At 68.7% G+C, this 57,671-nt stretch carries 38 protein-coding genes and 2 pseudogenes (1 of these 40 running past the window's edge); 24 read left to right on the forward strand and 16 right to left on the reverse strand.

Going from position 1 to position 57,671, the window contains the following annotated elements:
* The 3 genes from ACIQCZ_RS36985 to ACIQCZ_RS36995 form a co-directional block, all read left to right on the forward strand.
* Positions 1 to 4,170 (forward strand): SDR family NAD(P)-dependent oxidoreductase (locus ACIQCZ_RS36985; RefSeq protein ID WP_402289608.1); only part of this gene is annotated, 4,170 nt, incomplete at its 5' end.
* Between the two features lie 18 nt (positions 4,171 to 4,188).
* Positions 4,189 to 21,495, forward strand: a complete 17,307-nt coding sequence (locus ACIQCZ_RS36990) for an SDR family NAD(P)-dependent oxidoreductase (RefSeq protein ID WP_402289690.1) — start codon at positions 4,189 to 4,191, stop codon at positions 21,493 to 21,495.
* A 165-nt stretch (positions 21,496 to 21,660) separates the two neighbouring features.
* Positions 21,661 to 22,191: a carboxymuconolactone decarboxylase family protein gene (locus ACIQCZ_RS36995; RefSeq protein ID WP_402289611.1), complete on the forward strand. Its 531-nt coding sequence runs from the start codon at positions 21,661 to 21,663 to the stop codon at positions 22,189 to 22,191.
* A gap of 62 nt (positions 22,192 to 22,253) precedes the next feature.
* On the opposite strand, the gene ACIQCZ_RS37000 is transcribed toward ACIQCZ_RS36995, so the two are convergent.
* Complete coding sequence (locus ACIQCZ_RS37000) at positions 22,254 to 23,441, reverse strand: LuxR C-terminal-related transcriptional regulator (protein WP_402289613.1); 1,188 nt, start codon at positions 23,439 to 23,441, stop codon at positions 22,254 to 22,256.
* A gap of 349 nt (positions 23,442 to 23,790) precedes the next feature.
* Here ACIQCZ_RS37000 and ACIQCZ_RS37005 point away from each other — a divergent pair, with 349 nt between their 5' ends.
* From ACIQCZ_RS37005 to ACIQCZ_RS37015, 3 genes are all read left to right on the forward strand, one after another.
* On the forward strand, positions 23,791 to 23,916 hold the full coding sequence (locus ACIQCZ_RS37005) for a hypothetical protein (protein ID WP_402289615.1): 126 nt from the start codon (positions 23,791 to 23,793) through the stop codon (positions 23,914 to 23,916).
* A 203-nt stretch (positions 23,917 to 24,119) separates the two neighbouring features.
* Entirely contained in the window at positions 24,120 to 27,647 is a 3,528-nt protein-coding gene (locus tag ACIQCZ_RS37010) for a transposase (RefSeq protein ID WP_402289617.1), read from the forward strand.
* 20 nt (positions 27,648 to 27,667) lie between these two features.
* The gene (locus tag ACIQCZ_RS37015; RefSeq protein WP_402289619.1) at positions 27,668 to 28,279 is read left to right on the forward strand and encodes a hypothetical protein; all 612 of its coding nucleotides are present in this window, start codon (positions 27,668 to 27,670) and stop codon (positions 28,277 to 28,279) included.
* Between the two features lie 112 nt (positions 28,280 to 28,391).
* On the opposite strand, the gene ACIQCZ_RS37020 is transcribed toward ACIQCZ_RS37015, so the two are convergent.
* The 10 genes and pseudogenes from ACIQCZ_RS37020 to ACIQCZ_RS37065 all read right to left on the reverse strand — a co-directional run bounded on the left by ACIQCZ_RS37020 (position 28,392) and on the right by ACIQCZ_RS37065 (position 37,061).
* Positions 28,392 to 29,696: a tyrosine-type recombinase/integrase gene (locus ACIQCZ_RS37020; RefSeq protein WP_402289621.1), complete on the reverse strand. Its 1,305-nt coding sequence runs from the start codon at positions 29,694 to 29,696 to the stop codon at positions 28,392 to 28,394.
* Entirely contained in the window at positions 29,696 to 29,920 is a 225-nt protein-coding gene (locus tag ACIQCZ_RS37025; RefSeq protein ID WP_402289624.1) for a helix-turn-helix domain-containing protein, read from the reverse strand. The genes ACIQCZ_RS37020 and ACIQCZ_RS37025 overlap by 1 nt, the downstream gene beginning before the upstream one ends.
* Positions 29,920 to 31,366 (reverse strand): annotated as a pseudogene (locus tag ACIQCZ_RS37030) (replication initiator). The gene ACIQCZ_RS37025 and the pseudogene ACIQCZ_RS37030 overlap by 1 nt, the downstream one beginning before the upstream one ends.
* A 144-nt stretch (positions 31,367 to 31,510) precedes the next feature.
* Positions 31,511 to 31,726: a hypothetical protein gene (locus ACIQCZ_RS37035; protein ID WP_402289696.1), complete on the reverse strand. Its 216-nt coding sequence runs from the start codon at positions 31,724 to 31,726 to the stop codon at positions 31,511 to 31,513.
* Between the two features lie 439 nt (positions 31,727 to 32,165).
* A pseudogene (locus ACIQCZ_RS37040) lies at positions 32,166 to 32,384 on the reverse strand (helix-turn-helix domain-containing protein); the annotation flags it as partial.
* 48 nt (positions 32,385 to 32,432) lie between these two features.
* A complete protein-coding gene (locus tag ACIQCZ_RS37045; protein ID WP_402289625.1) occupies positions 32,433 to 33,623 on the reverse strand; it encodes a hypothetical protein in 1,191 nt (396 codons plus the stop codon).
* Positions 33,620 to 34,027, reverse strand: a complete 408-nt coding sequence (locus ACIQCZ_RS37050; RefSeq protein WP_402289627.1) for a hypothetical protein — start codon at positions 34,025 to 34,027, stop codon at positions 33,620 to 33,622. The genes ACIQCZ_RS37045 and ACIQCZ_RS37050 overlap by 4 nt, the downstream gene beginning before the upstream one ends.
* Before the next feature lie 229 nt (positions 34,028 to 34,256).
* Positions 34,257 to 35,150 (reverse strand): hypothetical protein, encoded by an 894-nt coding sequence (locus ACIQCZ_RS37055; protein WP_402289629.1) that lies wholly within the window; start codon positions 35,148 to 35,150, stop codon positions 34,257 to 34,259.
* 204 nt (positions 35,151 to 35,354) lie between these two features.
* A complete protein-coding gene (locus tag ACIQCZ_RS37060) occupies positions 35,355 to 36,029 on the reverse strand; it encodes a hypothetical protein (protein ID WP_402289631.1) in 675 nt (224 codons plus the stop codon).
* A 456-nt stretch (positions 36,030 to 36,485) separates the two neighbouring features.
* The gene (locus ACIQCZ_RS37065) at positions 36,486 to 37,061 is read right to left on the reverse strand and encodes a hypothetical protein (protein ID WP_402289633.1); all 576 of its coding nucleotides are present in this window, start codon (positions 37,059 to 37,061) and stop codon (positions 36,486 to 36,488) included.
* 778 nt (positions 37,062 to 37,839) lie between these two features.
* Here ACIQCZ_RS37065 and ACIQCZ_RS37070 point away from each other — a divergent pair.
* The 16 genes from ACIQCZ_RS37070 (at position 37,840) to ACIQCZ_RS37145 (ending at position 50,158) form a co-directional block, all read left to right on the forward strand.
* On the forward strand, positions 37,840 to 38,274 hold the full coding sequence (locus ACIQCZ_RS37070) for a hypothetical protein (protein WP_402289635.1): 435 nt from the start codon (positions 37,840 to 37,842) through the stop codon (positions 38,272 to 38,274).
* Between the two features lie 515 nt (positions 38,275 to 38,789).
* The gene (locus ACIQCZ_RS37075) at positions 38,790 to 39,080 is read left to right on the forward strand and encodes a hypothetical protein (protein ID WP_402289638.1); all 291 of its coding nucleotides are present in this window, start codon (positions 38,790 to 38,792) and stop codon (positions 39,078 to 39,080) included.
* Positions 39,081 to 39,128: 48 nt separating this feature from the next.
* Entirely contained in the window at positions 39,129 to 39,335 is a 207-nt protein-coding gene (locus tag ACIQCZ_RS37080) for a hypothetical protein (protein WP_402289640.1), read from the forward strand.
* A gap of 244 nt (positions 39,336 to 39,579) precedes the next feature.
* Positions 39,580 to 39,867 carry a hypothetical protein gene (locus ACIQCZ_RS37085; protein WP_402289642.1) on the forward strand — a complete coding sequence of 96 codons (288 nt, stop codon included), beginning with the start codon at positions 39,580 to 39,582 and terminating at the stop codon, positions 39,865 to 39,867.
* A gap of 467 nt (positions 39,868 to 40,334) precedes the next feature.
* Positions 40,335 to 40,508, forward strand: a complete 174-nt coding sequence (locus ACIQCZ_RS37090; protein WP_402289645.1) for a hypothetical protein — start codon at positions 40,335 to 40,337, stop codon at positions 40,506 to 40,508.
* A 222-nt stretch (positions 40,509 to 40,730) separates the two neighbouring features.
* On the forward strand, positions 40,731 to 40,892 hold the full coding sequence (locus ACIQCZ_RS37095; RefSeq protein WP_402289647.1) for a hypothetical protein: 162 nt from the start codon (positions 40,731 to 40,733) through the stop codon (positions 40,890 to 40,892).
* Positions 40,893 to 41,471: 579 nt separating this feature from the next.
* The gene (locus ACIQCZ_RS37100; RefSeq protein WP_402289650.1) at positions 41,472 to 41,957 is read left to right on the forward strand and encodes a single-stranded DNA-binding protein; all 486 of its coding nucleotides are present in this window, start codon (positions 41,472 to 41,474) and stop codon (positions 41,955 to 41,957) included.
* 302 nt (positions 41,958 to 42,259) lie between these two features.
* Positions 42,260 to 42,568, forward strand: a complete 309-nt coding sequence (locus ACIQCZ_RS37105; protein ID WP_402289652.1) for a hypothetical protein — start codon at positions 42,260 to 42,262, stop codon at positions 42,566 to 42,568.
* Positions 42,569 to 43,917: 1,349 nt separating this feature from the next.
* Positions 43,918 to 44,355, forward strand: coding sequence for a hypothetical protein (locus ACIQCZ_RS37110; protein WP_402289654.1), 438 nt, complete (start codon positions 43,918 to 43,920; stop codon positions 44,353 to 44,355).
* Positions 44,356 to 44,360: 5 nt separating this feature from the next.
* Positions 44,361 to 44,765: a hypothetical protein gene (locus tag ACIQCZ_RS37115; RefSeq protein WP_402289656.1), complete on the forward strand. Its 405-nt coding sequence runs from the start codon at positions 44,361 to 44,363 to the stop codon at positions 44,763 to 44,765.
* A 118-nt stretch (positions 44,766 to 44,883) separates the two neighbouring features.
* Positions 44,884 to 45,033, forward strand: coding sequence for a hypothetical protein (locus tag ACIQCZ_RS37120; protein ID WP_402289659.1), 150 nt, complete (start codon positions 44,884 to 44,886; stop codon positions 45,031 to 45,033).
* 687 nt (positions 45,034 to 45,720) lie between these two features.
* Complete coding sequence (locus ACIQCZ_RS37125; RefSeq protein WP_402289660.1) at positions 45,721 to 46,305, forward strand: hypothetical protein; 585 nt, start codon at positions 45,721 to 45,723, stop codon at positions 46,303 to 46,305.
* A gap of 146 nt (positions 46,306 to 46,451) precedes the next feature.
* Positions 46,452 to 47,177, forward strand: a complete 726-nt coding sequence (locus ACIQCZ_RS37130) for a hypothetical protein (RefSeq protein WP_402289662.1) — start codon at positions 46,452 to 46,454, stop codon at positions 47,175 to 47,177.
* A 78-nt stretch (positions 47,178 to 47,255) separates the two neighbouring features.
* Positions 47,256 to 47,504, forward strand: a complete 249-nt coding sequence (locus ACIQCZ_RS37135; RefSeq protein WP_402289664.1) for a hypothetical protein — start codon at positions 47,256 to 47,258, stop codon at positions 47,502 to 47,504.
* Between the two features lie 56 nt (positions 47,505 to 47,560).
* Entirely contained in the window at positions 47,561 to 47,929 is a 369-nt protein-coding gene (locus ACIQCZ_RS37140; RefSeq protein WP_402289667.1) for a hypothetical protein, read from the forward strand.
* Positions 47,930 to 48,394: 465 nt separating this feature from the next.
* The gene (locus ACIQCZ_RS37145; protein WP_402289669.1) at positions 48,395 to 50,158 is read left to right on the forward strand and encodes a PcfJ domain-containing protein; all 1,764 of its coding nucleotides are present in this window, start codon (positions 48,395 to 48,397) and stop codon (positions 50,156 to 50,158) included.
* 187 nt (positions 50,159 to 50,345) lie between these two features.
* On the opposite strand, the gene ACIQCZ_RS37150 is transcribed toward ACIQCZ_RS37145, so the two are convergent.
* The 5 genes from ACIQCZ_RS37150 to ACIQCZ_RS37170 form a co-directional block, all read right to left on the reverse strand.
* Entirely contained in the window at positions 50,346 to 51,584 is a 1,239-nt protein-coding gene (locus ACIQCZ_RS37150) for a cytochrome P450 (RefSeq protein WP_402289672.1), read from the reverse strand.
* Positions 51,581 to 52,735: an aminotransferase class V-fold PLP-dependent enzyme gene (locus tag ACIQCZ_RS37155; protein ID WP_402289675.1), complete on the reverse strand. Its 1,155-nt coding sequence runs from the start codon at positions 52,733 to 52,735 to the stop codon at positions 51,581 to 51,583. The genes ACIQCZ_RS37150 and ACIQCZ_RS37155 overlap by 4 nt, the downstream gene beginning before the upstream one ends.
* A 259-nt stretch (positions 52,736 to 52,994) precedes the next feature.
* Entirely contained in the window at positions 52,995 to 53,843 is an 849-nt protein-coding gene (locus tag ACIQCZ_RS37160; RefSeq protein ID WP_402289677.1) for a class I SAM-dependent methyltransferase, read from the reverse strand.
* Between the two features lie 31 nt (positions 53,844 to 53,874).
* A complete protein-coding gene (locus ACIQCZ_RS37165; RefSeq protein ID WP_402289679.1) occupies positions 53,875 to 55,179 on the reverse strand; it encodes a glycosyltransferase family 4 protein in 1,305 nt (434 codons plus the stop codon).
* Between the two features lie 22 nt (positions 55,180 to 55,201).
* Positions 55,202 to 56,209 (reverse strand): NAD-dependent epimerase/dehydratase family protein, encoded by a 1,008-nt coding sequence (locus tag ACIQCZ_RS37170; RefSeq protein ID WP_402289681.1) that lies wholly within the window; start codon positions 56,207 to 56,209, stop codon positions 55,202 to 55,204.
* Between the two features lie 672 nt (positions 56,210 to 56,881).
* Between ACIQCZ_RS37170 and ACIQCZ_RS37175 the strand changes: the two genes are divergently transcribed.
* Positions 56,882 to 57,364 (forward strand): MFS transporter, encoded by a 483-nt coding sequence (locus ACIQCZ_RS37175; RefSeq protein WP_402289692.1) that lies wholly within the window; start codon positions 56,882 to 56,884, stop codon positions 57,362 to 57,364.
* Positions 57,250 to 57,671: the 5' portion of an MFS transporter gene (locus ACIQCZ_RS37180; RefSeq protein ID WP_402289694.1), read on the forward strand. It continues 508 nt past the right edge of the window; the window shows 422 of its 930 coding nt (coding positions 1-422); the start codon lies at positions 57,250 to 57,252; its stop codon lies beyond the right edge, outside the window. Before ACIQCZ_RS37175 ends, ACIQCZ_RS37180 begins: the two co-directional genes overlap by 115 nt.

Consider the following 57,671-nt stretch of genomic DNA (forward strand, 5'->3'; position numbering starts at 1 on the left):
GAGCAGCGGTTGCTGACCGATCTCGCGCCGATCACGCCGGAGTCTTCCGTGATCCCGGTCTATTCCTCGGTGACCGGCGAGGTGACGGACACGGCTGGCTGGGACGCCGGGTACTGGTACCGGAACCTGCGCAACACCGTGCGGTTCGAGGAAGCGCTCTCCGCGGCGCTGGCGGCCGGGTACGGCGCGGTGGTCGAGGTGAGTCCGCATCCGGTGCTGGTGCCCGCGGTGCAGGACATCGTCGACGAGCGCGGGGCCGCGGTGGCTGTGGTGGGCACGTTGCGCCGCGACGAAGGGACTCCACAGCGGATGGTGCTCGCGGTGGCCCAGGCATATGCGCTCGGTGTGGCAGTGGACTGGACCCCTGCGTTCACCGGCCAGGGTGCGGCGCGGGTCGCGTTGCCGACGTACGCGTTCCAGCATCAGCGGTACTGGCCCGAGCTCGCGAGTGGCCCGGCCGACGTGTCGGCGGCTGGGCTGACCGCCGCGGAGCATCCGCTGCTGGGCGCGGTGGTGCCCTCGCCCGACTCGGACGCGGTGGTGTTCACCAGCCGTCTGTCGGTGCGGACGCATCCGTGGCTGGCTGATCATGCGGTGCGGGAGTCGGTGGTGTTCCCGGGAACCGGTTTTGTGGAGCTCGTCATCCGGGCCGGCGACAGCGTCGGGTGCGACCGCCTCGACGAGCTGGTCCTGGAGGCGCCGCTGGTGCTGCCCGCCCACGGCGGAGTGCAGATGCAGGTGGTGGTAGGCGACAGCGAGGACGAGGCAATGCGGCGGAGTGTGGCCGTCTACGCGCGCCCCGACGGAGAAGATGCCTGGACCCGCCACGCCACCGGGTTCGTGGGCGCCGTCCCGCCGGGAGGCGGTGGGCACGACCTGTTCGGCATCCTCGAGCGGGCCTGGCCTCCGGCCGGCGTGACGCACGTGGACACCGAGGGGTTCTACGAGCAGCTACGCGAAGGCGGTTTCTTCCGGTACGGCCCCGTTTTCCAGGGGCTGCGCAGGGTCTGGCGTAGCGATGACCAGATCTTCGCCGAGGTCGAGCTGCCCGAGTCCGCACGCGATTCGGCCGAGTCGTTCGGGATCCACCCGGCGCTGCTCGACGCCGCGCAGCACGCGACGGCCTTCGCGGAGCTGGGCTCCGCGGGGACCGGCGGGTTGCCATTCAGCTTCGGCGGCGTCGTGCTCCGCGCCTCGGGTGCGGCACAGCTGCGCGTGGCGCTGACGCGGACGGGTCCGGACGAGGTCACGATCGCGGTCGCCGACAGCACCGGGGCGCCGGTGCTGTCGGTCGGCTCGATGGCGGTGCGGCCGGTGTCGGCCGGCGAGCTCGGCGCTAGCACCGGTGACCGGACACTGCTGAGGACGGAGTGGGTCGACGCCCCCCTCTCGGCCGGGGCTTCGCCGACGCATTGGCTGGCCGTCGGTCGGACCGGCGAGGACCACACCGGAATGGAAGCGGCCGCCGCGGCTCTCGACGACGGCCTGTCGGCGCCGGATGCGGTCGTGCTGGCCGTTTCCGGTGACGTGGACCGGGTGGTCGAGTCCACGCACGAGCTGAGCGGCTGGGTGCTGCGCCAGCTGCAGTACTGGCTGAGTCAGGACCGCTTCGAGTCGACCCCGCTGGTGGTGACGACACGGGGCGCGATCGCCGCGCAGCCTGGCGAAACGGTGCCGGACCTGGCTGCCGCCGCGGCGTGGGGACTGGTGCGCTCGGCGCAGACCGAGAACCCCGGCCGGATCGTGCTGCTCGACACCGGCCCGGGCACCGCGCTCGACGCCGGGGTGCTGGGCCGGGTCCTGGCGGCGGACGAGCCGCAACTGGCGCTGCGCGACGGACAGCTCCTCGCGGGCCGGCTCACCAGGGTCGGCCCGGCCGACGAGCTCACGATTCCGCCGGACACCCCGTGGCGGCTCGACTCGACGGGCAAGGGTGCGCTGGAGAACCTGGCCCTGCTGCCGTGTCCCGAGACCGAGGATCCCTTGGCCTCCGGGCAGGTTCGCATCCGGGTGCACGCCGCGGGCCTGAACTTCCGGGACGTGCTCAATGCGCTGGACATGGTGCACGACGTGCGTGCGGAGGGCCCGCTGGGCGGCGAGGTCGCGGGTGTGGTCACCGAGGTCGGCCCCGGCGTGTCCGATCTGCGGCCCGGCGACCGGGTCATGGGCCTCGTCTCGGGGGCGTTCGGCCCGATGGCCGTCACGGACCGGCGGTTCCTGGCCGAGGTGCCGACGGGCTGGTCGTTCGCGACCGCGGGGTCGGCGCCGATCGTGTTCCTGACCGCCTTCTACGGCCTGGTGGATCTTGCCGGGCTGGGCCCCGGTGAGTCGGTCCTGGTGCACGCCGGCGCCGGCGGTGTCGGCCTGGCGGCGATCCAGCTCGCACGGCACCGGGGTGCGGAGGTCTACGCCACGGCGAGCGAGGGCAAGTGGAGTGTCCTGCGGGAGTGGGGAGTCCCGGCCGAGCGGCTGGCGTCGTCCCGGGATCTCGACTTCCGTGAGCGTTTCCGGGCCGCCACCGCGGATCGGGGTGTGAACGTCGTCCTGAACTCGCTCGCGGGGGAGTTCGTGGACGCGTCGCTCGACATTCTGGCTCCGGGTGGGCGGTTCCTGGAGATGGGCAAGACCGACATCCGTTCTCCGGAGGACTTCCGCGACCGGCCGGTGAGTTACCAGGCCTTCGACCTGATGGACGCGGGCGCCGACCGGATCCAGGAGATGCTGCGGGAGCTGGTGACACTGTTCGAAGCCGGCGCGTTGCGGCCGCTGCCGGTCACGGGCTGGGATGTGCGCCGGGCACCGGAGGCGTTCCGGTTCATGAGCCAGGCCAAACACGTCGGCAAGCTCGTCCTGACCGTCCCGCAGGACCTCGACGGCGCGGGCACCGTCCTGCTGACCGGCGGGACCGGTGGCCTGGGCGGTGTGCTCGCCCGCCACCTCGTCGCCGAGCGCGGCGTCCGGCACCTGCTGCTGGTCAGCCGCCGTGGCGCCAACGCCCCTGGGGCCGCGGACCTGGTCGAGGAGTTGACGGCGCAGGGCGCGGAGGTGACCGTCGCGGCGTGTGACGTGACCGATCGGCAGGCACTGGCCGGGGTGCTCGCCTCGGTGTCGTCGGAGCATCCGCTCACCGGTGTGGTGCACACCGCCGGCGTCCTCGACGACGGGGTGCTCGGGGCGCAGTCGCAGGACCGGCTGGACCGGGTGCTGGCGCCGAAGGTGGACGCGGCCTGGTACCTGCACGAGCTGACCCGGGACCTGGATCTCTCGCTGTTCGCGGTGTTCTCCTCCGTCGCCGGGCAGCTGGGCAACCCGGGACAGGCCAACTACGTCGCCGCCAACGTGTTCCTGGACGCCCTGATGCAGCGGCGCCGCCGCGAGGGCCTGCCCGGACTCTCGATGGCCTGGGGCGCATGGACCACCGAGATCGGCATGGTCGGTTCGCTGTCGAGGACCGACCTGCGCCGCATCACGCGGTCGCCGATGCCGCCGTTGTCGGCTCTGCAGGGCATGGACCTGTTCGACCGGGCCGTCGCCACCGGTTTCCCACTACTGGTGCTGACCCGGCTGAACATGCGTGCTCTGCGTGCCCAGCACGACCTTGCGCCCCTGTGGCGGTCGCTGGCGGGCGGAGCGCTGCGGCGAGCCGCTGACAATACGAGCCACGGGCGGGACGAACTGCGGCAGCGGCTGGCGGCACTGTCCGGTGTGGACCGTGAGGAGTTGCTGACCGAGCTGGTCGGCGAAACCGCCGCGGCTGTGCTGGGCCACGGCTCGGGTGTGCGGATCGATGCGGAACGGCCCTTCAGCGAACTGGGTTTCGACTCGCTGACGGCCGTCGAATTGCGCAACTTGCTGAAGGCCAAGACCGGTGCCGTGCTGCCCGCCAGCGTTGTTTTCGACTATCCGACCGTCGCGCGGCTGGCGCGCTACGTGGGCACGTTCTTCGGTGAGGTCGAGGTTCCCGAACCGGCGGAGGTGTCGGAGGCGGCGGTGCGCGCGGCGCTCGGCTCGATCCCGCTGGCGAAGCTGCGGAAGGCCCGGCTGCTGGACGCGTTGCTCGAACTGGCCCGCGACGGCGACGAACCCGCGGTCGACCGGCGAGAAGAGGAAGAACTCCTGCTCGCGGCGGATGTCGGCGACCTCGTCGACATCGCGCTGCGGGCCGAATGACCGGAGGTCACGATGACTGTGCCCGTGGACAAGTTGACGGAGGCGCTCCGTGTCTCGTTGCTGGCCAACAGCCGGCTGCGCGAAGAGAACCGGGCACTGGTGGACGCCGCGAACGAGCCGATCGCGCTGGTGGGCATGGCGTGCCGGTTCCCGGGCGGGGTGCGCGGGCCGGAGGATCTGTGGCGGCTGGTCGCCGACGGCGTCGACGGTGTCGGCCCGTTCCCCGCGGACCGCGGCTGGGACCTGGACACTCTGCTGGGCCTGGACGGCCCCGGTTCTGGGACCTCGGCGACCGGCGAGGGCGGGTTCCTGGACGAGCCGGGCGAGTTCGACGCCGCGTTCTTCCGGATCTCGCCCCGAGAGGCGGTGGCCACCGACCCGCAGCAGCGCTTGCTGCTGGAGGTGTCGTGGGAAGCCCTCGAACATGCGGGCATTGACCCGAGTTCGCTGGCCGGGAGCCGGACCGGCGTGTTCACGGGCGCCTACCAGTCCGGCTATGCCGAGCTGGTCGCCCGGGGCGGCGAGCAGTTGCGGGCCCACCAGATCACCGGCGGCGCGGGCAGCGTGATCTCGGGACGGATCGCCTACACGCTCGGGCTCGAGGGCCCGGCGGTGAGTGTGGACACGGCGTGTTCGTCGTCGCTGGTGGCGATGCACCTGGCCGCGCAGGCGCTGCGGGCCGGGGAATGCACGCTGGCTCTCGCCGGTGGGGTCACGGTGATGGCCTCACCCGGCATGTTCCTGGGTTTTACCGCACAGGGCGGACTTGCCGCGGACGGCCGGTGCAAGTCCTTCTCCGACGCCGCCGACGGCACCGGGTGGGCGGAGGGCGTCGGTGTGGTGGTGCTGGAGCGGTTGTCGGATGCTCGCCGGCACGGTCATGAGGTGCTGGCCCTGTTGCGGTCCAGTGCGGTGAACCAGGACGGCGCTTCCAACGGCCTGACGGCGCCGAACGGGCCGTCGCAGCAACGCGTGATCCGCCAGGCGCTCGCGGCGGCCGGTCTGTCCGCTTCGGACGTCGATGTCGTCGAGGCGCACGGCACCGGGACGAAGCTCGGTGATCCGATCGAGGCGCAGGCGGTGCTGGCGACCTACGGTCAGGACCGGCCCGAGGGCCGACCGCTGTGGCTGGGGTCGTTGAAGTCGAACATCGGCCACGCCCAGGCCGCTGCCGGCATCGGTGGTGTGATCAAGACGGTGCTGGCGCTGCGGCACGGGTTACTGCCGAAAACGCTGCACGTGGATGAACCGTCGAGGCAGGTGGACTGGTCCCAGGGCGACGTGCGCCTGCTCACGGAGGCGGTGCCGTGGCCGGAGACCGGCCGCCCCCGCCGGGCCGGGGTGTCGTCGTTCGGCGTCAGCGGCACGAATGTCCACGTGATCCTCGAAGCTGCGGGCGAAGCCGCTGTCGGTCCCGCCGGACCGCCTTCCGGGCCGCCTGCCGTCGAGGGCGTGGTGCCGTGGGTGGTGTCGGGCAAGTCGGCCGACGCCGTGCGGGCCCAGGCGGCCCGATTGCTCGAACGGCTCGAGGCGGAGCCGGCGCTGAGCCCGGCCGACGTGGGCTGGTCGTTGCTCACCTCGCGCGCGGCTTTTGACCACCGCGCCGTGGTGGTGGGCGGCGACCGGACCGAGCTGATGGCGGGCCTGCGCGCCACGGCGGACGGCGAGCCCGCCGCGAGCGTGGTCCTGGGTACTGCCCGGAGCGGGGCCAAACTCGGTGCCCTGTTCACGGGCCAGGGTGCGCAGCGGGTGGGGATGGCCCGCGAGTTGTACGACCGTTCGCCGGTGTTCGCGGGGGCGTTGGACGAGATCCTCGCCGAGCTCGATCCGTTGTTGGACCGGCCGTTATGTGAGGTGATGTGGGGTGAGGACGCGGAGCTGATCAACGAGACGGGCTGGGCACAGCCTGCGTTGTTCGCGGTCGAGGCGGCCTTGTTCGAGGTGCTGCGCGCGTTCGGCGTGACCCCGGCCCATCTCCTGGGGCATTCGATCGGTGAGGTCACGGCCGCGTACGTGGCCGGGGTGTGGACGCTCGGTGACGCGTGCCGGGTGGTGGCGGCGCGGGCGCGGTTGATGCAGGCGTTGCCGTCCGGCGGAGCGATGGCCGCCGTCGGGCTGCCCGAGGCGGAGATAGCCGGGTTGCTGCCCGAAACCGTGTCGATCGCCGCGGTCAACACCGCGGATTCGGTGGTGGTCTCGGGGCCGCGAGAAGCCGTGGACTCAGTCGTCGCTGTCGTGTCCGCTCGTGGTGCCAAGGTGACGCGGTTGCGGGTGTCGCACGCGTTCCACTCGTCGTTGATGGATCCGATGCTGGAGGACTTCCGGCAGGTTCTGGGATCGGTGCGGTTTGCGCCGCCGCGGATTCCCGTGGTGTCCAATCTGACCGGGGAGCGGGCGCCCGACGAAGAGCTGTGTTCGCCGGAGTACTGGGTGCGGCAGGTGCGGTCGGCGGTGCGCTTCGCCGACGGTGTGCGGTGGCTGGCCGGCCACGGCGTCGCGGCTATGGTCGAGCTGGGCCCGGACGGGGTCCTGTCGGGCCTGGCGCGGCAGAGCCGCGCGTCCGTCGCGGTGCCGATGCTGCGCTGGCAGGGAACCTCCGAACGCAGCGAGGCCGCGACGGTGGTGGCGGCCCTCGCGCAGTTGCACGCGCAGGGCGTGCCGGTGGACTGGAGCACTCTCTTCGCCGGGCAGGCCGCCGCGCGGATTCCGTTGCCGCCGTACGCGTTCCGGCATGAGCGCTACTGGCTCGACGGCTCGAACCGGGCGGTCGACGTGTCCTCGGCCGGACTGACCGCCGCGGAGCACCCGTTGCTGGGTGCGATGCTGTCGCTTCCGCAGACGGACGGGTTCGTGTTCACTAGCCGTCTGTCCCAGCGCACGCATCCCTGGCTGGCCGAGCAACCGGTGGGAGGCTCGGCGGTGCTGCCGGCCACCGCCTACGTCGAGCTGGCCGTGCGCGCCGGTGACAGCGCCGGGTGCGACCGGCTGGACGAGCTGGTGGTGGAGACTCCGCTGGCGTTGCCCGATCGCGGCGGTGTCCAGTTGCAGATTGTGGTCGGCGACCGCGTGGATGGGCGCCGCGAGGTGGGTTTGTACGCCCGGCCGGACGGTGAGGAGACCTGGACCCGGCATGCCACGGGGATGCTGAGCACCGGATCATCCGATATCGATGGTGACGACCTGGTTGCCGCGTTGGGTCGGGAATGGCCGGTGCCCGGTGCGACGGCCGTGGACCTCGGCGACACCTCTGGGCGCGGCCCGCTCGTCCCCGACGTGACCGGGGTCTGGATCCGCGGCGACCAGGTGTTCGCCGAAGTCGAGCTGCCGGAGTCCGAGCACGATCTGGCCGCGTCCTTCGGCATCCACCCGGCGCTGCTGGACGCGGCTCTGCGGACGGCGGCCTTCGCGCAGCCGGCGCAGAGCGCGGCGGTCCCGGCCGCCTTCGGCGACGTGGTGTTGCACGCCTCCGGCGCGGCGCGGCTCCGCGTGGCCTTGACCCGGACCGGCCGGAACGAGATCTCGGTCGCCGTGGCGGACGGCGCGGGACTGCCGGTGTTGTCGATCGGGTCGGTGATCGCGCGGCGGACGGACAGTGCGCCCCCCAGCACGGGCGACGGGTCCGTACTCGCCATGGAGTGGGTCGGGATCACTCCGGCGGCCGGCGCGGACCTGCGTGACTGGCTGCTGGCCGGCCCGGACGACGCTCGCTTCGCGGACCTGACCGCGCCCGGCGAGGAGAGGTCGGTACCGCAGGCGGTGGTGCTGGCCGTGTCCGGTGCCGCGGACGCGGTGGTGGAGTCGACGCACGAGCTGACCGGACGCGTCCTGCGGCTGCTGCAGCACTGGTTGGCCGACGGCCGGCTTTCGGCTGTCCCGCTGGTGGTCCTGACTTCGGGAGCCGCCGCCGCCGGGCCGGACGAAGGGGTGCAGGACCTGGCCGCAGCCGCGGTGTGGGGCCTGGTGAGGTCGGCCCAGACGGAGAACCCTGGCCGGTTCGTGCTGCTCGACTCGGACGCCGAGCCGGACACCGCGACCGTGAGCCGGGTCCTGGCCTCGGGCGAACCGCAGGTGGTGATCCGCGAAGGCCGGATGCACGCGGCCCGGCTCGTCCGCACCGAGCCCGGCGAACACGCCTTCACGCCGCCCGAGCCGGGCACCGTGGTGATCACCGGTGGGACCGGCGCTCTGGGCGGTGTCGTGGCCCGGCACCTCGTCGGTGCGCGCGGGGTCCGGCACCTGTTGCTGCTCAGCCGGCGGGGAATGGCCGCCGCGGGAGCCGCGGACCTGGTCGGGGAGTTGGCGGCGCAGGGGGCGGAGGCGACCGTCGCCGCGTGCGACGTGACGGACCGGCAGGCCCTCGCGGAGGTGCTGGGGGCGGTTCCGCCGGAGCGGCCAGTGACCGGTGTCGTCCACACGGCCGGTGTGGTCGACGACGGCGTGCTCGGTTCCTTGTCACAGGAGCAGGTCGACCGGGTGCTGGCGCCGAAGGTGGACGCGGCGTGGCACCTGCACGAACTGACCCGGGACCTCGATCTCTCGCTGTTCGCGGTGTTCTCCTCCATCGGCGGCTCGCTCGGCAGCGGCGGGCAGGCGAACTACGCGGCGGGCAACGTGTTCCTGGACGCGTTGATGCAGCAGCGCCGGCACACCGGGCTGCCGGGGCTGTCGATGGCGTGGGGTCCGTGGACCACGGAGATCGGCATGACCGGCACGTTGTCCGACGGGGACCGTCGGCGCATCGCCCGCTCGGCGATCCCGCCGCTGACGCCCGCGCAGGGCATGGAGCTGTTCGAGCGCGCACTGGTCACCGATCGGCCCGTGCTGGTGCTGACCCGGTTGAACCTGGCCGCGTTGCGCGCTCAGACGGAGGTCGCGCCCGTGTGGCGTTCGCTCGCCGGTGGCGTGCGCCGCCGGCGGGCGGACGACGGGACCGGCGGCCAGGACGGCCTGCGACAGAGGCTCGCCGGACTGTCCGAAGCGGACGGACTGCGGCTGCTGATCCGTCTCGTCCGGGACAGCGCCGCAGCCGTGCTCGGTCACGCGCCGGAGGCGCGGATCGAGGCGGACCAGCCATTCAGCGAGCTGGGCTTCGACTCGCTGACCGCGGTCGAGCTGCGCAATCTGGTGCAGGCCAGGACCGGGCTGGCGATGCCCGCGAGCCTGGTGTTCGACTACCCGACCGTCGGCCACGTCGCGCACTACCTGGCGGCCGAGTTCGGCGACGTGTGCCCGGAGATACCGTCCGCCGTGCGGGAGTTGGTGCCGGTCGGCGACGATCCGGTTGTGCTGGTGGGGATGGCGTGCCGGTTCCCGGGTGGGGTGTCGGGTCCGGAGGATCTGTGGCGCCTGGTCGCCGACGGCGCCGACGGAATTACGCCGTTCCCGGCCGATCGCGGCTGGAACCTGGACGCGTTGCTGGGACCCGACGGCTCCGGATCGTCCGCGACCGGGGAAGGCGGGTTCATCGACGAGATCGGCGACTTCGACGCGGCCTTCTTCCGGATCTCGCCACGGGAGGCGCTGGCCACCGACCCGCAGCAACGGTTGCTGCTGGAGGTGTCCTGGGAAGCCTTGGAACAGGCCGGGATCAAGCCCGCGTCCCTGGCCGGCAGCTCGACCGGCGTGTACGTCGGCGCGTACCAGTCCGGGTACGCCGAGCTGGTTACCCGCTCCGACGGACAGCTGCTGGGCCACGCCCTCACCGGCGGCGCAGGCAGTGTGATTTCCGGCCGGATCGCCTACACACTGGGCTTGGAAGGCCCTGCGGTGAGCGTGGACACGGCCTGTTCGTCGTCGTTGGTGGCAATGCACTTGGCGGCTCAGGCATTGCGGGCGGGGGAGTGCTCGCTCGCGCTGGCCGGTGGTGTCACGCTCATGGCTTCACCGGACACATTCGTCGGCTTCAGTGTGCAAGGTGGCTTGGCTGCCAACGGGCGGTGCAAGTCGTTCGCGGATGCGGCCGACGGCACCGGCTGGGCCGAGGGCGTCGGCGTGGTGGTGCTGGAGCGGCTCTCCGATGCCCGGCGGAACGATCACGAAGTTCTGGCTGTGCTGCGCTCGAGCGCGGTGAACCAGGACGGTGCGTCGAACGGATTGACGGCGCCGAACGGTCCTTCGCAGCAACGGGTGATCCGGCAAGCACTGGCCGCGGCAGGACTGTCTGCTTCGGACGTCGATGTCGTCGAAGCCCACGGTACGGGTACGAAGCTCGGTGATCCGATCGAGGCGCAGGCGTTGCTGGCGACCTACGGCCAGGATCGGCCCGCGGAGCGGCCGTTGTGGCTGGGCTCGTTGAAGTCGAACATCGGCCACACGCAAGCGGCGGCCGGTGTCGGTGGTGTGATCAAGATGGTCATGGCGTTGCGGCGCGGTGTGTTGCCGAAAACGCTGCACGTGGACGCGCCATCGACGCAGGTGGATTGGGCGCAAGGCGACGTCCGACTGCTCACGGAGTCGATGCCGTGGCCGGAAACCGACCACCCTCGGCGGGCCGGGGTGTCCTCGTTCGGCGTCAGCGGAACCAATGCGCACATCATCCTCGAAGCGGCCGCCACCGCCGCCGCCTCACCCGGCGTCGACCCCGGCGGTGTCGTGCCGTGGGTGCTGTCCGGCAAGACGGAAGAGGCGCTGAGGGCGCAGGCGGCGCGCTTGCTGGCGCACCTCGAATCCGATGCGTCGTGGCGTCCGGTGGATGTGGGCTGGTCGCTGATCGATTCGCGGACGGTGTTCGAGCACCGGGCTGTTGTCGTGGGCACCGATCAGGACGAGCTGCTGAGCGGAGCGCGCGCTGCCGCCGCCGGCGAACCCGCCGTGGGTCTCACCGAAGGCGTCGCCCGGGCCGGTGACGGAGTGGTATTCGTGTTCCCGGGCCAGGGTGCCCAATGGGTGGGGATGGCTCAGGACCTGCTGGCCGAGTCGCCGGTGTTCGCCGAGTCGATGCGCGAGTGTGCGGCGGCGATGGCGCCGTTCGTCGACTGGTCGCTGGAGCAGGTGCTCGGTGACGAGGCCGCGTTGGCGCGAGCCGACGTCGTGCAGCCGGTGTTGTGGGCGGTGATGGTGTCGTTGGCGGCGGTGTGGCGGTCGTTCGGGGTCGAGCCGGCCGCGGTGGTGGGGCACTCGCAGGGTGAGATCGCGGCCGCGTGTGTGGCCGGTGCTCTGTCCTTGTCGGACGGTGCTCGTGTTGTGGTTCTCCGTAGCCGCGCGATCGCCGACACCCTGGCCGGTGGTGGGGGCATGGTGGCCTTGCCGATGGCGGTCAACGAGGTCGGGGAACTGATCTCGCAACGGCCGGCGGTTTCGGTGGCGGCAATCAACGGCCCGGCATCCGTGGTGGTCGCCGGGGAGCCGGACGCCCTCGACCGGTTGCTGGCCGACTGCGAAGGCGACGGGATCCAGGCGCGCCGGATCGCGGTGGACTACGCCTCGCACTCGCCGTCGGTGGAGCGGATCGAGGATCGGCTGCTGGCGGACCTGGCCCCGGTCAGCCCCCGCTCGTCGACGGTTCCGGTCTACTCGTCGGTGACCGGGCAGCTCGCGGACACCGCGTCGTGGGACGCCCGGTACTGGTACGACAACCTGCGCAACCCGGTCCTGTTCGAAACGGCGCTCGGGGCCGCTCTTGACGCTGGTCCCGACCTGGTGATCGAGATCGGTCCGCATCCGGTGCTGGTCCCCGCGGTGCAGGACATCGCGCAGCAGCGAGGGAAACCCGCGGCCGCGGTGGGAACACTCCGCCGCGACTCAGGAACCCTGCGGCGAGTGGTCTTGTCGGTGGCCCACGCGTGTGCTCTGGGCGCCGAGGTGGACTGGGCGCGGGTGTTCGCCGACCGCGGTGCGCGGCGGGTCCCGTTGCCGACGTACGCCTTCCAACGCCGGAGTTTCTGGCCGGACACGACCGGCGGCCGGGTTGACGTGTCCGCGGCCGGGCTGACGGCCGCGGACCACCCGCTGCTGGGGGCGATGCTGCCGCTGCCGCAGACCGACGGGGTGGTGTTCACCAGCCGGCTTTCCCTGCGGACGCATCCGTGGCTGGCGGATCACGCGGTGCGGGACGCGGTGGTCTTCCCCGGCACCGGGTACGTGGAGCTGGCGATCCGGGCAGGCGACAGCGTCGGGTGTGACCGCCTCGACGAGCTCGTGCTGGAGGCGCCGCTCGTCCTGCCCGCGCACGCCGGGGTTCAGCTGCAGGTGGTTGTGGGGGCCCTCGATGCTCCTGCCGCGGCCGAAGCGCGCAGCGTCGCGGTGTATGCGCGAGTGGACGGCGAAGAGTCCTGGACCCGCCATGCCACGGGCGTGGTGAGCGCAGGCTCGGGTGAGGCAGGCGGCACCGAGCTGTTCGACCCGGTGAGCCGCGACTGGCCCGGGCCGGGCGCGACGGCACTCGACACCGACTACTTCTACGACAGGCTCGCCGACGAGGGTTTCCTCCGGTACGGCCCGGTGTTCCGGGGGCTCACCCAGGCCTGGCAGTGCGGGGACCGGGTTCTGGCCGAGGTCGAGCTGCCGGAGTCCGGGCGTGGTGCGGCCGAGTCGTTCGGGATCCATCCGGCGCTGCTGGACGCGGCGTTGCACGCCTCGGTCTTCGCGGGGCTGGAAGCGCGAGGAGCGTTGCCGTTCAGCTTCACCGGCGTGGTGTTGCGCGCCTCGGGTGCGTCCCGGCTCCGGGTGTCGTTGACCCGGACCGGACCCGACGAGGTCGGTGTTGTGGTGGCCGACAGCGGCGGCTCGCCGGTGTTGTCGATCGGCTCGCTGGCTGTGCGGGCGGTGTCGACCGGCAGCCTCGCCGTCGTCCCGGGTGACGGTGCTCTGCTGAGGGTCGGCTGGATTGCCGCCGAGGGGCCGGTGGTGCCGGTGCCGGTGGCGGACTGGCTCCTGGTCGATCGCGCGAGTTCGACCGGCACCGCGTACGCCGACCTCGCCGAGGTCAGTGCCGCACCGGCGGACGGTGCTCCTCCGCAGGCGGTGGTACTGGCTGTGGCCGGCGACCGGGACGCGGTGGTGGACTCCGTTCACGAACTGACCGCCTGGGTGCTGGGGCAGCTGCAGCACTGGCTGGCCGAGGATCGCTTCGCCTCGATCCCGCTGGTGGTGGCGGTGCGGGGCGCGGTCACGGTCGAGGACGGCGAGCCGGTGCGCGACCTGGCCGCGGCGGCGGTGTGGGGGCTGGTGCGCTCGGCGCAGACCGAGAACCCCGGCCGGATCGTCCTGCTCGACACCGACACCGAGCTGGACCACGACGTCCTGGGCCGGGTTCTGAGCACCGACGAGCCGCAGCTCGCGTTGCGCGGCACGCGGCTGCACGCTGCCCGTCTGACGAGGGTCCGGTCGGCGGACGACCTGGTCGCACCGGAGACGGAAGCCTGGCGGCTGGAGTCCGCGGAGAAGGGCACGCTGGAGAATCTCGCGTTGGTGCCGTGTCCCGAGGTGACGAATCTCCTGCGGCCTGGCCAGGTCCGGATCGAGGTGCGCGTGGCTGGCCTGAACTTCCGCGACGTGCTCAACGCCCTCGGCATGTACCGCGGTCAGGCCGGCCCCTTGGGCAGCGAGGTCGCCGGGGTGGTCACCGAGGTCGGCCCGGAGGTGACCGGGCTGGCGCCCGGTGACCGGGTGATGGGCCTGGCCTTCGGCGGCTTTGGCCCGGTGGCCGTGACCGACCGGCGGTTGCTGACGGTGATCCCGGCCAGCTGGTCGTTCGCCGTCGCCGCGTCGGTTCCGATCGTGTTCCTGACGGCGTACTACGGCTTGGTGGACCTCGCGGGTCTGCGGGCGGGTGAGTCGCTGCTCGTGCACGCCGGTGCCGGTGGCGTCGGCCTGGCGGCCATCCAGCTCGGCCGGCACCTCGGCGCGGAGGTCTACGCAACGGCGAGCGAAGGCAAATGGGGTGTCCTGCACGAGTGGGGTGTCGACGAAAGCCGGGTGGCCTCGTCGCGGACCTTGGACTTCCGGGAGCGCTTCCGCGCTGCCACGAACGGGCGCGGCGTCGACGTGGTGCTCAACTCGCTGGCCGGCGAGTTCGTGGACGCCTCGCTGGACCTGCTCGTGCCGTCCGGCCGTTTCGTCGAGATGGGCAAGTCCGACCTCCGCTCGGCCGAGGACCTGCGGGACCGTTGCGCCGACTTGAACTACCAGGCGTTCGAACTGACCGACGCCGGGTTCGAACGCATTCAGCAGATGCTGCGGGAACTGGTGAGCTTGTTCGAGGCCGGTGTGCTGCGGCCGTTGCCGGTGCGCAGCTGGGACGTGCGCCGGGCCCAGGACGCCTTCCGGTTCATGAGCCAGGCCAAGCACGTCGGCAAGCTGGTGCTCACCGTCCAACGGGCACCGAACTCTTCGGGCACGGTCGTGATTACCGGCGCCGGCGGCCTGGGTGGTGCCCTGGCCCGCCACCTGGCCGGCGAGCACGGTGTCCGGCACCTGCTGCTCGTCAGTCGGCGCGGCTCGGCCGCGCCGGGTGCTTCAGCGCTGGTCACCGAGTTGGCGGCGCAGGGCGCGACGGTGACGTTCGCGGCGTGCGACCTGACGGATCGGGAAGCCCTGGCTGCGGTGCTGGCCAGGGTTCCGGCGGAGCGGCCAGTGACCGGGGTAGTGCACACCGCCGGGATACTCGAGGACGGCGTACTCGGCTCGCTCTCGCCGGATCAGCTCGATCGCGTGCTGGCGCCGAAGGTCGACGCGGCGTGGCACCTCCACGAGCTGACGCGGGATCTGGACCTGTCGTTCTTCGTGGTGTTTTCCTCTCTCGCCGGGCTTCTGGGCAGCGGCGGCCAGGCCAACTACGCTGCGGCCAACGTGTTCCTCGACGGTTTGGTGCAGCACCGTCGTGAGCAGGGGCTGCCGGGCTCGTCGATGGCCTGGGGCGCCTGGACGACCGAGGTCGGGCTGGTGGGCACCTTGTCCTCGGCGGACCTTCGCCGCATCGAACGGTCGGCCCTGCCGCCGTTTTCGGTGGCGCAGGGCATGGACCTGTTCGACCGGGCGATGCGCTCCAGCCAGCCGGTGCTCGGACTGGCCCGGCTGAACGCACGGGCGTTGCGGGCTCAGCAGGACGTGCCGGCCCTGTGGCGGTCGCTCGTCGGCGCCGTGCCGCGCCGCACTGCCGACAACACCAGCGACGGTCGGGGCGGGCTGGGGCAGCGGTTGACGGAACTGTCCGTGGGGGAGCGTGAGCAGGCGCTGGCGGAGCTGGTCCGGGAGTCCGCCGCGGCGGTGCTGGGCCACGGCTCGGGGGCACAGATCGACGCGGACCGACCGTTCCGGGAGCTGGGCTTCGACTCGCTGACGTCGGTGGAGCTGCGGAATCTGCTGCGGGCCAGGACGGGTGCGGTGCTGGCGGCGAGCGTGGTGTTCGACTATCCGACGGTCACGCGGCTGGCGAGACACCTGGCTGCCGGGTTCGGCGCCGGGCAGCCGGCGGAGCCGACTGCGGTACCGGCGGCGGTGTCGGTTTCCGACGACCCGATCGTGCTGGTCGGGATGGCGTGCCGGTTCCCGGGTGGTGTCGCGGGTCCGGACGACTTGTGGCGGCTGGTCGCCGATGGCGCCGACGGCGTCACCCCGTTCCCGGCCGACCGCGGCTGGAACCTGGACACCCTGATCGGGCGTGAGGGACCTGGTTCCGGAACCTCGGCGACGGCTGAGGGCGGGTTCCTCGCCGGTGTCGACGAGTTCGACGCGGCGTTCTTCCGGATCTCGCCGCGGGAGGCGCTCGCCGCGGATCCGCAGCAGCGGTTGCTGCTGGAGGTGTCGTGGGAAGCCCTGGAACAGGCGGGAATCGATCCGACCTCGCTGGCGGGCAGCCCGACCGGCGTGTTCGCCGGCGCGTACCAGTCCGGATACGGCGAAATGGTCGCCCACGGCAGCGACCGGCTGCTGGGCCACCAGATGACGGGTGGCGCGACCAGCGTGATTTCCGGCCGGGTGTCCTACACGCTGGGTCTGGAGGGCCCGGCGGTGAGTGTGGACACGGCGTGTTCGTCGTCGTTGGTGGCGATGCACCTGGCCGCGCAGGCGTTGCGGGCGGGCGAGTGCACGCTGGCGTTGGCCGGCGGGGTGACCGTGATGGCCTCGCCGGACACGTTCGTCGGCTTCACCGTGCAGGGCGGAATGGCCGCGGACGGCCGCTGCAAGTCCTTCTCCGACGCCGCCGACGGTGCCGGCTGGGCCGAGGGCGTCGGTGTCGTCGTGATGGAACGGCTGTCCGAGGCCCGTCGCAACGGTCACGAGGTGCTGGCGGTGCTGCGGTCGAGCGCGGTGAATCAGGACGGTGCGTCGAACGGGTTGACGGCTCCGAATGGTCCGTCGCAGCAACGGGTGATCCGCCAGGCGCTCGCGGCGGCCGGTCTGTCTGTTTCGGACGTGGATGTGGTCGAGGCGCACGGCACCGGGACGAAGCTCGGTGATCCGATCGAGGCGCAGGCGGTGCTGGCCACGTATGGTCAGGATCGGCCCGAGGGCCGGCCGTTGTGGCTGGGGTCGTTGAAGTCGAACATCGGCCACGCGCAGGCGGCCGCGGGCGTCGGCGGCGTGATCAAGATGGTGATGGCGCTGCGCCACGGAGTGCTGCCCAGGACGTTGCACGTGGGCAAGCCCTCCACCCAGGTCGACTGGTCCCAGGGCAACGTGCGGCTGCTGACCGAAGAGGTACCGTGGCCCGAAACCGGCCGTCCGAGGCGGGCGGGAGTGTCCTCGTTCGGGATCAGCGGCACCAACGCGCACGTGATCCTCGAGGCTCCCGCCCGCACCGACGTTGTCCCGGCTGCCGACACCGGCGCTGTGGTGCCGTGGGTGCTGTCCGGCAAGTCGGCTGAGGCGGTGCGGGCTCAGGCGTCCAGGTTGCTGGGGTTCGTGGCGGCGGACCCGACCTTGCGTCCGGTGGATGTGGGCTGGTCGCTGGTCGGCTCGCGGGCGGAGTTCGACCACCGCGCCGTGGTCGTGGGCGGTGAGCGGGCCGAGCTATTGGCGGGCTTGCGTGCGGTTGCGGCCGGTGAATCCGTGCCCGGTACGGTTCGGCCGGGCACTCGGCTGGGTGTGCTGTTCACGGGGCAGGGTGCTCAGCGGGCGGGGATGGCTCGGGACTTGTTCGACCAGTCCCCGGTTTTCGCCGCCGCGGTGGAGGAGATCCTCGTGGAGCTGGATCCGTTGCTGGATCGGCCGTTGCGTGAGGTGATGTGGGGCGAGGACACTGAGCTGATCAACGAGACGGGCTGGGCACAGCCTGCGTTGTTCGCGGTCGAGGCGGCCTTGTTCGAGGTGCTGCGCGCCTTCGGTGTGACCCCGGATTACCTGCTGGGGCATTCGATCGGTGAGGTGACCGCGGCGTACGTGTCAGGTGTGTGGTCGCTGGCTGACGCGTGTCGGGTGGTGGCCGCGCGGGCGCGCTTGATGCAGGCGTTGCCATCCGGCGGCGTGATGGCCGCACTGGAGATTTCCGAGGCCGAGATCGCGGACCTGCTGCCGGACGGCGTGTCGGTGGCCGCGGTGAACACCGACGATTCGGTGGTGGTCTCGGGTCCTCGGGCCGAGGTGGACCGGGTGGTGGCGGCTGTGGGCGAGCGTGGCCGCCGCGTGTCGCGGCTGCGGGTGTCGCACGCGTTCCATTCGGCGTTGCTGGACCCGATGCTGGGCGAGTTCATGCGGGTGTTGGAGTCGGTGCGGTTCGCGGAGCCGCGGATTCCGGTGGTGTCCGATGTGACCGGTCGGGTGGCGACGGCTGAGCAGTTGTGCTCGCCGGAGTACTGGGCCCGCCAGGTCCGAGTGCCGGTGCGGTTCGCCGACGGCGTGCGGTGGCTGGCCGAGCAGGGTGTGACGGCGATGGTCGAGCTGGGTCCGGACGGCGTGCTGTCCGCGCTGGCGCAGCGCAGCTGTGCTCCGGGGACGGTGGTGACGCCGGTCCTGCGGCGCGAGCACAGCGACACGTCGACGCTGTTGTCGGCGATCGGACAGCTGTACAGGCGAGGCGTGGCCGTGGACTGGACCACGGCGTTCGCCGGTCGAGGAGGCATCCGGATCAGTCTGCCGACGTACGCCTTCCAACGGCAGCGCTTCTGGCCCGACGCGACCGGCGGCCGGACCGAGGCCTCCGCCGAATTGCGGTCCGCGGACCACCCGTTGCTCGGGGCGGTGCTGTCGTTGCCGCAGTTCGACGGCGTGGTCTTCACCAGCCGCCTGTCCCTGCGGACCCACCCGTGGCTCGCCGATCACGCGGTGCTCGGCGAGGTGGTGTTGCCCGGTGCGGCGTACATCGAGCTGGCGATCCGCGCCGGCGACGGCGTGGGCTGCGGTCGGCTGGACGAGCTGGTGCTGGAAGCGCCGCTGGTGCTGCCCGTTCGAGGCGGCATGGAACTTCAGGTCGTGGTCGGCGGCGCCGACGCCCCCGAACCCGAAGGGCGGCGGAGCGTCACGATCCACGCCCGCCCGGACGGTGCAGAGACCTGGACCCGGCACGCCACCGGCGTGGTGAGCGCGGCTTCGCTGCCGACTCGGGCGGACGGGTTGTTCCAAGCCGTCGGCGGGACCTGGCCGGTGCCCGGTGCGACGCCGGCGGATGTCGAGCGGGTCTACGACCGGCTCGCCGATCTCGGGCTCGAATACGGGCCGGTGTTCCGGGGCCTGACCGAAGCCTGGGAGAGCGGGAACCGGATCTTCGCCGAGGTGGATCTGCCCGAGTCCGCCCGCGGGATGGCGGGTTCGTTCGGGATCCATCCGGCTCTGCTGGACGCCGCTTCACATCCGGTCGCCGTCGCGGGCGCGGACTCGGTCGGTTCCGGCCGGTTGCCGTTCCGGTTCACCGACGTGGTGTTGCGAGCTTCGGGTGCGGCTCGGCTTCGGGTGGTGCTGATGCGTCTCGGGCCGGACCAGGTGGCGATGGCCGCCGCGGACAACACCGGTATGCCGGTGCTGTCGATCGGTTCGCTGGCCGTGCGGGCCCCGGTGGCAGGCAGCCGCACCGCCGGCGACGAGGTGCTGCTGCGGATGGAGTGGCTCGAGACCACCGGCACCGCGGCTCCGGTGAGCGAGTGGCTGACGGTCGAAACCGCTTTCGAGCGAGAGACGGCACCGCAGGCTGTCGTGCTCAACGTGTCCGGTGACCCGGACGCCGTCGTGGTGTCCACCCACGACATGACCGGCCGGGTCAGGGGCCGGCTGCGGCACTGGCTGGACGAGGACCGCTTCGGCGCCGTCCCGCTGGTCGTGGTCACGCGGGGTGCCGTCGCGGTCGAGCCCGGTGAGCCGGTGAGCGACGTGGCCGCGGCCGCCGTGTGGGGTCTGGTGCATTCGGTGCAGGCCGAGAACCCTGGCCGGCTCATCCTGCTCGACACGGATGCCGACCTCGACGCCGACGCGCTGGGGCGAGTCGTGGCCGCCGACGAGCCGCAGCTGGCCCTGCGCCGAGGCCGGCTCCACGCCGCCCGGCTCACCCGGACCGGCGACACCGATGGACCGGTCACATCACTGGTGTCGGGTACGGTCGTGATCACCGGCGGTGAGCGGGCCCGCGTGGTCGCCCGGCATCTGGTCGCCGAGCACGGTGTCCGGCGTTTGCTGCTGCTCGGTCGACGCGGTCCGGACGAGCCGGAAACGGCGGAGCTGGTGGCGGAATTGGCTCAGCAGGGCGCCGAAGTCACGGTCACCGCGTGCGACGTGACCGATCGGCGAGCCTTGGCCGAAGGGCTGGCCTCGGGTCCCGCGGATCAGCCGCTCATCGGCGTCGTGCACACCGCCGAGGCCCGCTCGTTGCCCGAGGAGGGCTCGGACTCGGTGTCGGGGCCGACGGTCGACGCGGCTTGGCATCTGCACGAACTGACCCAGGATCGGGATCTGGCACTGTTCGTGATGTTCTCGTCGTTCGCCGGCCTTGAGGGCAGCGGCGGACAGGGCGGTGACGCCGCGTTTCTGGCCGCGCTGGCGCGGCACCGCCGTGGTCAAGGCTTGCCGGGCCTGTCGATCGCCTGGGACGACCGGGCGGGCGAGCCGGAGTTGTCCGCTGCGCAGGAGATGGCGCTCTTCGACCGGGCGCTGGGCACCAATGACGCGGTTCTGGCAGCGACCCGGCTGGATGCGCGGGCGATGCGGGCCCGGCCGGAACTCCCGGCGCTGTGGCGGTCTCTTGCCAGTGGTCCACGACGGCGGGCGGCCGACAACAGCCGACCCGATCGCGAGGGTCTGAGGCAGCGGCTCGCCGGGCTGTCCGAAGTGGACCGCGAGGAGGTGCTGATCGACGTGGTCCGCGAAGCGGTGGCGGCGGTGCTGGGCCACACCTCGGGTGTGTCGATCGATCCGGACCGGCTCTTCGGCGAACTGGGTTTCGACTCGTTGACGGCGGTCGAACTGCGCAACTCGCTGCATGCCAAAATCGGCGTGGAGCTGGCCGCGACCCTGGTGTTCGACCACCCGGACCTGCGCAGCCTGGCCAGGGAGCTGAACGCGGTGTTGTCCGAGCTGCCGCGGGTCGGCGACGGCGGTGGTCCGCTGCCGGAACACCACGACCTGTTCGGTGAGCTCTACCTCAAGGCGATCGAGAACGGCCAGTCGGAGCTCGGCGACGAACTCATGATCAAGGCCGCGCGGTTGCGCGAGAAATTTGACGACCTGGCGCAGGTGAAGCAGAAGCCGGCCGTGGTCCGCATTTCCCCGGCAGGGGACGGGCCGCACTTGATCTGCGTGTGCCCGACCATCATGACCACCGGGCCACAGGTTTACCTCCGGCTCGCCGCGGAGCTCACGGCCCGGGGAAACCAGGTGTCGGCCCTGGTGCCCCCGGGTTTCGCTGCCGGCGAGCCCCTGCCCGCGACCCGGGCCGCGTTGGTGACCAGTTTGGCCGACACGGTCGAGGAATTCGTGGGTGAGACGGAGTTCTCCCTGGCCGGACACTCCTCCGGTGGGGTGGTGGCGTACGAGCTCGCACAGGAGCTGCACGCTCGTGGCCGGGCTCCCGCCAGCCTCGTGCTGCTCGACACCTACACCTTGAATCTCAAGGGCGAGCGGGGCGTGTTCGACGACGAGGACCTGCAGCACGCGTTGAACACCAGGCTGGTCGAGTACGTGCGCCGGATGGGCTTCGACACGCTGTCCGAACGGATCACCGCGCAGCTGTGGAACCTCGATCTGCTCAGGGGCTGGCAGCCTGCGGGGATTTCGGTGCCGTCGCTGTACATCCGCTCGACACAGGCCCTCGCGCACGGGGCAGGGGACGAATGGCGTGATGAAGTGGCCGCCGCGGCGGACTCGGTCGTCGAAGTGCCTGGTGACCACTTCACCATGCTGGAAGCCGAGCAGGTGAGCTCGACCGCCAGGGCCGTCGGGGAATGGCTGGAGAATGTACGGTGAAAGCGGCTGCGGTGCAGGTATCCGTAAGCCGGGGTTGCCGTGGGTGCCCGCATTTCCGGCGACAGAAAAAGGCGGCGTTTTTTCGGGGCCGGCGAGTGCGATCGGGCAGCACCGGGGAACCAGAGCTTCTTTACCCGTGACCAAGTTTCCTTTACTATTTGAGATATGGCACGTGTTCCCTATCTCACTTCCTCCACCGCTTCCGAAACTATCGCGGAACCGCTGTCGAAGCTGCCGTCGCTCCACGTTTTCGGATTGATGGCCCACGCCGAGACCGCGTTCCGGCCGTGGCTGCGCTTCAGCGGAGCGCTGCTCAATCACCTCGCCCTGGACCCGGTGCTGCGCGAGTTGGCGATTCTGCGGGTCGGGCAGCTCGCCGCCCGCTACGAGTGGGACCAGCACGTGCCCCTCGCGCTGGCGGTGGGTGTGACTCAGCAGCAGATCGACGCGCTGGATCGGGGTGACCTCGACGCGCTGGAGCCGTTGCTGCGCGCCGTGGTCGACTTCGTGACGGGTGTCGTGCGCGACGAGGTCGACGACGCGACCTACGCGTCGGTCAGCGCGTTTCTGGACGACCGGGAAGTCGTAGAACTCACGCTCGTCGCGGGCCACTACCTGATGGTGGCCCGGATGATGACGACCCTGCGCATCGACCCCGACCCGGCGGCCGGAGCGGACGCGCTGTTGCTCGGCTGATCCGGACCTCGATCGCGCGCGGCCTGAGCCGGACCCGCGATCGGGGCTCTGGTGGTCGGCGGTCAGTCGGCGGTTTGCTGATCCGAGGTGAGGCTCACCCACGTGCGGGCCAGTTCCACCCGCGATGAGACCTCCATCTTGCGGAAGATCTTCTTCAGATGGAACGCCACCGTGTGGCCGGAGATGTAGAGCTGGCGGCCGACCTGCACGTTCGTCAGGCCCTGGCTCACGAGGTTGGCCACCGCGAACTCGGTGTCCGTGAGGGAGCCGGTGCGGTGTCCGTCGCGGCGCATCGGCCGCCGCACGCGGCCCGATCGCACGCCGAGCTCCCGAAGCTTGCTCGTGACCCGAGCGAGGTCGCGGGTCGCACCGGCACGCTCGTATCCGGCGGCTGCGCGTTTGAACTGTTCGACGGCGCGATCCCGGCCCAGGTTCAGCGAGGACCAAGTCTGGGCCAGGTCTTCGGCGGCCGACGCCGACGCCCAGCCGTCCGAATACAGTTCGCAAGCGGCGCGCAGTCTGTCAGGATTCCCTTTGAACAGCCCCTTGGCGTGCAGTGCCGCCGCGTGGGGCGAACGAAAGCCCCACGACTTCACGGTGAGCGACTCGGCTCGTACCACACACTTGAAGGCGAGTTGCTCGTCGCCGATGCTTCGTGCGAGGCGGACGAGCCACGCGGCGGCGGCGGGCTGGGACGCGAGGAGTTCCTGTGTCAGCTGGTCGTCGGAGATCAGGCGTTCGACGAGGTGACTGACGGAGGCCGGACCTCCGTCGGCCTCGAACGCCTGGGCGGCGGCCCACACGCACTGCCCGCGCATGTGCGCGGTGCGGCCGAGCAGCGCGTCATCGCCCAGGTTGCGCGCGAATCGCAGGCCGGTCGACGTGGCGGACTGCCGGACGGCGCTCAGCGCCAGGACGACGTGCAGGTCCGGTAGCAAGGCGTAGGCGCCGCCCCCTTCGACCAGCCCGAGGCCGACGTTCGCCTCGGCGAACGCGCTGCCGGCGTCACCCGACGCGAGTGCGAACTCGGCGCGGCAGGTGGTCAACGCGGCTGAAACACCCGCGTCGTCGGTGACGTCGTACGAGGTGGTCAACTCGTCGAGCACCCGCGTGGCTTCCGGAAGTTCGCGGACGCGGATCAGGAGCCGGGCGTGCCAGATCTTGGCGAGCCTCGGGTCGTTCTCGTCGTCGCCGGGTGTGGCGGCCAGCTCGATGGCCCGGTGGACCTCACCGGCGAGCCAGGCGGACAAGGAACGTGCGAGCGGGGTGTCTCGCTGGTCGTCGGCCGAGGTGGCGGTAGGACCTTCAGACGGTGTTTGGGGTAGCTGGGTGTGCAGCTGGCACCGGCTATAACGCATTACGTCCATTTGCCTTTCTCTGAAACTTCGGTGCCGTGCGTGTGAGTGCTTCGAGTGGTCGCTTTATACTCACCTGAAATTTCCGATCCACGGTTCTCTGCAATTGCTACGTTGCGTCAGGCGCCATTGTCGGACCGGGCCGGCCGCGATTTCCGGCGGGTGGTCCTGCCAACGCATCTGCTAACGGGTTGTGGTGCCTAGCTACGACGGACGCCGTCTGAACACAGAGGGTAGGTGAGGGATGGACGACGCCGAGGCCATCCTCCTCCTGCGCACCGTCATCAACAACGGCGACTTCGAGAACTACTGGCGCTTTCTCACCTACTTGTTGGCGTATGCACTTACGTCCTCGGCTTCGTGTGGATGAAAAGGGATAGATTTCGGCCTCGATCCTTCAGCCGCTCGTGCTCGCTGGCTGAATCGACTATTAGCCCGCTATGTCCCCCCTGTCGTTGGGGCAGGCATGATGCGTGCTCGGATCTTGGACGAGGGCAGGGGGGGCGTCGAAGGGTGCGGCCCGTCGTGATCACGTGATTCCACGATCAACTCGGCGTCAAGTGTTCGGGAGTTGTGCACGCCCGCGAAACCCCTCTCGCTCCTGGAGGTGGTCGGCGCCGTGCCCGACCCGCGTTCTCCGCACCTGGTCACGTACGCCCTCCGGATGCTGCTCGGCCTGGTGGCCTGTCGCATCACGTCGTCCGGCAGGATCCGTTTGCGGAACTGTCCTGCTTCCGGGGTGATTTCTACTCCCGTCTGACCAGGCGTGCGGATGCGTTGTTCGAGCTGGCGGACGCGGTGTTGTGTGCGGATGGTCCGGTCCGTTCGCTGGTGGAACCGTCGCTGGTGGGCGAACACCGTTGTGGTCACGGCGGGCTCTACGACGCTCTGGCCGCGGGCCGGGTCGATGTGGCCCGGCTGCGGCGGGCCCCGGCCGCGGTGCCTTTGCCGCGGGCGGCGGACGGCCGACTGGTGCTGGCCCTGACCTGCTGGCTGCGGCCCAGCGCTTATACCTCACCGCAGCGGATCCTGTGCCACACCTACGGGCGGGGCAAGGACCAGCACATTCCCGTTCCCGGCTGGCCGTACTCGGTGATCTGTGCCCGGGAGACGGGCCGCAGTTCCTGGACCGCGCCACTGGACGCACTGCGTCTGGCACCAGGCGATGATGCCGCGACCGTCACCGCGCGACACATGCGCGAGCTTGTCGAGCGACTGATGACGGCCGTGCAGTGGAGGGACCGCGACCCCGGCGGCAACAGCTGGAGCTACGAGTACGACCAGCTCGGGCACCTGATCGTCGCCAATGACCCGGACAAGGGCACCACGAACAGCACCTACGACGACCGGGGCCAGCTGACCTTCGTCAAGGGCTCGCGCACCGATGTCCCGGGCCTGGCCTACCTCTACGACGACCTCGGCCGACCGACCGAAGTACACGAGAATTCAGCCACGGGCACCCTGCGGACCAAACAGGTGTACGACACCATCACCGGTGCGAAGGGGCAACTCGCCGAATCCACCCGCTACGTCGACGGTCAGGCGTACACCTCCAAGGTCACTGCCTACGACCGGCTCTACCGTCCCTTCAAAACCGCTGTCGTCATCCCGGCCGCCGAAGGGAAGCTGCAGGGCACGTACCAGGCAGGCACGACCTATCTGCCCTCGGGGCTCCCGGGCGCCATCAGCTACTCCGCGGCCGGCTCGCTGCCCGCAGGCTCGTCCAACTACACCTACGAGGACGAAACCCTCCGGCCCATCGCCGTCTACGGCGAGGGCATGACGTCCAATGCTTCGTACAGCCTGACGGGCAGGCCTCTGACGTACGTGATGGGCTTGACCAACGGGGGCAAGACGACCCGGGTCACCAACGCCTATGAGTCGGGCACCCGACGGCTCGCACTCTCACGTGTCGACCGCCAGGACCAGCCCGGAGTCGACCGCAACGTCACCTACCGGTACGACGAGGCCGGCAACGTCCTGTCGATGGCTGATGTCTCACGCACCGGCACGGACAACCAGTGCTTCATCAACGACTATCTCGGCCGTGTCACTGAGGCATGGACGCAGCCCACCACCACCTGCGCGGAGAACCCGTCCGGCAACCAGATCGGTGGCCCCGCCCCGTACTGGCAGAGTTTCACGTACGACAAGTCCGGCAACCGCTCCACCGAAGTTCAGCACAACACCGCAGGTGACGCCACCAAGGACACCAAGCGGAACTTCGACTACCCCGACCCGGGGAAGCCGCAGGCCCACTCCCTCACCTCTGTCACCACTGAGGCTCCGTCGGGGACCACGACCAACGGCTACGAGTACGACGCGAGCGGCAACACCACAACCCGGCCCGGCCAGAGCCTGACCTGGGACGCCGAGGGCCATCTCGCCTCGGTGACCGAGAACGGCAAGACCACCACCTATCTCTACGACGCAACGGGCAACCGTCTCATCAGCCGCACCGGCACCGAGGCCACGCTCTACCTCGGTAACACCGAGGTCACGCTCCCCGCCGGAGCGGACAAGGCCAAGGCCACCCGCTACTTCGACCTCGGCGGAGGCCACATGGCCATCCGCCAGGACGACGGCACCTTCACCTTCACCATCGCCGACCACCACGGAACCGGCGAACTCGCCATCCGAGCGACAGACCTGGCCCTTACCCAGCGCCGCACGCTCCCCTTCGGCGCGATACGCGGCCAGGCCCCCACGACCTGGCCCAGCACCAAGGGCTTCGTCAGCGGCACCGACGACACCAAGACCACCGGCCTCACCCACCTCGGCGCCCGCGAGTACGACCCCGACCTCGGCCGCTTCATCTCCGTCGACCCGCTCCTCGAGCTAACCGACCCCCAGCAGATGAACGGGTACACCTACGCGAACAACAACCCCACCACCCTGAGTGACCCGAGCGGACTTCGCCCCGACGGACCGGCGGGTGGGGCCGGCTACAACGACCAGTGGGACAAATACGGGAACTACGACAACAGGACCGCGGGCAGTGGCTACTTCCTCGACGATCACGGGGGTTGGAGCTATCGCCACGTCACCAGGGTCTCCTATGGCACGAAAACCGTAGTTGGAACGTCCACCTCCTGGTCCCGGAGCGCAAAGTCACATGGGAACACACGCAATGACAGCATCAGCTTCCATGCTCTGAAGTCGCAGCCCCCGAACAATTTCTACACCCGGTACATCGGTCCCGTCATTGCCGCGGTTGTTCTGCCCGATGCGGAGTCGTGGTCGGACTGCGTCGATGGAGACAAGTCGGCCTGCGCCTGGAGCGCTACCGATCTGCCTGTCCTGAAGGTCCTCAAGCCGCTCAAGGCACTCAAGGGAGCCAAGCGGGCTGAGAAACTTGCGGAAGACGTGCAAGACGTAGTCAAGACGTGCACGAAGCACAGCTTCCTCCCCGGTACGAAGGTTCTCCTCGCCGACGGCACCACCAAGAACATCGAGGACATCGACGACGGCGACGAGGTGCTGGCCACCGACCCGCTCACGGGCGAGACGGCACCTGAAGAAGTCGTTGCCACCATCCTCACGAAGGACGACAAGGACTTCACCCAGCTCACAATCAAGACGAACGACGGCCGCGAGACCATCATCGCCACCGACACTCACCCGTTCTGGTCCACCGACCAGAACCAGTGGATCGACGCCGGCGACGTAGAACCTGGTACTCAGCTGCGCACTGCGAGCAAGGGCACGGTTGAGGTCGTTGCCATCCGCCACTACAAGAAGCGGCAGCAAACCCACGACCTCACCGTCGATCGCATCCACACGTACTATGTGCTGGCGGGCGAGACACCGGTACTCGTTCACAACAGCAACTGTCCGACCGCGTCAAAATATGAGGACATCACTAGTCCTGGCGCTCGCATGCTGAACAAATCGACGGACGTCGGTCCCGTTGAGTTCGGAAAGAACCTTGAGGCCAATGGGTGGGCTCGCACCGACAAGGGCCCGAACATCATGTACGAGAAGGATGGGGCAAGGTATTTCCTTCGCGGAAAGGCGAACAGTCACGAGGGGTGGACGGCTGACTACTACAATCCGAGGTCTAAGAAGGCCGACATCAAGATCAGGCTGGGTGAGGACTAATGGCAGAGGCGGGTTCGACAGTGATCGATCGCAGCGGCTATCTGGATGTTCGCTCCCGTAGCGCAGCCACCTTCGATCTTGATGCCAGGCTGCCTGGCCAGGTCTTCAAGGAGGGTGCGGAGGACTCGCTCTTCTGTGAGTTCGATGCGGTCCTCACCCCGGAATTCTGGTCGGCGCTCTGCACGATGGCCCGGTGGCATGGTGACAGGCATGTCGAACTGCTGGTTCTTGAGCCGGACTGCGACGCGTTCTACCTCCCGGAGTATCGGATGTACCCGGCGTTGTCGTTGTCCGTCGAGGCCGACGTGGACGACTACTGGGCGGCGATCGGTCACGAGCCGGACGGCGACATCATGGGGTCGATCGCGATCTCTGCGAACGTCATCGCTGTGACTGGAGCTTCCGGAAGGTGGGGATGTTGGGGTGAAAGGGATCCCGAGGTTGCAGTCTTCCGGGGTTTTCCGAACGTGGCCGCACGGAACAAATGGCGCGCGCAGTTCGGGCCCTTCCTGGAGGTGTCAGGCGCACTGGAGTCGTATCTCCCGCTGACCTTCGCGGGGCGGACCGTTCCGGACGAGTACGCCGCAACCCTGACCGCCAACTATGGACCTCCGAGCGGTAGACGGCCGTAACGTCACGGAGCGCCCGCCGGAGTCGATCCGGCCCAGGCGCTGAGCCCGTACAGCGGTACGCTTGTGCAAATCTGAAGCCCCGTCAGGTGTGTCCTGGCGGGGCTTCTGCACGTCAGCGGACGAGGGCGGCGCAGGGTGGCGGCTCGTCGCCGTCGGAGCTGACCGTCTTGGTGGTCTCCGGGCTGCCGAGTGCGGTGCTGAGGGTGTCGATGGCGTCTCGCTGGAGGCGGAGTCGGACATGGGCGTAGACGGTGGCGGTGACGTCGATGTGGGCGTGTCCGAGGAGTTCCTTGATCACGACGAGTTCGACTCCCTGTTCCAGGAGCAGGGTCGCGGTCGAGTGCCTGAGGTCGTGGAAGCGGATGCGGCGGAGGCCGGCCTTGCGGAGGAGCGTGATGAAGGTGCGGGTGAGGTTGGTCGGGTCGATCGGTCGGCCCTGCACCGTGGTGAACACGTACCCGTCGTGCTGCCAGGCGGTGCCCGCGGCCTCGCGTTCGCGCTGCTGCTCGTGGCGGTGCTTCAGCGACTGGACGCAGCGGGTGGGAAGGGCGATGCGGCGCTCGGAGGCCCGTGTCTTGGTGGGCAGCGTGGTGAGCCCGCCTGCGCTGGTGCGCTGGAGGGTTCGGCGGATTGCCGCGGTGCCGGCGTCGAGGTCGAGGTCTTCCCAGCGCAGGCCGAGGAGTTCGCCCTTGCGGAGTCCGGTGTGGAGGGCGAGTTCGAACAGCGAGTGCAACCGGTGTCCGCGCGTGGCCGCGAGGAACTGGCGGGCTTCGTCGGCGGTGAGGGGTTCGAAGCGCCGGGGGCGAGGCGTGCCGGTGCGGACGTTGCGGGCGACGTTGCGCGGGATTTCCTCCTCGCGTACGGCATGCTCCAGGGCGGACTTGAGCACGGAGTGGATGTAGGTGAGCGTCAGCGGGGAGAGGAGCTTGTGGCAGCACTGGCCGGCGGCGCAGCAGCGGGGTTGGTCGCGCCGGGCATCGATGCCGCGCGAGCAGCACTGGCAGGTGGTGCGGAGCTGGTTGAGCCAGGTGCGGACGTCCTTGGCGGTGAGCTTGGTGAGCTTCTTCTTGCCCAGGCCGGGGATCAGGTACCGGTCGACGCAGGTGGTGTAGCGGGTGTGGGTGTTTTCGCGGAGGTGGTGGACGGAGATGTTCTCCAGCCAGTACGTCAGGTATGCGGCCACGCTGCCCTGCGCGGAGGGCACGGGGAGTCCGTGGTTGCTGGCGGCGATCTTCTCGGTGAGCTTGGCCAGGGCTTCCTTGCGGGTGGAGCCGTAGACGCGGACGCGGCGGCGCGTGTTGCCGGGGGCGAGGACGTATCCGGCGGCTTCCCAGCGGCCGTCCTTGCGCTGGTAGACGGTTCCGTCGCCGTTGGCGCGCACGCGGCGGGAGGGGACGCTGTCTCGGGGTGTGGTCATCAGGCGGCTTCCTGTTCGAGGCGGGTGCGGATGAAGTCGGTGAGGGCGTGGGTGGGGATGCGGCGGGCGCGGCCGAGGGTGATCGAGGCGAGCTGGCGGGTGCGGAGCAGGTCGTAGATGGCTGAGCGGCCGAGTTGGAGGCGGGCCATGACCTGGGGCACGGTCAGCAGCTCTTCCGGCGTACTCAGTCCCCGCCGGGTCGGGGCGGGTTCCTGCGCGTTCATCAGCAGCCCCCTTCGGCGATGAACCGGCGTTCCAGTTCCCGGCGGTGCCAGACGGCGGCTGCGAGGAGCGCGCCGCCGGGGCTGTAGCCCGAGCCCTGGTAAGCCCAGTGGCCGACGACGAGGGTGGTGTCCGGGTCGGGCTCGGGCAGGCCGGCGTGGGAGCGGGCCTGTTCGGTGCGCCAGGCGCGGCGGGCGGCGCGCAGCGCGCCGAGGGTGGTGGAGTAGCGGCGGGACCTGGTGGAGAAGTGGCCCCGGAAGCCGAGCATGTGCGCCCACTTCCAGAGCTTGAGGCCGGCGAACTCGGGTAGCTTGCCCAGCTCCCAGCAGGTGCGGATCATCTGCCGCACGTGCCGCGCGACGGCGAGGCGGGGCAGCGGGCGGGCCTGTCCGGTTCCGTCGCATGCGGTGCAGGGGAGCGGGGTTCCGTGGGGCAGTAGGGTTGCGCCGCGTCCCTTGCAGGGACGGCAGAACAGGGCGCGGTCGAGGGCGCCGGAGGCGTCGACGGACTTGGTGGCGTATTTGGTGGCGTATTTGGCGACCGCTTGGTCGGTGAGTTCGGTTTCGGTGCCGAAGGCGGCGATCTCGCGTACGTCGAGCTGCTGGCCCCAGGTGAGTTCGCGTTCCCCGACCGCGTCCGACGCGACGGCCACTCGGACACGGAGGGCTGCGGCGCGGATGGCGTCGGCGAGCATGGCGACGGTGGCGTACGAGGGCGGGGGCTGGGTGCTGCCGCCGGGGCCGTCGAGCCGGATGACGGCGTGGAAGTGGATCAGGCCGCGTTTCTGGTACTCGGCGACCTTGGCGAAGGAGACCCGCATCACGAGCTCGGCCGGCCTTCTGGGTCATGCCGAGCCGGACGGCGAGCTCACGGCGCAGGTAGGTCGTGAAGCGGGCCCACAGGGCGGAGGCATGGGCGTTGAACAGGACCGCGCCCGCGTAGTCGTACGTCGCCGGGACCAGTGGCGTCCCCAGCTGGGCGTCCGTGGGTCCGTGGAACTGGCGGCAGCGGCAGGGCCGGACATCGCCGCCCAGGGTGGTGGGGCGGTTGTGGACAGGACCGAAGGAGGGGGCGGTGAGAGTGGCGAAGACGCGGGGGTGGGTACGGACGGGGTCGGGCACGGTCTTGCCGCCGGAGAGGCCGGCGCGGATGAGGTGGTAGGTGTCGGCGGCGTAGATGCGGGAGCAGGCCGGGCAGCGGGATGCACGGCGGTTGCCGCACGTGGTGAGCAGGCTGCCGGTGGGTTCGTCAGAGGAGGTGTAGGAGCGCAGCGCTTCACCGGTTGTGGTGTCGACGGTGGTGGTGTGGTCTGTCAAGCGTACGGGTTCGGCGCAGCCGCCGAGGCGTTCGATCTGCTGCTGTGTGCGGTCGAAGTCGGGGTGGTTGACGAGGTGGAGGAGGTCCCGCACGGCGGGGCTTGCCACGTGGCGCAGGTCCAGGGTGACCATTCGGGGCGTGTCCCTTCTGTCGGGTGGTGGCCCCGAGCAGCAACAGGCCGTGACTGTGGGCGTGTTGCTGCTCAGGGCATGACGTACCAGGCCCATCGGTGGACGTGGATTTCAGGAGGCGATCCGGCCGGTGGCCGGGGTGGCTCAGAGCTGAGCGAGGGCGGCGGTCGCCACCGGCAGGGCGACGCCCATGCGGGTTGCGAGCTGGGCGGCGGTGATCAGCGCTCCGTGCTCAGCGTGGTGGGCCTCCGCGATGCGCCACGCCGTGTTCAGCAGAGCGGCGGGCAGGGCCGGATGGGAGCCGGTAGCAGGCAACTTGGCGGCGGCCGGGGCGGGCGCGGATTCGGACGCCGCGATCACGTAGGGCACCTCTGCCGGGGCCGGAGCGGGAGTGGCGACGGGGACCGGCGCTGATCGGGACCATCGGGTGGGAGAACCGCGGAGTTCTACGTTCCGGCTGCCGGCGACTCTTGCGCACGCTTCGGCCGGTCCTGAGACGACGGAAGAGCTGGCGCCACAGGCCACCCTCAGCCTGGGCGTACAGAGCTCGGTAGATCGTCTCGTGTGTCGCTCGCATCTCCGGACGGTTGGGGAAATCCCTGCGAAGGATGCTCGCGATCTGCTCGGGGCTCCACCTTTTATCCAGACGCGCCTGGATGAATTCCCGCAGTTCAGAGTGCTCGTCGATCCGTCTGGGCCTGGGGCGCGACCAGCGTGTCTCGGCCCGCTTCTGGGCGGCGAACAGCCGGTAGCACCCGGGGTGGCTCGGCCTGACTTTGGGATTGCAGTTGCGCCGGATCCCCCGGCTGATGGTCGACGGACTACAGTCCAGCTCGGTTGCGATTGATCGGATTGACCGCTTCTCACGTCGCAGGTCAGCGATGCGTATGCGCTCCTCCTCAGACAGGTAGCGGGCAGAAACCGCAGGTCGGCGTCCGACTCGCTCGTCCCTGCGGGGATGCGGCAGGAACTCACGCCGAACGCCGACCAGCGGCTGCACCGCTGCTCGCAAACGCACACTTACAGCGCTGGCGCTTGGGGGAGAGCTTCTCCTTGCTCGTCGTGCTCATCGAATCGGCCGTCCTTCCCGCTCGCATTCGAGCTTTGTCTGCTTCCTGGTCGCCTCGCGCACCTTGTCCCGGAGGTAGATCGCATCCTTGTGCGTGATCGGCGCGTCGTGGATGTTGTGCGAGCCCCGCAGGAAGTTCTCCGTGCGATCGGCAATGGAGTACGCCAGCGCCTGTTCGATCACAGCGCTGGTCTGGCGCACCCCGGCCAGCTCGTCGCGCAGCTTGTGCAGCAGCCCGTCCCGCTCGCGTTCGGCGGCCTCGATGCCCGCCAGCCGTGCCACCACGCTGCCCAGCAACGGATCGCGGGAGCGGAACAGCTCGACGGCGCGCTCGGTGGCCGGGTCTGCATCAATGTGCAGGTCGAGCTGCGCCAGCAGGAAGGCCGTTACGAGCGTGCCCTGGCTCAGCCGCTGGCTGAACTCTCGCGCGACGCCGTCGCTCACGCCCAGTTCGCGGGCCGCGGCGGCCCGCAACTGCTCCCGCAGCACGCTCGTGATGCTCTCGGGCAGTGCCTTGATGTGCGGCTGGCTCTTCACGCCGGAAAGCCGGAAGCCCGACTGGGGAAGCGTGGCGGCTGCCTCGGCTGCACCGTTCGAGCCGCCCTTCGAGGCCGCGCTCTGCGCGGCCTCCTGGTGGTCGGTGAGCTGGAGCGAGCCGGGCGTCCCGGGCTCGGGATCCGCCAGCGCCGCGACGGCGTCATGAGCACCAGCCTCGGCTGCAAGGACATCACCGACGTTCGTCTGCGCCTGAGGAGCCGGAGCGGCATCAGCCGCGGGCACGCTGCCCGGGAGTATCGCGTCGGCTGTGCTCTGTCCGCCGTCGGCTCCTGCTCCAGCACCAACGCGCTGACTGGATCCGCCGGCCCGCTCAGAGTCTCCGGCCGCAGGCTCGTAGTCCGGCTCCAGGTCCATACGATCCGATTCGGCCTCCATGTCGCGCTCAGCCTGCGTACCTTCGACCTCGGGTCGAGGGGCGACTTCGCCGGTCTCGCCAAACCGGGCCTCCGGCTCGGGCCCTGCTGCGTCAGACTGCGACTGCGCGGCCTGCGCTTCGCGCTCCTGAGCCTGGAGACGCTTGAGCTCCTCGCTCCCGCTACGCCGGTAGGCGTCAAGGAAGGATGTGTCCACGTCCATCACCTCGTCGGTGGGCGTGGTCGCCTCCAGCATCTCTGCGAAGTCCCTGCTCACGAGAGCTCTCCATCCTCGTCGTCGAGCAGGTAGTTGTCGCCACGGGTGAGCCCGATGAGGGAGTTGAAGCCCTGAGTGACCACGCGCTCGAGGTTCGCGTTGGTCGTTGAGAGCGCCTTGACCTGGTCGATCAGCTCGTTGAGCCGCGCGATCTCCAGCGTCGGCAGGTCGTAGTCGAGGTTCTCGCGCTGGATCTTCTCGATCACAGCCTCAGCCACGTACTCGTTTACCGAGGGGAATCCGCGCTTGTCGGCCCAGTACTTCGCGCGCTGCTTGTCGTCCGGGTCCAGCCGCACGAACATGCCCGAGCGGCGATCGCCTCCGCTCCGAGCTGCGCCCGGCGGCTTCTTCTTCGCACCGCGCACGGGCTGCTTCGTCTTCTCCGACTTCTGTGTGGCGGTCATGTGCGGTCTCTCCATGCCCTATTTTACTAATCTATGGGGCCACCTTATCAACGTTATTCAATAGGTCACCCGTGATAAATTGACAGGCAAGGCGTAGTGCTCATTGATCTGTCGCCTGAATGCCTGTAGAGTCGCACCCGCGCGCAGTCAGTGTCTGACCGCGTGTCGCCGCAGCGGGTGGCCCTTGCTACCCCCCGGCGGGGTCGCCTGCTGCGGTTCGCATCTGTCTTCATGTGACTGCGAAAAAGAGAGGACCCGGCGCATCGCGCAGGGTCCTCCGTTTGTCTGGTGGGCTTCGGCTCAGGAGCCGGGCTTGGCAGTCAGTATCGCGTTCGTTGTGCAGTCGACGAGCCCTTGGATGAACTTTTGTGACTACCAGATCGCCTTGTCCTTGTCGTTGGATAGACGTTCGACGATTGACCCGGTGCCGAGGGGTGCACCGCTGGCAAGGAAGTGCAGCGCCTCCTGGCTGAAGCCCGCGTCGTACGCCAGGGCTGAGAGGCATGCCCCTGCCGCCGTAGGTCTTCTTCTGACTCTCGTCCCGGGCGTAGGACGAGAACATCGAGACCAAGCCCTTGGCGAGCTCCATGGACGAGTTGATCGGCTGGTCCGCGCGGATCGCGTAGGCCGGCTTACCGGCCGCAGGCTTCGCGGCCGCCTTCGGGGGCTCGTAGCTCTGCGTCTCGCCGCCGCTGGGGAGCACAGCCTTGTCGACGCACGCGTCGAAGTCCTCGCGCAGTGGTCGCGAGGCCAGGAGCGCAGCGTCTTCCTCGCTCGTCTTCTCCAGGCCGTCGATGACTGTGCCCGCATCGTCATCGTCGGCCTTGACGATGTAGGTCAGTGTCTTCTCCGACATCCCCGCATCCCGTGCGGCGAAGGCCAGACAGGCCCCGCCATCCTTGCTCGAACTCCGGGTGTCATGGAAGACGAGCCTTTCCAACGCCTCGCCGAGGGCCTTGTCGGTCACCTTGACGATGTTCTCGGCTGGTGTCAGGGCCGGTGCAGGCGTCGGCTTCGCCCGTGTGCCGCCGTCGCCGTCGGAGCATCCTGCGAGCAGGACGCCCGTGGCCGCAGCAAGTGCTGCGGCGGAAGGCGCAGCATTCCTTGTCCTCCAGGTCTTCATCGCTTCTCGCCTCTCCTGTCCGGCACCCTGTTCGCTGGTACTGTCCAGTCCGGGTGAGTCGCCGATCCTCGATAACATCCTATCTGAATGCCTTTCGAGTGAGAGTCTATGGCGAGTCGAAATGCTGGCGCAGAAGACTTGGCGATGCAGCGTAGCGGTGGGTACAGAAGACGCGCCGAGCCCGGGGCAGGGCGCCGGGCGGGTTCAGCCCCAGGTCTTGCCGCTGACCTGGTCCGGTCCGAAGTAGCGGGAGGTGATGGCGGCGAGCGCTGGTACCGGGCCGCCGTCGAGGCCGAGGTCGCCCAGCGCGTGCTTGAAGGTGTGGACCACGCAGGTCCGCACCGGAAGTGTCGGCCCGTCGTCCATGTCCCCGTAGGTGTCGGCGGACAGCGGCCGGTTCTGCGGGCGGGCCAGGGCGAAGCAGGCCAGCGTCGTGCGTCTGTCCGCGTACTGGAAGTAGTTGGTGATCGCCCGGTTGCCGAAGTCCATGTGGGCGAAGACGACGGCGGCGTCCTCGTCGCCGTACGGGGCGGCCCGCAGCGCCGGAAGGATGTCGAGAGCCTTCTCGCCGGAGGCGAGCAGCCGGGCCTCCTCGTGCGAGGGGCCCCAGGGCGGGGGGTCGTCGTCCGGGTCCTCCATGTCGCACGGGTACTCCTCGGTCCGCAGCACCGTACCGACGGGAGGCCGGTCCCAGTTGGCCTGCCCGCTGACGCTGCCCCAGTTGAGGCTCGCGTTGACGCAGAGCTTCCCCGCGAGGAGCGCCCACGGGGTCCGGACCACACGCTCGCGCGCCAGCTCGACCGCGAGCCGGCCGAACGTCTCCGGCCGCAGGAGGGTCGGTGCCGGGGGCGCGATGAAGGCGTCGGTCCAGATTCCCATGCCCCTTCTTGTAGCAACGGGCCGCGGCCCGGCGCGACCGTGTTTCCGGGAATCCGGACGAGCCGCGAGGCGGGTGCAGGGCTGGGCGCAGGGCTGCGGAGGCGGAGCGGAAGCGGCCGTTGGATGGGGTGCCAGTATCCCCTGGCTGTCGACGCGTTCCTACGGTGCCGCCTGGGTGCAGCCTGCCTGGGCGCGGGCCGGTCACTCTCCGGCCCGGCGCGCGCGGCGGCCTCGGGCTCGGTCAAGAAGGAGCACGGAACGTGCACTCTCGGTCATGGCGGAGGGGGCTGCCGCAGCATGGCTGAGTGCGTCATCGATTGATTGACTCCTACCTCGCCAGCCCGCACGGCTGGCGAGGAGAAGCCGCCCGGGGCCGGTTCAGCCGGTGATGGAGAAGAAGATCGATCCGTCTTCGGCCCACCACCAGGCGCCCTGGCCCTCGGCCCATTCCGAGTATCAGCTGTCGAGGGCCTTGATCAGCTCCTCCAGGTCATACCGCAGGTCGGCGTCGATCCGGTCCAGTACCGCCCGGTAGGCCTCCATCGCGGGTCCGGCCTTCGCCAGCGGCCAGTATCCGATCTCCGGAGAGCCCTCCAGGGGGCTGGGGATGCGAAACCCGATCTCCGAGGGCGGACCGCTGTAGATGTACTGGTAGGGCAGCAGGTCCGCCTGGACACCAGCTGCGCTCAGCGCGTCGTCCAGAGCGGAGAAGAAAGTGGTGGGGCTTCGGTAGCTCGCCAGGGTGGCGGAGTCGGATGCGTTGTGGTCGATGATGATCTGGAGCGCTGTGTAGTAGGCGCTGCCGGCGTGCTCCGCGCTGGAATCGGCCCGACCGGTAATCAGCTCTTCCAGCGCGTCCTGAACCGACAGTCCCCAGTCCACCTCTTGGGCATCGAGATTTTCCTGGCGTGCCCGCGCCCGCTCCCGCATCCTGTCCAGGAGCCGCGATTCGTCGTCGCTCAGGTCCAGGGCGGGCAGAAAACGCGCAACTTCCCCGCGGTTCGCCATGGAGTAACTGACTACTTTGCTCATACGGCCACCCTGCCAAAGGGCACTGACATCCCCAGCGCCTGGGGTCGTCCATCTGAACTATCCCAACAGACAGGCCGTACCCAGCCCTGTCGTACACCCCGGCAGCTGGGCATTCCGCCTCGACCCCGATCCCAGCGGCGAGGTGCGCTTGCCGGGGGAGAGGCCGTCCCCGAAAAGGGGCGGTCGGCCCGCGGCCCGGCATGTGGTGCGCTTGCCGGGGGAGCGCCCCTGCGGGGGACAGGACGTTGCGCGGCCTCCTGGCTAGTCCGTGGCGGATGAACTCGTCGGCATCTGCGATGCCGTTCGTGCCGCACGCGGCACACAGAGGAGGGGACCGAGTCGGCGGAGCCGACTCCGGGGTGTCTTTGACAGAGTTCACTGCCTCGGGTATGAGGAGAGAGAACTGTCTCGGAACGGCGCGCCGGACGAGAGATCCCGGCGGAGCAGCCGGTCACAGGCGCACGCGCTGGGATTCACACAGCGGGAGAGCTTTACAGTCCGTGGTCACGAAGGACCACACGAATCCGTACGGGAAGCAAAGGCAAGAACGTCGCCGCCCTGATCACCCCAGAACACGAGGAGGCAGCCGTGCGCCCATACGGCCGAGCGGTTTCCGCAACGCCTGCCCTGCGCATCCGGTGCCCGGCCGCGACGCCTCATGAGTGTCGCAGGGCTAACCCACACCCCGCGCAGGGTCCCTTCTGCCACCCCGCCTCTTTGCGAAGCAGCTTCCGACCGGCCCGCTGGCTGGCGGGTACTCAACCCCGGGAAGGACCCCATGCTCAAGCCCACACGCCTCACCTGGACCAAATTCACTGCCTTCTTCATGTCCACCCGGGAGATGGGCGTTGACCTGACCGACGAAACCGGCGCACCGTACCGGCTCATTCTCGACGAGGACCAGCGCGAAGCCCTCGGCAGGATCATGATCGACCCGCCCGGCGCCCAGACCGGCACTGAGAACGGTGAACCTCTGATCGTCCGCTGGGATAAGGCCGTCACCACTCCGCGAGAAGCAGGCGACGACACCATCGTTCGCTGCCGCACCACCAACGGACAGCCTGTCGCTCTCGTCCTCGACGACTGTCTCCGGGAAGATCTCGGTCTCCTCCTCGCCGACCCGTGGAACAAGCGGTCCGTCGCCATCGACCGGACCACGAGGAGCACCACATACACCGTTGCCACGGAAGACGTCGACGAGAACGCTCTCTGACCGAAGGGGAGGAAACCACCCACGTTGCCCCCAGGCGACCGTAGCGCTCGTTCCGAATGAGCCTTCGGCTTCAGCCCCCAGCTCGATTCCCCCCACGCGGGCCGCCCCTCCTGACCCGCCCGGCACTCACCGGCCCCGGTTCGGCGCTCGCGGTGCCGGGGCCGCCCCATGCGCGGGCATTGCTGGGCGATCTCCCGCAGGTTCGCGAGGGCCTTCCCCCTCGCCGCCAGCCGTCTGTACTTCTGGCGGATCCAGCGCACCAGGTAGGCGTTGATGCGCTGAAGGAGAGGACCCAGCGCCGACGGACGAAAGCGCCCGAAGCGGTTGATCCAGCCCGTTGCAAAGAGCTGATCCTGCGGGCGAGCGCAGCGAAGGACAGCTCTGAGTGCGTGTGCCAGGAACGGGCCTGCGCGTCCTGCCCGCTCTGAGCGTCCTCGTCGCTGCGGTGACTGGGGTGCTCTTTTCACGCGGTGCGCCATCCGCGCATCCCACCACGACCGAACCGAGGACCTCTCATGACCGTTACCGCCGCACCGGCCATCGGCCAACTCCTGGCCTACGCTGTGCCGGCCAGGGCGGCCGCCGAGCACGAACTGCCCGTCGTCGCTGCACAGCTGCCTGAGATGGAGTGGTGCAACTTCTGTTCCTACGACGAGGTGTACGAGCCGGGCATGCCCCGCGAAGTTGTCCATCGCACCATTGCGTTCGCCCTCCCTCGCGAGGACTGGGACGAGCGCTGCGGCCAGGGCCCGCAGTACGAGGTCACCTACCTCGCCTGCGGCCACACGTTCGCCCAGCTCCGCTGAGCCGACGACCACGCTCCACTCGCCGAGGGACTCTTCTCCATGTCCCCCATGACGCCGTTACAGAGCTGGGCGCTGCTCGTCCTGGTCCTGGTCATCGGTCCGTGCATCCTCTGGCTTGCCTACGAGATAAAGGTCAGGACCCGGACTCCAGCCCGCGGAGCACCGCGCCAGCAGCCCGGCGTGCGCAAATCCGCCGTGCGCATCAGGGCCCACCAGCCGGACGAGCCCTACGACCACGAGAAGCACGGTCTCTGAGACCAGCGCTTTGTGCGCGATCTATCGCGAACTGGAGTGCGCCGGCGACTGATCTGGATCGACACAGTCGATCCGGAAGTAGGTCTGCAGAGCTATGCCCCTGTGCTCCACCGACTCACCGCCAGCCCCCGGACCGCCGCGCGAGCAGCGCGCCGCGCATCCGCTCATACGCGTTGCGTTCGGCGCGAGAAGCCACGGCGGCTCGGGAGTCACCACCATCCACTACAAGAAGAGCGAGATCACCATGGCTGAGTCCACGGTCACCAAGAAGCACAGCGTCACAGTCAGCTTCGGCTCCATCGAGCTGATCGGAACGCTCCACCATGACGACGAGAGCCGGTCGCTGGTGCTCGAAACCGACGAGGGACCCGAGCACATCTCGGTGAACCTGCAGTCCTGCGGTATCACGCCCGAGCCCGGGAACGTGTTCATCAAGGACTGGTCCGAGCATGCGGGTCTGGTGCAGCCCTTGCGTGAGCTCACTGTCGGACCCTTCGGCTCAACGGCCTACGAAGTAGAAGTGACGCTGTGAGGACCCCCGGCCCTGAGTACCTCGGGTGTTCCTCATAGGGTCCCTCATCGTCGGTGTGCTGGCCCTGCTGCTCTGGATCACCAGGACAACCGTCCACCGGGCCAGGATCCCCAAGCGCACCGTACTGTTCGGCCACCGTCACGCCTGGTTGACGAGGGAGACCGCCTCCGGCCCGCGCAGTATGAGCCGACACGCGATCCCGGCTTCTGACCCACCACTCGGAACGGGCCTGGCCTCGTGTTCAGCGTTCCAACTACCCTTAAACGTCGGCATTTTTGCCCGTCACAAGGTGTGCTGCTGAGATTGCTCACACCCTAGATTCCGGGTCGTACCGGGAACGGCGGACGAGCCGTCGACCCTCCGCGCTCCGAGCCCGCCCGGTCGCCCTCTCCGATCGGAACGTCGACGTTCCAGTAGGAACTGCCGCACGGCAGTTCGGACCCTCACGACGCAGAAGGCGACTTTCCATGGCCAAGTACCGTGTCTACTTGCAGGCATACGCATCAGCGGAGGTGGACGTCGAGGCTGATGACTACCTCGGTGCCTGCCGGAAAGCGCAGGCAGCTGTCAAGGACGGGAAGGCCAAACGCCGTCCGATCAAGAACTGGAGCCCGACGATGGTCGTCAACCTGGAAAAGTAGGCTCTTGTGCCACGGCACCCCCCGGCGTTTGTGCCGGAGGTTCGCTGCGATCCGGCACTCAGCGTCTCAGGGGCGTGATTGCGACCGTGGGGCACTCCCTCCGGGCACCTCACGACCACCAGCGGTCACCTTCCGGCCTCCGCGCCCCTGACATCGCACCGGCCGCCCACCCGCGCGGCATCTTTGGGTAGCGCCCCGCCCGGCGACGGCTATGGCATCACCATGGCTGCCACCATAGTTGACCTTGCCCACAAGATCACCGTGACGTGTGAATCCGGGGGGCACCAAGCCGCGTTCACCCGCGACGACGGCGCCGTCATCGCCGCCCACGACAACCCGCACACCGTCGAGAAATACCACGTCACCGACGACAGCGTCGGCTGATCTTGCGATACCCGCGACTGCACCCCACAGGCCGAACTGGACACCTGCCACCGGCGCAGTGTTTTCGCAGGTCAGAGCCCTGCCTGGAGTAGGAACAGCCCGTAACGTTCTTCGAGGCGGAGGTCGCGTTAGCCGCTACATCCGGTGACGCCCAGACGCCGGCCGCGCCCCGCACCCACCGCGTCGGCCGGGTACGGACCAGTACCCCGCCCGATCCTCAGCCCCGAAGTAGGAGACAGGGACTGACCACCCCGAACGCGCCTCTTGCTTGACGGCACCTGAGTCCGCGCCTGCGCGGACCGCAACCGGAACGAATCCAGCGTGGTCGCTTCCGGCCGCCCTTTACACGAAACGGCCAGGCCAGTGAGCCAGCTTGCCCCGCCAGCCGCGCCCATCGCAGCTGCCGATGCCTGATCGGCGAAGCCGATTCGGGACTCGGAATGACAGAGCATTCGATCAGCGGAGCTGATCCGGTTGGTGGCATGACAGACAACCGAACATCTCGGCTCAACCCACCCGAACTGCGCGCGGATCGACGACGTCGACCGTGCGCTGTGCTGTACTCGAGGAGAAGAATTCATGTCGAACCCCCGCAACCACGGAGCCGTCGTCGGCCGCCTCGCGAGCGACCCCAAGGTCTTCGAGAACAAGGACGGATCCAAGAAGATCCTCTTCACGATCTTCGCCGACCGCAACTACACCAACCCGCAGAACCAGCGGGACTCGGACGCCGTCCCCGTCGAGGCATTCGTCCGCGCGCAGACCCAGGGCCTGGGTCCGTACTCGAACATCCACAAGGGTGACCTCGTCGCCGTCGGCTACACGCTCCGCATGGACCGCTACGTCAAGAACGGCGAGCAGGTCTTCGACCTCAAGGTGGTCTCCGAGGACATCACCTTCCTGGAGCCGCGCTCGATGACCCAGGCACGCCTGCACGAGCGCGTGCAGAACGCCGAGGCGCTGAACCAGGCCATCAAGCAGGAGCAGGCTGTGCCCGTCGCTGCTGCGGCTCCGGTCGTTGCGCACGCCAGCGCCGTACGGGACGAGCAGTTGCCGTTCGGCTGAGCCGATTCACAACCAGCCGCAGCCGATCGGTGCCTGCGGGGCATCCCGTCACGGGCGGGTGAGGGTCGCAGAGCGGAAGTATCTCCCGGGTGCCGGTCCAGGCTGCGCACACCACAACCGAATGCCGACAACCGAGTACAGCGATCCCCGTTCGAGAAGCCTCGCGCTCCTCGGGCGGGCATCTTTTTTCGCTGGGTCTCTTGCCGCCCCGAAGTAGTCGGGGCCGAGAGACCCGGAGAGGATCAGCGCAGCTGATCCGGATCCGGCTTTGAAGAACATCCTCGTCACGTCTGGAGGCCGCCATGAGCGCCGACAACTACACAACCTGCCCGCGCTGCGAGCACCAACACCAGGAGAACCTACGTCAAATGGCCGTAGAGCTTGCCGACGCCTACGGCAAGCTCCCGCTCGAAGAATGGGAACGGATGCGCCAGGACCATGAAGCAGCCAAGCAGGCTCGGCTCGAGGAGACGTTCCGCGAGGACTATGAGTTTCATGGTGCGAAGACCGGCGAGGTGACCGCGTCATACCGCGGCACCTGCAGTCGCTGCGCCCTGTCGACAAGCTTCGAGCACAAGCACCAGATCGAAGGTGTCAACGACGAGGGGTGACTGACTTGGTTACGGGACATGTCCGTCAACATGCCGTGCAGGTCGGATTCCGCTGAACATCTGAGAGAACCACGGCTCTGGCTCGCGCTGACAGGACACTCAAACCGAGGCGGCCTGAGCTCCTGGGCACATGCCAGCAGGTCGTCGAAGAGCTCGTCCCAGCTGATCCGTCTCTGACTGCTGGGCGCGGTTGGTACGTAGGCGCCGTCTGGGGCGAACGCGAGCACTGGTGAGCGAGGACGTCCGATGGCAAGATCGTCGATCCGACGGTCAAGCAGTTTCCCACCGGGTACGTCCCGGTGCTGCGCCACTACGTTCCCTACGACGGCGTCTCCCCCTGCCCCGGGTGCGGGATCGCCTGCGATGGCGCTGCGAATTCCGTGATGTGTGAGAGGTAAGCAGCCCCCGGCCGTCCGAGATCAGCGCAGCTGATCCGGGCGGTCGATGACAGGCCACCACGACTTCTGTATGGAGCGGTTCGAGCCCGCAGTGCGCCGACTGATCCTCGGCGTATGCCAATCGGTACACCGTGCAGACCGACCGCGGAACAGGTTCGATTCCTGAGCGCCGCGGCTGATCCCTGCAACGCGTCCCTGGAGATCTCCGCGGCTCCGGCTTCCACAGCACCCCGGTGTGCGCTCTGCCCTCGGGCAGCAGCTGCGTCGGGGTGCTGTGTTTCCTTCTTCCTCTTGGCTCGCCCTGCTCGTCCCGTGAAGCGGGGAGAGTGCAGGGATCAGCGGAGCTGATCCGGATCTGACGTTGAAGAACATCATCTTCATGTCTGGAGCCGAATCATGCAATGCCCGAACTGCAACAACGGCGACATGGAATCGAACGCCTACGGCGTCCGCTCCCGCAAGGACGTCACGCACACGTGCTCCGAGTGCGGCTACTGCGAGACGCGCTGAGCGACGGCTCCATCCCTCCCTCCGCTGCGGTCTCGACGAAGACCAGGCGCATGACCGACACGCCTTTACCGGCCTTCGTCGAAACGGCCAAGGGCACATCCCCGGAGACGCTCGACGTCTTGCCGCTCCACCGGACGCCACCTGCTGTTCGGCAGCAAGAGCGTGCCTGCTGCTCGCTGGCGAGCGGGTCGTCGTGTGCGGCCTACATCCCGATCGCGCCGAGCCGCCGGGCGTGACAACCGTCGCAGACCCCTCCACACCGCTGAGTTCTGGAGCCGTCTTCGTCATCACCGCTGAGCACGGCGTTTTCCTGACCCCCGGCTTGCGCCTGGTGCTCCTGCACTGCTCGACCAGCTCAGCCGGCACCGCCTGAGCCCCACACATACCTATGCACATGTCCTCGCACAGGCCTGAATCACCGAGAGAAGCAGAAGAAGACCGATGACCGTACTTGAGATCACTCCTGGCTTCCTGGTCGCCGTCGCCGGCCTTGCCGGCCTCGCGATGATTGGATTCGCCGTCGTCCTGCCAGCGATCACCGGACGGGAACAGGCGAACAGGAATCACGACGACGAAGCCAAACGGCCTGACGTCGGCGCGTACGTCCTCCTCGCCAAGCCCTGCGGGTGGCTCAGCTATGCGTTTGACGCACGCCCCGGCAGCGTTGGCATCATCGTCCGCCATTCGCAGCAGGGCCATGACGACACCGGGGTGTTCGTCCACTGGCTGACGAAGCCGGACGACCTCATTTGCCAGGATCTTGCCGCCCTGGAGGCCGCATGCATCTACGGCGTGCGCTGCGAACTCGACGAACTCGTCTACCTCGAATCCACACCGGCCGTCCCGACCGAGCACAGTCCACCGACCAAGGAGCACTGACCGCTATGGGATTCTTCGAAAAGTTCGGCTTCATCGAGACCGCAGATCAGGAGCAGGCCCGGCTGGCCCGAGCCCCCGAGGGCTCGCAGAACCACTACCTGTCCACCCTGCCCGTGACCATTGCTGAGTGGCCCAAAGACCTGCTCGTTGAGCTCCCCTGGGAGCCGCCGCGCACCGATCGGTCTTTCCACGTCATCGTGGTGCCGATCGAGTTCCGGAAGGACGCTTTGCCCGAAGGCGTCGACGAGGAACCGCTGCCGCGCAAGCGCCACTCCGGCTCCTGGATGTGCGCCGTGGTGTTCTCCGACCACCCGAGCTACCCGGTCGGCGGCTTCCGAATCGACGTCCCGGCCGCCGAGATTGCCCGAGGCCGGAAGATCGACCTCGCCGGGGCCCTGGCCCAGTCCTGACCAACCCGCCGAACCGCTTCTGCAGGGTCTGGGCCGACTCCGGATGCAACGATCGGTGGGATGTGCACTACGTCCTCTTCGGCAGCCGCACCCTTGAGGAGGCGGACGGAGCCGCGGGTTGGTCCGGATGCTGGGCCTCGAACGCGTCGACGCCCCGTCGGGAGCCGCCACCGGCGAGACGCTCGACGTCCTGCTCGAGTGCCTGATCTCGATCGGCTACAAGCGCAGACCAGTGGCCTGCCCGGGCGGCCGAGAGCTGCCCCCGTGACTTCTGCGCGAAGAGCTCGACTCCGAAGTGCGCCGGCTGATCCCCGCGGCGCGTCCCTGGAAATCTCCGCGGCTTCGGCTTCCCGCAGCGCCCCGGTGCGCGTCTCGGCCCTCTCGAGGGCCGGGCGCTGCGCCGGGGCGCTGTTCTTGCTCCGCCGACGGGGGCGGGGATCAGCGGAGCTGATCCGGCCGCGGCCTCGGAGATCGCCCATGCAATCCCGAGTCCGCTGCTCCAGGCCACGGAGCACACAACAAGATGTGGAGAAACCGGAGACATGGGATCCAAACCCACGGTGAAAGGCCACTCCACATGAGGCACTCCACGCGCCTCCGCCCGGAGGGCCGATACCAGTGCACCACATGCCGCGCGGCCTGGCGCACCGAAGCCGCCGACCGCCGCTCGACATTCGCCTGCCCTGGCGTGCCGCTCGCCCACGGACTGACCCGCGAGCACCGGGTCTTCCCGAAGTCCGGAGACCGGTCCTGCCGTAGCTGGGGCTGCGAAGAACCCGATCCAAGCCACTCTCACGGCCCCGACCCATTCTGCGACGTCACCAACTGCCGTTACTGCCTCCACGGCTGTGACTGCGCAGTATGCGCTGGCACCCTGCACGCCCCGCAGCTCACCGTCCTCGAAGACATCCCCGAGCACGAACTCGCCCAGACCCCCAGACGGAGGAATGCACGCATGAAGGCCGAACTCCAGAAGATGATCGACGGCTTCTCGGTCGGTGACCACGTCACCGCCACCGGCTCCGACACTCGTGGCCATGAGGTCACCCGCACCGGCTACCTGCTCGCCGAGCCGAAGCTCGTCAACGTGCGACGCAACGGCTCGCCGGCCAAGGGACTCCGGTTGTGCGTCGGCGCGAAGGGCACCGACCCCAGCGAGCGCACCACGTGGACCACCCTCTTCCCCGACGCGGGATCCGTGGAGCGCACCCCGGAACCGGAACCCGGGAAGTGGTTGATGACCGAACTCCGCTACGTCCCCGGGGTGAAGGCCAGCAGCCACAACACCCGCATCCTGTACGGCGGCAATGGTGGTGCCCGCTCCAGCGGTCCGACTCAGTGCGCGCCCGTCAACGTCGTGTACACGGACGAGGGCCTGTACGCACTGTGGGACCCGACCACGGACAAGACCTACGCGGTGATCACGCTCGCCACCAAGATCTGGTGGGCGCACCTGCCTCAGGACGCCGCCCTGGACGCGCCGTCGTCCTCCGGTGAGCCCGAGGACACAGAGCCCACCAGCCTGGCATCCGGTTCTTGAGCCCGCAGCAGCTGCTTTCCTGAAGTCCCCGCCACCCTGTACAGGGCCATCCGCTGAGCAGCACGTGCTGTTCATGGCCACCCGGTCCATGAACTTCTGAAGTTGCCACCCCGTTCCCCGCGCTCACGAATCACCCGGAGAACACCATGACCGACATCGACCGCACCATCCCCGCATCCCTCGTCGAGCTGGCTCAGCGAGCGCTCCGCAGCGGCCGCATCGACGAGGTTTTCCTTGGCTTCGAAGGTCTCGGGGCCGACTTCCCGGCACCCATCGGCTGGATCATGCACCTCAACCGCGTAGAGACGACTCTGGCCGCTCAGCTCGGGACTTCCGACGAGGGCAACCATCTCGTGGTCACCTCTCAGATCGGCAGCGAGCCCAAGGCGTTCGTTGGCATCGACCGACCCGTCATGGACGCCGAGGCGATCACGGCCTGGATCGACCTGCCGCGCCCGACGGACTCTGGCGAGCCGATTGGCGACCTGGAAGACGCAGAACTGCTGATCACCGCCGTGCGCAATGGCTGGTCTGTCCAACGTGAGCTAAGGCGAGCGGACCACGTGATCACGAGTCGTCACGCTCCGGCTGAGATGCCCGACAGACTCCCGTTGCAGGCGAGCTATCAGCTCCACGCGCTGAACAACTTCTACAACGTCGAAGACACGCCCTCGCATCGTTCCACAGATGCGCCGGCCTCCCGCAGGATCTACCTCCGCCGCGATGCCGTGCCCGCAAGCTCCTGGGTGTCGGCGATGGTCGAGGGATCGCGGACCAGTCCCGAGAGCGCCATCAACGAAATCAGCGGCCGCGCCCCCTGGTACGCCGACGTCGCGTACTTCGACGAGGACACCGAGACCTGGACTCTCTGACCCATGTCCAGCTCTTCGCCGAGAAGTCTGCTTGACCGTAGGTGCGCCCTGAAGGCGCGCCAGAAAGCGAGGGCCATCGTGCTCCACACCGACCGCGCCGTCTCCGGCGCGCAGCTCATCATCGCCGCAGGGCAGCGGTTGGACACCGCCGTTGACCAGGTGTCACGCGCCAGGGCCGCCGGCGACCCGACCGCCCTGCGCGCGGCCGAGATCCTCAAAGAACAATGCCTCCTCGACTACCGGCTCGCGGCGCTTCCCGAGCGGCTCGCCCCGGTGCTCGAATCACTCATCACTGCGAGCACGTCCATCTCCCAGCGGGCGCGCTGAGCCGGGCCGTTCGCCGAGGGTTTTGCCACCGCCGCAGACACGTGGAGGATGACTTCATGTCCGACAGGAAGCAGGGCCGCGCCATGGACCTCCCCGACTTCCCCTGCCCACCCTTGCTCGGTGATATCGCCACCCATGCCGGATCCTGGGGCTGGTTCGGCACGTTCGTTCTAGGTACCAACAAGATCATCGCTCGCGACCCCGAGGGGTACCTGTGGATCCGCTCCAACAGTTCCCTCGCGCCAGAGCGCGAGACACACAGCAGGGCACTGGCTGCCTGGACCGAGGACGGTGTCGCTCTCTTCGTCCCCCGCGAGGCATACAAATACCTCCGCAACATCGAGAACCCTGTGAACGAGACGGCGTGGACGCCGGTTGCAAGTGTGCTGAAGGAGCCACCGCAGTACGCGCTCAACTTTTGCTGAGCAACCCCAGGTCGCCGGGCCAAGCGAGCCGGAGTGCCCGCCCCACCTCGCGCACATGAAGCAGGTGGCAGTGGACCCGCGCGGCGGTGGCACCAGGTGGGTGCCGGACAGGAACGTCCCGGAGACCAACGGTACGACCACCGTCGTCGCCCGACAGCACGTCCCCGTCATTCTGGGGACCGGGCCGCCGCACGAGGAGAAAGATTTCGTGCGCCTGCCGAACAGCTTCTGGTACGACCATGCCACCGCCCTCCAGGACAGCTGCGGTGCGATGCGCATAGACCGCGACCCACTCACAAGATCCCGTCGTCTGAGCTTTGTGCTCCGGCGACGGGGTTCTTCTTTTTCACAAGCAGATCGGCGAAGCCGATCCCGGGTGCCTCTCAGACGAGCACTGCCTATTGGTCGGTGCTGAGTCCTGCAGAGCCGTCACAGTCCACATTCCACACTCCGCGGGAGGCACCCATGTCCGAGAACAGCGAGCGCGTGCTGCTGCACGTCAAGTTCCTCAACGACCGGATCGAGCCGACAGGCGAGGGCGTTCGCACTGGCGCGAGCCTCCGCGTTGTCGCGCGTACCGCACCCGATGGCCGCGCAACTGTATCGGGCTCGGTGTCGCACCGCGTGCACCGGACGCGCGCCTCCGGCAAGGTCTTCCGCTACTGGCAGACCGTGCAGGCCTTCTCGCTGCTGCGTACCAAGGCAGACCTCGTGGTGCTGCGCGTGCTGGAGAACGGCAGCCGGAAGAACCGCACCCAGCACCTCTTCGCCGGCGGCGAGTACCAGCTCGCGCAGCTGCTGCGCAAGCTCGGTGAGGAGAACCTGCTGAACTCGATGCGCCCCCACGAGTGGGATCCCCTTGATCAGGATGTCCGCGTCGTCGAGGGGCCCGACTTCGAGGACAACGGGTGGAGCGGGATCCAGGCGCAGATGAGCCTGATCCTCCAGGACCTCAAGGGCGAGGCCCTGCGTCTGATCGGCGACTTGCCCGTGGCGGGCGAGCGGTTCCCGCTGCTGAAGAAGGTCTCGGCCAGCAGGCTCGGGCACTCGGGCCTGATGCACTTCCTGGACGCCGAGGACTACAAGAGGGTAGCGGAGAACGTGTTCGGCAAGACCCGGTACCGCAAGCCGCTGGCGCGCGAAATCCAACGCCTGGTCGAGCACATGCTGGCCAGGCCGGACTGGCGTTCTTCCCACGACATGAGCGTGCTGAACTGGTTCCGCCTGTTCCGCGGGCTCGTGCCGATCGACTGGATCATCGAGTCGATGCGCCGCACCGAGAGTAACCACCACATCTCCCTCAGGCCGGTCGAGCTCGTGCAGGCCCGGGCGCTGTTCCGCCGGGTGCCCCAGCCGATCCTGGGGCGGATCCTCACCCAACCCATCGCTCAGAGTGTCCGGATCATCGGGGACACCGTGCGGGACCTCGGCAATGCCGATGTGCAGCTGCGCGACCTGGACCTTCTGCCCGAGTTGATCAAGGCCCGGGGGCAGCGCCGCATCCGCGGTGCTCGGGACCTGGAGACCCTGGTTCGCTCGATGCCCCAGGCCCGGGTGGAGAGCCGCTCGCTCGCGCGCTCGAACCAGGCGATCAGCACCGTGATCAACGAGGCGAACGCGCTGCACGAGATGCACAGCTACAACGAGCAGATCGCCCGGCTCGAAGGGCGTGACCTGCCGGTCGCGACCTGGGAGCTGTGGAAGAACCCGGAGTTCCGACGGGCCGCCGACGAGTTCCTGGTCGAGTACCGGCAGGAGCTGATGACCGCCGAGCAGCGCGAGCGCGAAGCGCGGGCCGAGCGCTGCCGCCAGGAACGCCTCGCCCGCGAGAAGAAGCGCGCGGCTTGGGCCGCGGACATTACGTCGAAGCTCGACGGCATGCACATCGGCGAGCACCGTCTCGTCGTCGCACGCGACGCAGACACTCTGGCCCGATGGGGAGCACAGCTCCACAACTGCATCGCCGGCTACGCGCACCTGCTGGGTCTGGACGTCTTCGTCGCCGTCGTCGACGACAGCGACCGTGTCCGACTCAACATCGAGATTAACCACGAGATCGGCGTCGTGCAGTTCCTCGGCACCAACAACCGCGACGCGGCCAAGGAGCTGGAGAGGGACTCTGCCCAGCTGGTGCTCGATGCCATCACCAGCATCGGGATCCCGGTGTACGAGCACGCGCTCGGACTGCAGCAGCTCATGCCGCGCGCCCAGGACGCGGTGACCGCGTGATTGAGACCTCCCCGCCGCAGCACGGTGCTGCGGCGGGGGACTCTCCTGTGCCGGTAGGGATCCGCAGCCGCCGATCCGGGGCGAACTGGGGTAGCGGCGGACCTGGTGCTCATCGAGGTCGGCCAGTCCCAATTTTGCTCTAGGAGATCTCCTCCACCCGCCATCTGAACCTTGCCACCTTGACTCGTCAGTTCTCCGTCCACCTCACCCTCAGCGGGACTTCCTTCGCGCCGATCGTGTGCCGCGGGTCCTCGTACCTCACCGGTCCGCTCGGTGCGAAGTGGCTCCAGCGCCTTAGCAATGCCTTCAGCGCGATGGTCAGTTCAAGGCGGGCCAGTGGCGCGCCCAGGCAGTAGTGGATGCCCCGGCCCAGGGCGAGGTGGCGGTTAGGGGTGCGACGGATGTCGAACGTATCCGGGTCCGGGAACACGCGCGGATCCCGGTTGGCCGACGTCAACCACAGTAGGACGACGCTGTCCTGAGGCAGCGTCCTACCGTGCAGGACCACCTCCCGCGTCGTGCGCCGCGCTGCGGCTGGCAGCTGGCCGCGGTGGCGCATGACTTCCTCCACTGCGCTCGCCGTCAGAGACGGATCGGCTCGTAGATCGGCCGCGGCCTGTGGATGCTCGTCCAGGAGCAGGACCGAGCTGGTCAACAGCATCGTTGTGGTGATGTGCCCGGCGACGAGCAGGAAGCCGCAGACTCCGAGGATCTCCTCGTCTCGCAGCCGCTGTCCGCCCTCGTCGACGGTGACGAGCCTGCTGATGAGGTCGAGGCCCGGCCGGGCCCTGCGGCTGCGGATGACGTCCAGGAAGTATGAGTTCATCTCGGCGATCAGCGGATCGATGGAGCGCAGCATCTCCGCCGTGGCCACTAGGACCGGTGTGCCGTCCCTGCCCTGGAAGAACAGGGCGCTGGACCATGTACGGAACCGTGCGCGGTCCACGACTGGGATCTGCAGGATGTCCGCGATGACTGCCAAGGGCAGCGGATACGCGTATTGCTCGACGAAGTCGACGTCCCGCGAGTCGTTCATTGCATCCAGCAGTCCCTCGCTGATGCCGGCGATCCTCGGCGCCAATTCTTGGATCAGGCGGGGCGTGAAGACCTTGCTCACCAGCGAGCGCAGCCTGTCGTGGGCGGGTGGGTCGAAGCCCAGGAACGCGCCCTGCGCGACGGTTGAGAATGCGTCAGGCTGCTCGATCAGGTCGCGCATATCGGAGGAGAAGGTCCGGTGGTCCGTCAGGGCCGCCGACACGTCGTCGTACCCGAACACATGCCAGCTGCCCAGCTCCTGGTCGTCATGGACCGGCGCCGCCTCGCGTAGGAAGGTCCACCAGTCGAGCAGCGCCTCGTAGATGGGGGCCTGGGCGGCCAGTCCGAGCGCCTGCGGCTCATGGAGGGGGCCCGGGGAGTCGCTGATCACTGGTCTCCTTCCGCGATGACCCGCTCCAGCTCGTCGACCGCCCGGTCGATGTCCTCGGCAGTGTTGAGCACACCGGGCGCGAACCGGATGGCGCTGCTGCGGTAGGGAGTCTGTCCCGCCATGACCCGCCGCCGCTCCAACGAGGCGACGATGTCCGCCGGATCGCGCCCCGCGACGTCGAAGCAGACCATGCCGGCGTGCAGGTGTGAGGACCGCGGGGTGCGGATGCCGACGTCTGGGACCTCCGCCAGCCGTCGTCGGCAGTACGCGGCGAGTTCCGAGATCCGAGCGGCGACCTCAGTGCGTCCCAAGGCCAGTTGGAACTGGAACGCCTCGTGCAGCGCCCAGCGGTGCTCGTACGCAGGGAAGCCGCCCGGTGAGCACATGCGGGCGGGCGGCGCTTCGCCGTCGGGGGTGCGTCCCAGGTACCAGGGCCAGAAGACCTCCACGTCGAAGGAGGTGACCACCGGAGCGACCCTCGACCAGCCCCGGCCGCTGCCCCAGACCACCCCGGTGCCCCGCGGTCCGAAGAGCCATTTGTGACATCCGGCGACGAAGAAGTCGCAGCCGAGCGCAGTGACGTCGAAGTCCTCAACGCCCAGGGCGTGCACGGCGTCGACGCAGAGCACGATCTGGCGGTGGCTCGGCCGTGTGGAGTTCACCGCGGCGACCGCTTCGCCGATGGCGGCCAGCGGCAGCTTCACGCCGGTGCCCGAGTGGACCCAGGTGACGACGAACAGACGGGTGCGCTCACCGATGCCCCGTGTAACGGCCTCCACGATCTGGTCGACGTCCGCTTCGGGCGCGTGCTCGTACAGGGAGATGATCCGCCGCGTCGCCCCGCTGGCCGCCGCCTTGAATCGGAGGATCTCCGTAGCCGCGTAGTGCTCGTGGTCGGTACTGAGGATCTCGTCGCCCGGTTCCAGGCGCATGCCGGCGCAGACGACAGCGAGACCTGCGGTGGTGCTCTCGGTGAGGGCCAGCGCGTCGGGCTGTCCGCCCAGGTAGGCGGCGGCACTGTCAAGGACTTGGCGAACTTGGCCGTCGCGTTCATGGAAATGCAGTGCGGGATTGCGATCTAAGGCCCGCCGGTGGTGCTCAATGGCCTCCCTCACCGGCCTGGGGTGCGGGGCCAGCATTGAGAGTGCCAAGTGGACATAGTCCGGGTCGAGTTCGAACTGGCTGCGGGCCAACTTCCAGCGCTCGGCGTCGAGCGGACGCTCGTGCGCGACGGAGGAGGGAATCGGAGTGGTGGGAGGAATCGGCTGGATGGTAATGGTCTGCCTCCTCAGTCGGGCGGGTTCTGGGCCACGTGGGGCGCGGGTGACATGGCAGGGCAGGACACGGATGCGTGGGTTGAGGGGCGCGGACCCCGTGCGGGCGCTCAGCAGCACCGGGCCCGCGACGTGTTCACTCCTTCGGCCGCACCCCGGTCGCGTACAGGACCGGAACCGGGATCACGACCTGTCCGTCGATGACGTGGTCCGCCGCGATCTCAACGGCGATCCGTTCCTCCAGCGCCGCCCGGTGCGGCAACTCGATGCGTTCCCACAGGCGCCGCATGCCGTGCGTCCATGTCCAGCGCACCACGTCGTACGCCGATCCAGCTCTGATGAACGCGTTCTCCACCATGAGCTGCACGTCCGAGAATCCGCACTGGGACAGATCGGCGTACAACCGGGTCTGTCCGCCGAACGACTCACTGTTCGGATAGACACCGCTGTCGGTGGTGTACGTGCGGGCCATGTCGGCGATCGTCCGCAGCCCGAGCACGCGGGCATGTCCGCCAGGCCCCGTTGCGACGTCCGTCGCCGGGGCCGCGAGCCCCAGTCGTCCACCCGGTCGTAGGAGAGTTCGGTACGCGCGGTACGCGGCGGGCAAGTCCTCGAGCATGTGTATGCTCATGCTTCCCGCGACCGCGTCGAACGCTGCAGGCGCGAGTTCGGGCGCCTGCCCGTCCATGACCAGGGTTCGGGCCCACGACAGCCCTGACCTCTGTGCCAGGCGTCCGGTTTCCTCCGCCATACTGGGCGACAGATCGATGCCCAGCACACTGCCCGTGGGCCCGGCGGCCCGCGCGGCCGGCACGGTGACCGCCCCCCGGCCGCAGCCCACGTCCAAGACCCGGTCGCCGGGACGCACCGCCGCGAGCCGTACCAGCCGTTCACCGACGGAACTGAAGAACTCCACAGGTAACTGGTCGTACGCGTGGGCGACTTCCTCGAAGAGCACGTGCTCGCCGGTCGGCCTGTCAGTCATCCTGGGACGCTCCTTCCTCGGGTTGGGCGTGTCACGTGTTCTGCCCGACGCGGGTGGTCTCGCTGTCCATCACTGTGAACAATTCGTTGTGCAGATTGCGTAGCAGCCGCTGCTCTCCCGGGTCGGTCTGGTTCAGCAGGCCCAGCTGATCGGCCCGTTGCAGGAGCGTTCCAGCGTCGGTGAGTCCATAGTGCTCCAGCAGGGCGGCCACCGGCTTGGGGTGGCGTGCGAGGTCGATCAGGCGCGGGCCCTCCTGGCGCACCGGCGCGGGCCCGTGCCTGTGTTGTTGGGCCATGCCCTCGATCAACCCCGGCAGGGTTCTCATTGTGTGCTCGTAACGGGCCCACTCGGGCACCTCGTAGGCGAGCGGACTGGGCCTGGCCAGCACGCGGCGGCAGGCGGCAGCGCAGTCGTCGACATCCACGCGGGCGAACTCGTACGGGTTGGCGACCGGGTCCACCGGCTCCGTCAGGAACTTCACCGCGGCCAGAGCTCCGTTGGTGTCATCGACGTAGTACGGGAAGCCGTCCCAGCGGGGCACCACGACAGGCACCCCGCACGCCAGCGCCTCTAGCGGCGACTTCCCGTACGTCTCGAAGACGCTGGTCGCGCAGGACACGAAGAGGTCGGCGGAGTTGTAGAGGTTCGCCGTCTGCTTCTTATCCAGGCGGTGGAAGAGGACGACGTTCTCCATCCGTCCCGCCAGCCGGTTGTAGTAGTGCGGGTCGATGTGCGTCGCCGACAGCACGAGCAGAATGCGTGGGTCTTCCTTGTGCAGGGTGCGTGCGACGGTGAGCAGGGGTTCAAGGCCCTTGTCGTTCATGAAGCGGCCCGTGTACAGCAGGATAGTGCGGTCGAGTGGCAGCACCAGGTGCTGCCGGGACGCATCACGTGGCAGCGGGCGGTACACGTCTGAGATGCCGAAGGTGCACAGGGCCCGCGCCGGGATGCCAGTGAGGTGCTCATACGCGCGCTGTGCGTGGCGCGAGCCGCACAGGACCAGGTCACCGGGGTGTGCGTGAGCAGCGACGAGCAGAAAATAGCACAGGATGTGCAGGGGATAGGGGTTGTTGTGCGGGATCATCAGGGCGGGGCACGAGTAGCCGTCGCGGCGCATGAAGTACAGCAAGGGGAGCGACTCCGCGTACTCCGCGACCACCACGTCGATCGTCGAGAGGTCGCACGATTCCTTGAGGGACCGATAGATCTCCTCGAAGTGCTCGTAGGTGTGCTCGTGAGCCGGCAGCAGCCGGATGCGGAAGACGAACGTCGAACCCGCGGGACAGAAGTGCTGGATGTCCTCGGTCGAGTCGGTGAGCGCCAGGACTGTGGTCATGACGGACGCCACTCCCCTTCGCTCAGCCGCGCCGGAGCGTCTCGAAGTACCGCTGAGCCCCGCTCAGTCGCTCTTGCTGCTGTGGTTCGTCAATCTGACGCGCGGCGGCGATGACACGACGGACCCCCTCCACCACGTCCACCTCGTGGCGGAAACCGAGGACCTCGGTGGCGCGCGTGACGTCGGCCCACAGCCGCTCGGCGTAGATGGTGATGGGAACATCCACGCGTTCGGGCCGGACCTCGACGCCGAGCTCGTCACCGATCAGCTTGAGCACCTCGCTGAACGTGGTCTCGATGCCCGTGCCTACGTTGAATTCCTGGGTGGGCAGGTTGGCGGCGAGCGCGGTGCGAAAGGCCCGGCCCGCGTCTTCGACATAGATGAAGTCCCTGGTCTGTTTGCCGTCTCCCCACAGGACAGGGGTGACTTTGTGCAGCAGGGCCCAGACGAAGAGCGAGATGACGTTGGCGTATCCGCCCTTGCTGAACTCGTCGTGCCCGTACACGCTGAAGGGCCGCATGCCGATGGCGGTGATCCCGTACCGCTCGGAGTACTGGCGGGCTACCTCCTCGTTCCACTTCTTCGACAGCGCCTTCAGGTCCGGCGGGGCAAGCGGCATGTCCTCGGTGTACGGGACGGGGTTGCCCTCGTACACCGCGCTGGTGCTGGCGTAGACGAGTTTGCCTACGGCGTTCCTGCGCATGGCCTCCAAAACGTTGAGGAAGCCGTGAGTGGTGACCGACGCGCCGTCGACCGGGTCCTCCTCGTACATCAGGAAGGAGGACGGCGCGGCGAGGTGGAGCACGGCGTCCTGGCCCCGGACAGTTTTGAGCAGCAGGTCGAGATCGCGGGTGTCGCCGTCGATCCACTCCACGTTCCGCCGGATGCCCTCGGGTATGTACTCCTGTCCTCCGATCTTGAAGTTGTCGATGGAGGTGACGTCGCAGCCGTCATCGAGCAGGCCCTGGATCATGTTGCGCCCGATGAAGCCCGCGCCGCCCGTGACCAGGACTTTCCTGTACGTGCCCATGTCGCTCCCTTGTTGTCGGTGCCGCTCTCTGTCTCTGGCCGTCCGTCTCCCGTCGCCCGCGTATCGTCGTCCGCACGGACGGTTCGGGGAGTTGTGGGTGTGGCCGCTGCCGCTCCGGTGGGGGGCAGCGGCCACAGGGTGTCCGGAAACCGCAACAGGTCAGAGCCGGGCGAGCTGGTAGACGCCCGTCTCGCCGGCCGACGCGTGGGCCGGAGCCCATGCTGTGCGGGCCGGAGCCCATGCCGTGCGGGCCGGAGCCCAGCTGGTGCTATCCATCGCGTTCTCCGTTCTGATATTCGAGTGCAGAGACGCGAGTTGACCTGAAAGCGACCAACGGCATTGCCGAATAAGGGCATTCGAAATTCACCCTCAGATCGCCAGGAAAACAAATCGAGGACGCTCTCGTTTCACGCGTTGCGTCTCACCGCACCCGCCAGTGGTTTCGCCTCGATCTCCATACGCCCTGCACGGCCATCGAGGCGAACGTCAACACCTGAAGGCGTCATGAATCCAACGTGGCTTGTTCCGCCCTCCCGGCATTGCCCCAAGGGCATTTGACTGTTTCAATCCCGGCAGGGTGATGCACCCTTACGGAGGCATTCCATGGCGTTAGAAGGTGGCCTGCCACGGCCGGCCTCGCATGCCACGGCACGCAAGATCTCCCTGTTCAGCATGGTGGGCACGGGCATCCAGTACTTCGATTTCTTCAGTTACAGCCTTGCAGCGGTTCTGATCTTCCCGGACGTCTTCTTTTCCGCTCTGCAAGGCTCGAACGCACTGCTCGTTTCGCTCTCGACGGTCGGTGTGGCATTCGTCGCTCGCCCTCTCGGGGCACTCATATTCAGACACTTCGCCGACCGTACGGGAAGGAAGCGATCGCTGGTTCTCTCTCTATTTCTCATGGGATTTAGTACAACTCTCATGGGTGTCCTGCCTTCTTACGCGCAGGCGGGCTGGATCGCCCCTATGCTGCTGGTAATTCTGCGCATCGCCCAAGGGATTGCCCTCGGTGCGGAAGGGATGGGTGGCGCGTGCTCGCCATCGAGCACGCGCCACCCTCACAACGGGGACTCCACTCCGCTTTCCCGGGGGCGGGTGCCTCCCTCGGGTCACTGGTGGCCAACACCGTGTTCCTGGCGCTTGCCCGCGTGCTGAGCCCGGGGCAGCTCGAGGCATGGGGCTGGAGGATCCCGTTCCTGGCCGGGGCGGCGTTGGTCGGTCTGTCCCTGTACGCACGGTTCTCCGTCACCGAGTCTCCAGTGTTCACCGCCGACCGGCCCGGCGGGCGCGCGGGGCGCGTACCGCTGCTGGATGTGATGCGCGCACAACCGGTGGCACTGCTTCTCGGAGTGGCGGCACTGGTGGTGGGGAACGTCCTCTACTTCGTCACACACACCTTCGCCCTCGCCTACGGCACCAGCACCCTGGGGGTGGCCAGGGCGGACATGCTCCGGGCGACCCT

It is taken from the genome of Streptomyces sp. NPDC093149, assembly GCF_044754145.1.
Classification (GTDB): Bacteria; Actinomycetota; Actinomycetes; order Streptomycetales; family Streptomycetaceae; genus Streptomyces.

Excerpts from the sequence above, each read along its gene's own strand:
- ACIQCZ_RS37100 (WP_402289650.1), top strand. The coding sequence starts at position 41,472 with ATGTCGAACCCCCGCAACCACGGAGCCGTCGTCGGCCGCCTCGCGAGC.
- ACIQCZ_RS37060 (WP_402289631.1), bottom strand. The coding sequence starts at position 36,029 with ATGGGAATCTGGACCGACGCCTTCATCGCGCCCCCGGCACCGACCCTC.
- ACIQCZ_RS37020 (WP_402289621.1), bottom strand. The coding sequence starts at position 29,696 with ATGACCACACCCCGAGACAGCGTCCCCTCCCGCCGCGTGCGCGCCAAC.
- ACIQCZ_RS37075 (WP_402289638.1), top strand. The coding sequence starts at position 38,790 with ATGACCGTTACCGCCGCACCGGCCATCGGCCAACTCCTGGCCTACGCT.
- ACIQCZ_RS37110 (WP_402289654.1), top strand. The coding sequence starts at position 43,918 with ATGACCGTACTTGAGATCACTCCTGGCTTCCTGGTCGCCGTCGCCGGC.
- ACIQCZ_RS37090 (WP_402289645.1), top strand. The coding sequence starts at position 40,335 with ATGGCCAAGTACCGTGTCTACTTGCAGGCATACGCATCAGCGGAGGTG.
- ACIQCZ_RS37170 (WP_402289681.1), bottom strand. The coding sequence starts at position 56,209 with ATGGGCACGTACAGGAAAGTCCTGGTCACGGGCGGCGCGGGCTTCATC.
- ACIQCZ_RS36995 (WP_402289611.1), top strand. The coding sequence starts at position 21,661 with ATGGCACGTGTTCCCTATCTCACTTCCTCCACCGCTTCCGAAACTATC.
- ACIQCZ_RS37145 (WP_402289669.1), top strand. The coding sequence starts at position 48,395 with ATGTCCGAGAACAGCGAGCGCGTGCTGCTGCACGTCAAGTTCCTCAAC.
- ACIQCZ_RS37140 (WP_402289667.1), top strand. The coding sequence starts at position 47,561 with ATGTCCGACAGGAAGCAGGGCCGCGCCATGGACCTCCCCGACTTCCCC.
- ACIQCZ_RS37130 (WP_402289662.1), top strand. The coding sequence starts at position 46,452 with ATGACCGACATCGACCGCACCATCCCCGCATCCCTCGTCGAGCTGGCT.
- ACIQCZ_RS37095 (WP_402289647.1), top strand. The coding sequence starts at position 40,731 with ATGGCTGCCACCATAGTTGACCTTGCCCACAAGATCACCGTGACGTGT.
- ACIQCZ_RS37025 (WP_402289624.1), bottom strand. The coding sequence starts at position 29,920 with ATGAACGCGCAGGAACCCGCCCCGACCCGGCGGGGACTGAGTACGCCG.
- ACIQCZ_RS37080 (WP_402289640.1), top strand. The coding sequence starts at position 39,129 with ATGACGCCGTTACAGAGCTGGGCGCTGCTCGTCCTGGTCCTGGTCATC.
- ACIQCZ_RS37070 (WP_402289635.1), top strand. The coding sequence starts at position 37,840 with ATGCTCAAGCCCACACGCCTCACCTGGACCAAATTCACTGCCTTCTTC.
- ACIQCZ_RS37175 (WP_402289692.1), top strand. The coding sequence starts at position 56,882 with ATGGTGGGCACGGGCATCCAGTACTTCGATTTCTTCAGTTACAGCCTT.
- ACIQCZ_RS37160 (WP_402289677.1), bottom strand. The coding sequence starts at position 53,843 with ATGACTGACAGGCCGACCGGCGAGCACGTGCTCTTCGAGGAAGTCGCC.
- ACIQCZ_RS37050 (WP_402289627.1), bottom strand. The coding sequence starts at position 34,027 with ATGACCGCCACACAGAAGTCGGAGAAGACGAAGCAGCCCGTGCGCGGT.
- ACIQCZ_RS37085 (WP_402289642.1), top strand. The coding sequence starts at position 39,580 with ATGGCTGAGTCCACGGTCACCAAGAAGCACAGCGTCACAGTCAGCTTC.
- ACIQCZ_RS37005 (WP_402289615.1), top strand. The coding sequence starts at position 23,791 with ATGGACGACGCCGAGGCCATCCTCCTCCTGCGCACCGTCATCAACAAC.
- ACIQCZ_RS37105 (WP_402289652.1), top strand. The coding sequence starts at position 42,260 with ATGAGCGCCGACAACTACACAACCTGCCCGCGCTGCGAGCACCAACAC.
- ACIQCZ_RS37065 (WP_402289633.1), bottom strand. The coding sequence starts at position 37,061 with ATGAGCAAAGTAGTCAGTTACTCCATGGCGAACCGCGGGGAAGTTGCG.
- ACIQCZ_RS37125 (WP_402289660.1), top strand. The coding sequence starts at position 45,721 with ATGAAGGCCGAACTCCAGAAGATGATCGACGGCTTCTCGGTCGGTGAC.
- ACIQCZ_RS37165 (WP_402289679.1), bottom strand. The coding sequence starts at position 55,179 with ATGACCACAGTCCTGGCGCTCACCGACTCGACCGAGGACATCCAGCAC.
- ACIQCZ_RS37055 (WP_402289629.1), bottom strand. The coding sequence starts at position 35,150 with ATGAAGACCTGGAGGACAAGGAATGCTGCGCCTTCCGCCGCAGCACTT.
- ACIQCZ_RS37115 (WP_402289656.1), top strand. The coding sequence starts at position 44,361 with ATGGGATTCTTCGAAAAGTTCGGCTTCATCGAGACCGCAGATCAGGAG.